Below are 57671 nucleotides of genomic sequence, written 5' to 3' on the forward strand. Positions count from 1 at the left end.
GAACCGGCATCTCCCACCCGGCAAAATCAACCATCTTGCCGCCCAACTCAACGTGAAGCCCAAAAAGCGGCGTGCGTCTAATCTCGGTCATTGATCCAACCTTTCACTCAACGGGACTGGTCGCGAACAACCATGACGGTGCAATGCGCGTTGCGCACGACACGGGCCAGGTTCGGACCGATTTCATAATTCGGAAAATCACCCTTGGTCGAGGCCATGACGATCAGGTCAAAGCCGTCCTTGTAGGCGCGCTTGAGGATTTCACGGTAAACGCTGCCTTCTTCAACATGGATAGGCACGTCCGATGCGTTGCCATGATCCAGAATGGCCTGAACCGCATTTCGCACGTGGTCTTTGGCACCGGCACCATAGTTTGCGGGAAGGTTCGGCAGCTGGATGATCTCGGGGATAACGGCAACCGCATGCAGCTCAGCCCCGTAGAACCTGGCCTGTTCCAATGCGACTGGCAGGGCATTTTTCCACGAACGGTCGTCGGTGTGATCAATCGGCAGCAGGATTTTCGTGGCCATCACGTCTCTCCTCGAGATATGGAATTCTGTTTTTAAAGGCGGGGGGCCGGAATGGCCCCCCGGTTTCAAGTCAGACCAAGCTTATTCGGCAGGCGCGCCGCCCGGCTCTTCGGACTTGCCGCCCGAGGCGAAGAACTCTTTCGTCAGCTTGAAGACGATCGGGCTCAGCAGGGCCAGGGCGATCAGGTTCGGAATGGCCATCATGGCGTTCAGCGTGTCGGCCAGCAGCCAGACAAAGCCCAGATCCGCGGTTGCACCGAAGTAGATCGCGATGATCCACAGGATGCGGTAGGGAAGCAGGGATTTCACGCCCAGCAGGAACTCGACGCATTTCTCGCCATAGAAGGACCAGCCGAGGATGGTGGTAAAGGCAAAGATCGACAGAGCGATGGCGATGATCGACCCGCCGATACCCGGCAGAGTGGTCTCGAACGCCAGCGAGGTCAGCGCCGCACCGGATTCCCCCGATGTCCACGCACCTGACGAGATGATCGCCAAACCGGTGATCGAACAGACGATAATAGTGTCGATGAACGTTCCCAGCATCGCGATCAGGCCCTGATTGACCGGGCCTTTGGTCTCGGCTGCAGCGTGCGCGATCGGAGCGGAACCCAGACCCGCTTCGTTCGAGAAAACACCGCGCGCCACACCAAAGCGGATGGCGGCCCAGACGGCTGCACCTGCGAAACCACCTTCGGCGGCTGATGGGGTGAAGGCGTAGGTGAAGACCAGCGACAGCGCATGACCGATGTTGCCGATGTTGATGATCAGGACCAGCAGTCCGGCAACGATATAGGCAATCGCCATGAACGGAACCAGTTTACCGGCGACCGCACCGATACGGGTGATACCACCCAGAATAACAGCGGCGGTCAGAACCATCAGAGCGACACCGGTGACCGAGGTGTTTACTCCGAAATTCGATTCCAGAACCTGTGCAACACCATTGGCCTGCACGCCGTTACCAATGCCAAAGGCCGCAACTGCGCCAAACAGGGCAAAGGCAACACCCAGCCACGCCCATTTCGCGCCCAGACCGTTCTTGATGTAGTACATCGGGCCGCCGACGAAGTTGCCCAGCTCGTCCTTTTCGCGGTATTTCACCGCGCAGACAGCCTCGGCATATTTGGTGGCCATGCCCACCAGGGCGGTCATCCACATCCAGAACAATGCGCCCGGACCGCCCAGGAAGACAGCAGTGGCAACACCGGCGATGTTCCCCGTACCGATGGTGGCCGACAGCGAAGTCATCAACGCGTTGAACGGGCTGATCTGCCCTTCGCCCTGACCTTCACGGCCTTTGAACAGCAGGCTGAAGCCCGTGCCAATGCGCAGGATCGGCATGAACTTCAGTCCGACCTGCAGGAAGAAGCCGACGCCAAGGATGAGAACCAGCATCAGCGGCCCCCACACGACGCCATTGATGGCCCCTACGATTGAATTTAACGCTTCCATGGATTCCCTCCCATTTGCGTTTGGTTTATGCCCCTTTGGCGATAGCCCGCTGGCGAGCCTGCCTGAGAGCAGCGAAATCTTCGTCCGCATGGAACGACGACCGGGTCAGCGGAGTTGCTGACACGTGCAAAAAGCCCTTGGACCGGGCAATCTGTTCCAGCTGGGCGAACTCTTCCGGTGTCCAGAACCGGTCGATTGGATGGTGTTTCGGGGTTGGTTGCAGATATTGGCCAACGGTCAGGAAATCGACCTGCGCTGCACGCAGGTCATCCATGACCTGACGCACATCCGCGAGTGTTTCTCCCAGGCCCACCATCAGGCCGGATTTGGTGAATAGTTCCGGATTGGCGCGCTTGGCATCATCCAGCAGCCGCAGCGACGTGTAATACCGCGCGCCAGGACGGACGGTCGGATATAGGTGCGGCACGGTTTCCAGATTGTGGTTGAACACGTCCGGTGCGGCGTCAAAGACTGCCTTGGCGGCGTCGCCCTTGCCCAGAAAATCGGGGGTCAGAACTTCGACCGTGGTGCCGGGGTTTTGGTGGCGTACCGCCCGGATGGTCTGGGCAATATGCTCGGCCCCGCCATCGGCCAGATCGTCGCGATCGACCGAGGTGATGACGACATGGCGCAGGCCCAGCTTCCTGACCGCCGCTGCAACGCGACCGGGTTCGAAAGCGTCCAGCGCGTCGGGGCGGCCAGTCGATACGTTGCAGAACGAACATCCGCGTGTGCAGACCTCGCCCATAATCATCATGGTTGCGTGGCGCTTGGACCAACACTCGCCGATATTGGGGCAGGCCGCCTCTTCGCAGACCGTCGCCAGATTGTGATCCCGCATCAGGCGCCGGGTTTCGTAATAGGCGGAGCTGTCGCCTTTTTTCTTGCGTATCCACTTGGGTTTGCGCGGAATGACGCTGTCGGCCTTTTTGGCTTTTTCCGGGTGACGTGGTCTTAGCTGGATGGTCATCTGGCTGTTCCCCGCTACGCGTGAATTGCCCGGCCCAGGGCGTCAAGGCAGGCTTCTTTCACAGCCTCGCCCATCGCCGGGTGGGCATGGCAGGTGGCTGCGACCTCGGCGACGGTGATGCCCTGGGCCATGGCCAGAACCAGCTCGGCAATCAGATCTCCCCCATGCGCACCGCAAATATGCGCGCCCAGGATCTTGCCTTCGGAACTGGCCAGCACCTTGACGGCCCCGTCGGTCTCGCCGGTCGAGCGCGCCCGCGAATTGGCCATGAAGGCAAACTTCCCGACCACGTATTCAATGCCCGATTCTTGCAAGGCTTCTTCGGTCAGCCCGACCGAGGCGACCTCGGGGTCGGTGTAAACCACGCCGGGCACGGTATTGTAGTCAACATGTCCCACTTCGCCTGCCAGCATCTCGACACAGGCAACGCCATCCTCTTCGGCCTTGTGTGCCAGCATCGGCCCTGGAACGCAGTCGCCAATGGCATAGATGCCGGGAACAGAGGTACAGAATGTGTCATCCACCTGAATAAAGCCGCGCGGGTCGCAGGCTATCCCCAGTTCTTCCAGCCCCAACCCGCGCGTTACCGGTCGGCGTCCGACGGCGATCAGAACCTTGTCGGCCTCGATCACCTCTTCCTTGTCTTTGCCAACCCGATCCAGAGCAAGCGTCAGTCCGGCCGCGGTCTTGTTGACGGATTTCAATGCCAGACCAAGCTGGAACTTCAGGCCGCGCTTGGCCAGCGCCCGCTGCGCCAGTTTTGCAATCTCGCCATCTATGCCGGGCAGCACACGGTCCAGATATTCGACGACGGTGACTTTCGCGCCCAGACGCGCCCAGACCTGACCAAGTTCCAGACCGATCACACCTGCGCCGACCACCACCAGATGATCCGGCACGCTTTCCATCGCAATCGCGCCGGTCGAACTCAGGACGTCCTGCTCATCAATCTCGATCCCCGGTAGCGTGGTAGGTTCCGACCCGGTCGCGATCAGAATGTTCTTTGCCTCATAGATGTCAGCGCCAACCTTGATCTGCCCGACTGAAGGGATGCTGGCCCAACCTTCGATCAGGTCAACGCCGTTCTTCTTGAACAGGAATGCGATGCCTTTGGTCAGGTCGCCCACGATCTTGTCCTTGCGCTCCATCATCGCGCCGACATTGATGCCGGCCCCCTCGACCGCAACACCGTGGGAGGAGAGATGTGCAAGCTCGGCATATTTGGCCGAGGAGGTCAGCAACGCTTTGGAGGGGATGCACCCCACGTTCAGACAGGTGCCGCCAAGAGCGCTGCGCCCTTCGACGCAGGCAACTTTCAGTCCCAGCTGAGCCGCGCGGATCGCGGCAACATAGCCGCCCGGTCCGCCTCCGATGACAATCAGATCGTAGGTGTTCATTTCGCGCACTTTCAGTAGATCGGGTGGCTTGCGCAAAGCGCGCGAACCTTTTCGCGGGTTTCTTTTTCGATGGCCGCGTCGCCTTCGGGCGACTGCGCCAACGCGTCCAGAACATCGCCGATCAGATGGCCGATCTGTTTGAACTCTTCAGGGCCAAAACCCCGGCTGCACCCGGCGGCAGTGCCCAGACGGATACCGCTGGTGATGGTGGGTTTCTGGGGATCGCCCGGAACGCTGTTCTTGTTACAGGTGAACCCGGCACGTTCCAGCGCGGCCTCGGCATCCTTGCCGGTCACACCGATCGGGCGCAGATCGACCAGCATCAGGTGGTTTTCGGTGCCACCCGAAACGATGTCACATCCGCGCGCCATCATGACATTGGCCAAAGCCGATGCACTGTCGACAACGCGCTGCATGTATTCTTTGAACTCCGGCTTCAGCGCCTCTCCGAATGCAACCGCCTTGCCGGCGATCACATGCATCAGCGGTCCACCTTGCAAGCCCGGGAATACGGCAGAGTTGATCTTTTTCGCCAGCGCTTCGTCATTGGTCAGAATGATCCCGCCCCGCGGGCCGCGCAGTGTCTTGTGGGTGGTTGAGGTGACGATATGCGCGTGCCCAATGGGCGAAGGGTGCAGGCCAGTTGCGACCAGACCCGCGATATGCGCCATGTCCGCCAGCAACCACGCGCCAACTTCATCTGCGATCTCGCGGAAACGGACAAAGTCGATCTTCTGGGAATAGGCCGATGCGCCTGCGATGATCATCTTGGGCTTTTCCACCCGGGCCAGCTCGGCCACCTGGTCGTAATCGATCAGGCCGGCTTGGGTCAGACCGTATTGTACCGGCCGGAACCACTTGCCGGATTGGGCAGGTTTTGCACCGTGTGTCAGGTGCCCGCCCGCATCCAGCGACATGCCCAGGATGGTGTCACCGGGGCTCAGCAACGCCAGTTTGACCGCCCCATTCGCCTGAGCGCCGGAATGGGGTTGAACGTTGGCGTATTCACAACCGAACAGCTGTTTCAGCCTTTCGATGGCCTCGACTTCGACCTCGTCGACATATTCGCACCCGCCATAATAGCGGCGCGCAGGATAACCTTCGGCGTATTTATTGGTCAGGACCGAGCCCTGAGCCTCGATCACAGCTTTCGAGACGATGTTCTCGGACGCGATCAATTCAATCTGTTCCGCCTGACGTATTCCTTCGCGCGCGATCGACGCGGCGATTACCGGGTCAGCCTCATTCAGCGACGTTTTGAACATTATCCCCTCCTTCGGTTCCGAATCCTCAGTACGAAACTTTGTTTCCAATAGTGGAAAATGATCCAATAGGGCAACATAAATCTCTTATTCAAGAAGTTGCGTATGTATGGGAAAACCTGTAGCCTTTGAAAAACAGGGGGAAATCCATGGTCGATGAAAGCCAAAACGATGTTTCCGGGCTGGAAGAACCGGACGAAGGCGAGGCTTTGGGCCGCTCCATTCGCGATGCGCGGCGATCAAAAGGCTGGACTTTGGAAGAGGCTGGCCGTGCTGCGGGTATTGGTCGGTCCACTCTGTCCAAGATCGAAAACAACCAGACACGGCCTAGTTTTGAAATCGTGCGGCGCCTGACACAGGCGCTCGACATGAGCACGCCACAGCTGTTCCTGCAATCGGGTCAGTCGGGCATCTCGGGTCGCCGCGATTTCACCCCAAAAGGCGAGGGGGAATTCAAGACCACGCCCACCTATCATCACGAACTGCTGTGTTCCGAACTGACCAGCAAACGGATGCTACCCTATATCGCAACGATCAAGGCGCGGGATGTATCCGAGTTCGACACTTGGATTCGGCACTCTGGCGAAGAATTCATGTATGTACTCAGCGGCGAGCTGATTTTCCTTTCCGAACATTACCGACCCTTGCCCATGAAGGCGGGGGATTCACTGTATTACGACAGTGGAATGGGCCATGGCTGTATCTCGACCAGCGACGAAGACGCCAGGATTCTGTGGGTTTCGCTGGAGTGACATCAGAAAACCGCATGCTTTATTGCAGGTTGTGAAAAGCAACAAACGGCTTCCCGCCAGTCCGGGCTCATCGCCCCGACAGGTTTCCATTCCGAAATGCGGTCGGCGTTTGACCGAATTCGGCCTTGAACGCGCGGGTCATGGCGCTGGCGTTTTCATATCCACAGCGCCCCGCGATCTCGGCGATGGATTGTTCCGTATCCTCGGCCAGATTGCGCGCGCGGTTCAGGCGCAGACGCCGGTACAGCGCTTGCGGAGTTGTTTTCAGTTCCGCCTGAACACGCGTTTCAAGCCGTTTTTGCGAACACCCGATTTTCCGGGCCACACTCCGGACTGACAGCGGTGCTTCAAGATGCGCCTGCATGACGGTCAGCGCACGATTGACCAGCGTGTCCTCGGATTTCAGAGGCAGGTCATAATGACCACGCCCGTTCCGGCTCATGAACAGGTGCTCGACCTCCATCGCCAGCAGCGGGCCGTGATCCCGGCGGATAAGGGTCAGGGCCAGATCGAAGGCTGCCATGGCCCCGGAACAGGTCAGACGGTTGCCATCGATGACGAACCGTTCCTGCACGGCCTCTACCGCCGGAAACCTTTCTTCGAACCGCGAAAATTCGTCCCAATGAATGGTTGCCCTGTGGTCATCCAGCAATCCCGCGCTGGCAAGCAGCCAGCTTCCCGTATCCAGCCCGGCCAGGTGCTTGTGTTTCTTGGCCGCAGCCAGCACGGCACGTATGGTCGGCCGCATATCCAGCTTCAGGTATCCATATGACGGCATGACAACAAGAAAATCCCCCTGTTGATCGCCGATGGCCCCGTTCGGGGTGACGACAAGGCCGCTGGAGCTTTGAACAGGGTTGCCGTCAAGCGAACAGAAGCGCCATGCATATAATGCCTGCCGTGACAGGGTGTTCGCCGCCCGCAACGGTTCGACCATGTTCGCAAGGCAATGGTTCGAGAACCCGTCGAACAGAAGGACATTGTATTGCTGCGATAATATTTTCGAACTCGGCATGAAAATGATCTATCTCTGCATGCCGCGACCATGAGCGATGGCGTTTGGTTGGTCAACCACCGATCCAGGGAACACGCGCCATGCAGTTTGGTCTGACAGAAGAACAGGACATGATCGTCTCGACGGTCCGCAGCTTTGTAGAAAAAGAAATCTACCCGCATGAAGACGCGGTCGAACGCAGCGGAACGGTCCCGCCGGAGCTTGGCAACGAGATCAAGCAGAAATGTATCGATCTGGGGTTCTATGCCTGCAACTTCCCCGAAGAAGTGGGCGGCGCGGGCCTGTCGCATCTGGATTTTACACTGGTCGAGCGTGAACTGGGCCGTGGGTCGATGGCGCTGACGCATTTCTTTGGCCGCCCGCAAAACATCCTCATGGCCTGCAACGACGAACAGCGCGAACGCTATCTGCTGCCCGCAGTGCGCGGGGAAAAGATGGACGCGCTGGCGATGACCGAACCGGATGCCGGATCGGACGTGCGCGGCATGAAATGTCAGGCGGTGCGCGACGGTGGCGACTGGGTCGTCAACGGATCAAAACACTTCATCTCGGGCGCGGAACACGCGGATTTCTTCATTGTCTTCGTTGCCACCGGCGTGGATGAGACCCCTAAAGGCCCCAAAAAACGCATCACCACCTTCCTGGTGGATCGCGGCACACCGGGCTTTGAAGTGCGCGACGGCTACAGATCCGTCAGCCACAGGGGCTATAAAAACTGTATCCTGTATTTCGACAATTGCCGCCTGTCCGATGCGCAGGTTCTGGGCGAGGTCGATGGCGGTTTTGCGGTGATGAACGAATGGCTTTACGCGACCCGTCTGACGGTTGCGGCCTTCTCGGTCGGGCGCGCGCGGCGCTGCTTTGACTATGCGCTGAATTACGCCGCCGAGCGCAAGCAATTCGGCCAGCCCATCGGCAAGTTTCAGGGCGTTGGCTTCCAGATTGCCGACATGATCACCGAGATTGACGCCGCCGATTGGCTGACCCTTGCCGCCGCTTGGCGTCTGGATCAGAACCTGCCCGCAAACCGCGAGATCGCCTCGGCCAAGCTCTATGCCTCCGAGGCATTGGCGCGGGTCACCGACACGACGCTGCAAATCTTCGGCGGCATGGGCCTGATGGATGATTTCCCGATCGAACGGTTTTGGCGCGACGCCCGGGTCGAACGGATCTGGGACGGCACCAGCGAGATTCAGCGCCACATCATCAGCCGCGATCTTCTGCGTCCGCTGGGCGCCTGACCATGACCAAAGACCTGACCCGGCTGCTGCGCCCGAAATCCATCGCAGTCATTGGCGGCGGTGCATGGTGCCAACAGGTTATTCTGCAATCCGAACGCATGGGATATGCTGGTCAGATCTGGCCGGTCCATCCCAAGGCTTCGGACACTGCGGGCCACAAGGTTTATGGGCATATCGAAGACCTGCCCAACGCACCTGACGCGGTTTTTATCGGTATCAACCGCCACGCCACGATTGAAGCGGTTCAAGTCCTGTCCAGCATGGGTGCGGGTGGCGCTGTCTGCTTCGCCTCGGGCTTTTCCGAGGCCGTGGCCGAGGACGACACCGGCGGGGATTTGCAGGATCAACTGATCGCAGCGGCCGGTGACATGCCCATTCTGGGCCCGAATTGCTATGGCTTCATCAACGCGCTGGACGGGGCACTGCTGTGGCCGGATCAGCACGGGGTTGTGCCCGTCGACAAGGGCGTGGCGATCCTGACGCAAAGCTCGAACATCTCGATCAACCTGACCATGCAGAAACGCGGGTTGCCGATTGCCTATATGGTCACTTGCGGGAACATGGCTCAGACCAGTCAGGCGCAGATCGCCTCGGCCCTGATCGATGACCCGCGCGTGACTGCCGTGGGCCTGCATATCGAAGGCTTCAAGAACATCCGCGAGTGGGAGGCTCTGGCCGCCAAAGCCCATGCAAAAGGCGTCCCGCTGGTTGCCCTCAAGGTCGGCGCATCGGAACAGGCGCAGGCGGCAACCGTTTCCCATACCGCGTCACTGGCGGGCAGCGATGCCGGGGCGCAGGCGCTGCTTGACCGGCTTGGCATTCCACGCCTTTCGGCGCTGCCTGACTTCCTTGAAACGCTTAAACTGTTGCACTGCTACGGGCCGCTGCCGGGGGGCAACATTTCCTCGATCAGCTGTTCGGGGGGCGAGGCGAGCCTGATTGCCGATATGGCTGTCGGCACGGGGTTACATTTTCCACGGCTGAGCGGTGAAAAGCTGACACGCCTGCGCGGCGCGCTCGGGCCCATGGTCGCGCTGAACAACCCGCTGGATTATCACACCTATATCTGGCGTGACGAGCTGGCGATGACGCGGGCCTGGTCGGGCATGACGGGTGACGATATCGACATGACATTCTCGATCGTCGACTACCCGACCACCGACTCCACCGATTGGGCCTGCGCAACGCAGGCAGCGCTGAACGTACGGGCAGAAACCGGCGCCCGGTTTGCGATTGTCGCCACCTTGCCGGAACTTTTGCCGGAAGACATCGCACAACAGCTGATGGCCGGGGGTGTTGTCCCCTTCATGGGCCTGCGCGAGGCGCTATCTGCGACCCGCGCCGCAGGGCAGGTCAAGGCCCCATCCGCTGCGCTCGTTTTGCAACCGGGCATGATGGAACCAACCCAAACCCTGACCGAAGGCGCCTCGAAGGCGGCGCTGGCGGAATGCGGCCTGCGTATCCCGCAGAACCGGACGGTGCGGGGCGCGGAAGCTGCCCGTGCCGCAGCGGACCAGATGGAAGGCCCCTTTGCCGTCAAAGGTGTCGGGCTTGCGCATAAATCCGAACACAGCGCCGTTCGGCTGGGCATCCGGGCCCAGGACGTCGCGGCTGTCGCGGCAGATATCGGCACCGAAGACATCCTGATCGAGGAGATGGTCACCGGACCCGTTGCCGAGCTTCTGATTGGCGTGGTGCGTGACCCTGCGCATGGGTTTGTTCTGACCCTTGGGGCAGGGGGCGTGCTGACCGAACTGCTGCGCGACACGGTATCCTTGCTGGTGCCCAGCTCGCCCGAAGACATCCGCTCCGCCCTCGGTCAATTGAAGATAGCCCCTCTGCTGGCGGGCTATCGCGGCCAACCGGCGGCTGATATGGATGCGATTGTTGCCGCGGTCGAGGCCGTTCAGACCTATGTCATGCAAAATGCCGACACGCTTGGCGAGGTCGAGATTAACCCGCTCCTGTGCACGCCGGACAAGGCCGTTGCCGTGGACGCCCTGATAAGAAAGGCCTGAGACATGGACCCGATCAAAACCCGCCGCGATGGCTCGATCCTCGAGGTCACGCTGGACCGCCCCAAGGCAAACGCGATTGATCTGATCACCAGCCGCAGAATGGGCGAGGTCTTTGCCGACTTCCGCGACGACCCGGACCTGCGCGTGGCCATCCTGACCGGTGCGGGCGAAAAGTTCTTTTGCCCTGGCTGGGATCTGAAAGCCGCCGCCGACGGCGACGCGGTGGACGGAGATTACGGCGTCGGCGGGTTCGGAGGCCTGCAAGAGCTGCGCGATCTGAACAAGCCCGTGATTGCCGCCGTCAACGGTATCGCCTGCGGCGGCGGGCTAGAGCTGGCCTTGTCAGCAGACATGATCCTTGCAGCTGACCACGCCACGTTTGCCTTGCCGGAAATCCGCTCGGGCACCGTTGCGGATGCCGCCAGCGTCAAACTGCCCAAGCGCATCCCCTATCACATCGCGATGGAGCTGCTTCTGACAGGCCGCTGGTTTGATGCCGAAGAAGCCAACCGCTGGGGTCTGGTGAACGAGATCGTCGCCGCTGATCAGCTGATGGACCGCGCGTGGGACCTCGCCCGACTGCTGGCGTCAGGGCCGCCTCTGGTCTATGCGGCCATCAAGGAAATCGTGCGCGATGCCGAAGACGCCAAGTTTCAGGACGCCATGAACCGCATCACCAAACGGCAACTGCGCAGCGTGGATGTCCTATATTCCAGCGAGGACCAGCTTGAAGGCGCGCGTGCATTTGCCGAAAAACGTGATCCGGTCTGGAAAGGCAAATAATAACGCGGTGTGTTTGTCGCGCGGATCCGGTAAATTTCCCATTTACTGATCCGCGCCACAGGTGCACAGTTGGGCATGCCTTATTTCGAACGAAAACCATACGTTAGCACGCCACTTCCGGTCAGCCCGATCGCGCCGCAGCCGGATGCGCAACCGATCTCGGACATTGCCCGCCGCGTGCTTGGGGCTGAACGGGGCGCGCAACAGCCGCTTGAAGGGCCATTTGCGTGCCGCAAAACCTGCCACCCCGGCGGTACCGCAACCATATTGCTGTCCTTTGACGCACCAAACGGTGGCGGGCCTGTCGCATTACAATTCGAACCGGGCGACCTGATTAACCGGAACGGCGACACTCTTCCGGCAAACCGGGTCAACGTTGTCCCCCCGCAAATCCAGCTAAACCCCGGCGAGTCAACAGATGTTGCCGTCATTGTAACCGTGCCGGATCTTGCCGATCCCGGCGAATATCACGGCCGGATCGCCTGCACAGGCACAGTGCAAACGTCGATCGTCGTGATGTATGAGGTGGCGGGCGCTCAAACCTGACGGGTTACGAGATAGTCCATGAAATGGCCCAGAAACGCGCGCGGCACCTCTTCAGTGGCTGCAAAAACCTGCGCAAACTCCTGACGGGCCGAGGCCAGCAAGTCATTGGCCGCGTCCTGTGCATATCTGATGCAGCCATAGTGATCCATGCGATCCAGAACCCAGCTGACATCCTGCGTCGAGCGGCTGTCGCGCGGGTTTGACAACATCTCCGACAGGCGCGCTTTTTCGGGCTCGTCCGCCTGCAAGCTAAGCCGCCCCAGCATCAGCGTGCGTTTGCCTTCGTAAATGTCCCCGCCGATCTCTTTGCCATATTTGTCCTGCGAGCCAACGAGGTTCAGAACATCATCCTGTATCTGAAACGCGGCCCCCAGAAAAAACCCAAACGCGTTGAAATCGTCCAGGTTCAACGCGCCAGACGCCACATCATGTGGCCGGGCTATCAGCGCCCCGATGCGCATGGGGTGAATGAAGCTGTACCAGCAGGTCTTTTTCAGACACATCGTCAGATAATCCGATGCATCCACGTTTAGCCGGTTGTCCCGTATCCAGCCAAGCTCCAGCGCCTGACCTTCAATGGACTGCTGCAACAGATGATCGAACTCGTCCAACACGCGCATGCCGGTTTCAGGGCCCAGCGGCCCAAGGTTCTGGCGCAACAGGCGCAGGGCCAGCGATTGCATCCCGTCACCGGTATTGATCGCCAAAGGGACCCCAAGACGCTTATGCATACATTCGCGCCCGCGCCTGAAATCGCTTTGATCCTCGATATCGTCATGGATCAGAAACGCGTTATGCAGCAGTTCAAGAACGGCGGCTGACACTCGCGCGGTCTCGCTGTCACCACCGAAAGCCTCGCAGGTGGCCAGCAACAGCGCGGGCCGCAACCCCTTGCCCGAGGTTTCGATGTAATCCCGCATCGGCCCGTACAGATAGGCCTGCGGCTCGCCCGTCGGCAGCAGTTGCAAAAGCGTCTCACGGGCCCGATCCCCGTATGAGGTCAGCGTTTTCAGAAAATCCTGCTGTACCGCAGGATCCAGATGTGCTGTGCCAGTGGCCACAGGGTCATCCCTTCTGGGTGATGATCACACGGGTTTTGGTCTCGTTCCTGCCCGTCTCGGCAAGGTTTGGTCCGGTTGCGGAAAAAGGTGAATCCGTCAGCGGCAAGGCTTTGGACAACACCCCCGTCTGGCCGCTGTCCCGGCCCAGATCAAAGGCAACATCCTCTGCAATCTCCTCTCCGGGGATCGGAAGATCAGCGGTCGGCTCGTAGGCCACCATCAGGTCAAACAGCTCTTTCGGAGGGCAGATCATGCGCAACGCGTCCGCAATCGCAGGGTCTTCGGTAATCCCGCCGGGTTTTGAATACTCAGCCGCCGGTTCCCCGATGACGGCCAGCGGCCCTTCGCCGCCACGCTCAACACCAACGGAATCCTGTCCCATCCTCAGCGCGGCTTCGACCGCAACCGCAAACCGGTTGTCCCAGGGCAGACCGGCCTGATAGCGGGCAAAATCATAGGCGCGCAGCGGTTTCAGGATATCCGGCTCGTGCAGGTCCCAGATCTGGCAGGGCTCAGCTTTTGATCCGCCGCGTTGCAGGATGGCATTGACCGCCCGGCGCGCCGCTTCGTTCGCCCCTTCCATGGTGGCAAGATCGGTGTAGGTGCGCACATAATCCGATGCCAGCATGAAGTTCGGGATTAATGTGGCCGCCTCAGGGCGCAACCGCCAGCTGTTGATGCGGTTGACCAAAAGCGGCTCCACATTGGTTTGGCGCTTGGGGTCGTTGGGATCCTGCACAATATCCGGATCAAGGAACCAGTAATGCATATCCTCGTCGCGCAGGACGGTCTGGCCATCCACGTTGACGCTCCGCTTGAGTTGTTCCCAAACCTCTTGCGCAATCTCCTCACGGCTGCAATCACGCGCGGTTTTTCCATTCAGGCCCGGCTTGTCCCATTCCGAGATATCTATTGAAAGCAAACCCTTGGTCTTGCCTTCTGCCCAGTTTTCAAAGTTGATGGCCGACCAGAACTGTTTTTGTGAAACCGCGGTCAGGGCCCAGGGGCTGTCAATGAAAATGACATGGCCGTGCGTCAGTTCAACATCCTTTGTCAGATAGAACTGAATTCCGTTCATCCATTGCACGTCTTCGGCCAGCAGCGGCAGCTTGGCCAGAGACGGGTCAAGTGCCGTCATCGCAGGGGTGATCAGCGGCGCGATCCGTTCGATCGGCATCGCACTGATGAACCAATCCCCGGTGACCTGCTTTTCTTCGCCATCCTGTTCAATCGTCGCGCTGACGATGCGGCCATCCTGGCAGTCGATGCCCGTGACCTTTGAGTTGAAGTTGTACACGACCCCCTTGCTTTTGAGGTAATCCAGCCATGGCTGTATCCAGACAAGGTTGGTGGGGCCGTTCAACAGCCGGTTGCCATGCGGCTCGGGCGTCGCGATACCCAGCTGAAGCTGAACCGCAATGTCGCCCACGGTCTTTGTACTGGCAGTTGTCGCCTTCGCGGCCACCAGCGAACGGGTCAGGCCAATGGCCAGAAACTTCTGATACGCTTCCGAGCGTTGTTCGGCACCGATGAAATCCCACCACCCGATGCGCTCATATTCATCGAACCGGCGCTCCTTGCAGGATGTCGCGATGCGCCACATGCAGGCGATGAAATGTTCGACATCCTCATAGGCGATCTGGTCCCGGGGCGAGAGCGTGAATGCAACCGTCTTGAGCGCGTCGGCCACGTCTTTCAGCGTGCGGGGAAACCGTTCGGGAACGATGATTCCTGGGTCGTCGAACTGGCTGACCAGAACCTGAGTGGTGGATACCAGATTATCGTAACAGGTGCCTTTGCCGTAATAGGGCGTGCGCGCCATCGTATCGGTGATATGGCGGTAGAAATTCGGAAAGAACCGGAACCCATGCTCGCCGGGCAGCCAGGGGCGTTTCACGCCTGGGGGATAACTGGCGCCGTCCATCTCGGCCCATTGTTCAAGCGCCTTGATGTGTTTCGCCTTAGACCCGTGATCGCCTTCGCCCTTCATCACGGGGATGCTGCGTGCCTTACCGCCGGGGATCAGCTGGCGCTCGTGAATCTCGACCTCGTACCCGCGCTCGATCAGCTCATGCGCGGCGCTCATTCCGGCCACGCCACCGCCCAGTATGACAACCTTTTCAGCCATCGGATGTTCCTTTCGCGGAATAGACGTCAAAGCGCAGGGTGATATCGGACAGGCTGGCTTCGCCGATGCCGAACCCCTGCAACCTGTTCATCCAGGCATAATTCGGGTTTGACGTCAGGTATCGCGGTGCCAGCCGGACCGGGGCCGAGGCGGGCAGAGTGCCCTTCGCCAGCCCGGCATACCCATCCGGGCCAAAGTCACACACGCCGGTATCTTCAAACAGGATCGGCGCACCCCCTTCAACGGGTTGGATAAGCGCTCGGGCGTGCAAAAGCCCAACTCCGTCGGATCGCACGCGCATCCAGTCGCCCCCCAGCGGATCGATCGTCCCCTTCAGATGAGGCCCTTCAACCGTTCCGCCCTCTTTGATCCCGAAATGCAGCCAGATGCCGTCCGGTGTTTCACCTGACGGATAGAACTCGTCGGTGAACGGCACCACAAACCTGCCAACGTGTTCAAGCGCGGGCATTTGCGTGACAGGCTTTGCCGGGCTTGGCGGCGCAGGCTCGGGGGCCTTTCCGGGGCCGGGATCATATTCGCGACCACCGGTCGTCAGCACCGGTCGCCAGGTCAATGTCTTTTCCTGGGTCACAGATGGCAGCATGGCTGCAAACTGCTGAAACCCCGTCATCGGGTTGCATTGCAAGGGCCAGCCGCGAATGGCGCGTTCGGGGCCGCCTTCTTCGGAACAGATCACACGCACCACGTCATGCGAAGACACGGCGGGTCCGGCTTCGATCAACACCCGATTAAGCCCATTTTCGTTGATCAGCTCGGACCAACGCAATGTCACGCCCCGGTCTGTAAACTCCCCCATGACCAGATCTCCGGTCAGCACGTAATGGTGCAGATCGCCTGTGCTTCCTTGATCCTCAGGTGGAACTTCTGCTGCACGCGGAAGATGTGCTCACCGTCAGACGAGGTTTGCAGATACTTCACCGCGATATCCGAAGGCACGACAATCTCGACCGGCGCGCCTTGCAGCGATACAAGTGCTGCCTTGTTTGCGGGAAGGGTGCCCGATCGCAGCAGCGGACCATCAAGGAACGGAAGAATACTGTCACGCGGCAGCACCATCGAGTTCTCGATCGGCGTGGTCACGGCCTGAAACAGTCCGTTACCCATCACGCAGGCAAAAGGCCCAAGGTATCCATGCGCTTCCAGCTTGTTGATGCCCGCAACCACGGCCTCGAAAACCTCGGGGCCGGAACAGGGCTTTTTCTTCCCGTTGATCGAAATGGACTGACCTTCGCCAGCCTCCAGCAGCCCCGGATATTTGCCGCCACCGCTGACGGTATAGATCGGCGGCAGATCGGCAGGTGCGCCACCGGCATGTTTGGGGGCTTCGCTGCTGCCTGGCTGGCCGTTGAAAACGATGTCATCCTCGACCTTGGCCACGACGGCGGCGGCCCGGCGGAACATGATCATGGCCGCAGCCAGTTCCGGATCAGCCACCTGCGCGCCTTTCAGGTAGACGTTGACGGAAACCGTCGTCAGCCGCAGGGTGTCATAATCATTCACTTCCAGACGCTTGGCCGCGCCTGATGCGTTGTCGACCAGACCCAGCTTGTTCAGGGGAACAGATTGCGTGTCCGCCGGCAGCGGCCCATAAAGCGGCAGAAAACTCGCAGCCACCCGCGCACGCAGCGCTTCATCATGGACGGCCTTGTTAACGGCATTCCACTGTTCGGTGTTCCAATCCAATGCGTCGGTCATTGTAAATCCCTCTTGGTGATGCTGCCCTGTTTGGCCGGGCAGTCCGTCTCGTTCATTCGGCTTTCGTCAAACTGTCCAGAAGTGCCTCGGCGCGTTGTTCCTGAACAACGGCTCCACATTCGCGGGCAAGCGCCAATGCCAGTTCACCCTCGGCAATCGCGCTATCCCGATCACCCTTGGCAGCAAAGGCTTTGGCCCGCACGCGGTGATATTCCGGTTTGTTCAGCGTTTCTCCTCGTTCCCAACCGGGGGTACACACGGTTTCAAGCCGGTCCAGGGCCTGATCAATATCCCCGTGATCGATCATCAACTCAGACAGAACAATCTGATTCTGCGGAAAAGTAAAGTTTCCACCAGACTTTGAGATCAGGTTCATGCAGGCCTCGATATGGGCCGGGACGCCCTCGATGTCACCTTTTCCCGCCTGCGCAAGACCCATGTAGATATCCTGCATGGCGTGAAGATACAGGAACCCTTCCTCATCGGCGATCTTGCGCGCTTCTTTCATAGTGACGTCCAGCCGGTCCCATTCGCCCGCGTAGGGCAGGAACATGCTGCACGCGCCCATGACATAGACAAGATTGGGTGCGTGGTTCAGTGCCCGGCTGACGTCGATGGCTTTCAGACGTGCGGCCTCCGCCTCATCAAACTTGCCCTGCTGCCACAGAAGGCACCCCTGAATGGCCAGCAACGACGCCGTGGTCGAGGACTGGGTCATCGGCATCATGGCCATGTCCAGCTCGGGCGTGATCAGCGCAAAGGCACGGTCAAGCTGCTGCTCGCAATCCGCGAATTCCCCGCGGAAGTAATGCGTGAAACTCAGCGCGCGGGCTGCCAGCACGTTGGCGACAGGATCGCCACTCATACCGGCCATCGCGTCCAGAGCCTGCCCCATCTCCATTGCCCGGTTCATCTGGCCCGCCACAAAGAAATTGGTCCAGCGGCAGAAGGTGGCCGCGAAAAGGGTTTCGCCATCGCCCAAGGCATGGGCAAGCTCCATCGCGCGGGCGGCTGTCTCTCCGACCTGATCGGAGGACCATCCATAGATCGCCATGTAAGCCGGAAGGATATTCATCTGCACCCGAAGCTCGAACCCGTCACGCTCGGCATTGGCGGGCATCGTTCCGATATTGCGCAGTGCCGCGCGAAATGCCGAGATTGCAGGCAGGTTCGCCAATCGCGTCAGGGCTTGTTCGCCTGCCGTAAACCAGTTGGACACCGCCTCATCCTTCAACCCGCCGTGGTCGCAGTGATGCGCCACGGTATCGGGGGCGGGGTTCCCGAATGCGTTATGTCCGGCCAGCAAGGCCCGTGCGATTTTAAGATGAACCTTTTGCCGGTCTTCGCGCAGCAGCGAGTTATAGGCCGTATCCTGAACCAGCGCGTGGTTGAACGTGTAGGTGGCCGTTCCGGCTTCGCCCGTGATCAGCACAACGCCAGCCGCCATCAGCTGCATCAGCGCGCTTTCCACATCCATGTCTTCCTGCGCCACCGCCTGGACCATCGCCGAGGTGAAACTGCGCCCGATAACAGACCCAAGCTGCGCGATAGGCTTGGCGTTTTCCATCCGGTCAAGACGCGACATCAACGAATCCTGAAGGGTCGCGGGGATACTCAGGGCATCCAGAACCTCGGCGTTGATCGGCGCATCTTGCGGCAGCTGGTCCAGAACCGCCTTGGTCATCTCTTCGATGTAAAGCGGCACGCCATCGGCTTTCTCGACAATCTGCCTGATCAGGATGACCGGCAAACTGTATGGCTCGGCCACGCGCCGGACCAGTTCCGAGGCTTCACTGCTGGCCAGAGGTGTCAGATCGATGCGCGCCGCGCGGCCCTCGTAATGCTCAGGCGGCTCGTATTCAGGGCGATGCGACAGGACCACCAGTATCGGGAACCCGTCCAGACCTGATGCCAGCGCCTCCAGCACGTCCAGCGTGGTTGCGTCAGCCCAGTGCACGTCTTCCACCACCAGCAGCAAGGTGCCCCGCCTGTCACACAGGCTGCCAAGGCTGCGCAACAACACGTCCAGCGACTTGCGGGCCTTCTTCAGGGGATCTGGATCCGGCTCTGCGCCCGTTTCGACCCCGGCCATATCCAGAAGAATAGGCAAATCCGCGTCGCTCAGACGAGAGGCGGCCTGAACAAAATCGGAAATCGCGGCCCTGATGCTGTCATCGGATTTGTCGCCTGAAACCCGCCTCAACTCACCCACGATCGGGTGAAGCGGAAGGCTGGCCAGATGCGGAATGCACTGCAAGGTAAAGGGTTTGACGCCAATTGTTTCAGACAGGGACTTGATCAGCCGCGATTTGCCAATGCCTGCGGCGCCACCGACAAACGCAAACCTGCCGGAGCCCGCCTGTGCGTCTTTCCAAAGCTGGGTCAGGACCGAAAGATCGTCGCCCCGGGCGACAAGATCAACGGCTGACTGTCCGACACGCGCATCGAACCGGCTGGTCGCGACGCTTTCGGAAATGGCGCGATAGACGGTGCGCTGATTGTCAAACCCTTTCAGGTTCTGGCTGCCACGGGGCTCGAATTCGAATGCGCCTTGTGTCAATCGCCACGTCTCTGCGGAAACGACCACCTCGCCCGGCTCGGCCAGACCCTGCAGGCGGGATGCAAGGTTCGCGGTTTCACCGACCAGAAAGTCCTGCGAACCAAGACTTGTTGACGAGACCACTCCCACAACAACCATACCGGTGGCAATTCCCGCGCGCAGATCCAGTTTTTCGCCAAACCTGTTTTCAAGGTTTTGTACGGCTTCGATGGTTTCCAGCACAGCGCGAACGGCGCGTTCGGCATCGTCCTCCATGGCTTTGGGATATCCGAAATAGACCATGATCCCGTCGCCCTGCCTGTAGGCCAGGTGACAGCCATGCTGTTTCAGGGTGCCGATCGCCGTATCCAGATACAGGTTCATGATCTGCATCAGGTCTTCCGGGTCATACCGCTGGGCCAGCTGCGTCGACCCTACGAGATCGCAGAAAACCAGCGTAAGCTGCCGCCGTTCGGCTTCGGACCTAAGCTCCTGCCGGGTCGATGCTTCCTCAGATTTCAGACGCGCCTGCGCCTTGCGAAACCGCTTTCTTTCACCAACCGTCAGCCCCAGATCGCGCAGTTCGGGATCTGTCAGCTCGTCCAGAATTTCATCATCCACACCTTCCTGCCGAAACAGGGTGGCATGGTTTTCCAGATCAGCCAGTTCAAGAACTTTTGAGATACGCGGCGATGCCTCAAGGACCCCCGTCATCGTTCTGCGCCCCCGCCCATTTTCCTTCCCCCCTTACTCCCCTCAAAACATATTGTATTTGTATAAGCAAAAATAGAGAGGAATTTACGTTCTATCCACATGACGCAGGGACACCATTATTAACTTGTTATCTGCTGTGACAGATGTCGTTTCGAATTTCCACTCCACTTTGAATTTTTCTTGTCAAATCATTGGCTTTCGGTTTCATATTGATTTTTCACGCGCCAGTTGCGGCCCGGCCTGCTGTTTTGCCGAGCGTATTGGGAAAGGGTGTTTTCCCCTTGGCACTAGGGCCTCGTGCGCTTTTGTCGAAGTTGTGGAAATGCGAAAATCAGACCCTGCCGATTTTCGTTGCTGCCGCGCCCCTTAAACGCTTCCCTAACGTCAATAGACGTGTCGCGCGCGGTACAAACACCCGCTTTGGCGCTGGAAACGTGACCCGGCAGAATACCGGTTCCACCAATGGGCAGAACCGGTGTTTTCTTCAGACGGTTGCGCCTTTCAGGCGGATGGCAGTGCCAAGGCTGCCCGCGCAAAGCCCGACCAGAACCGAGATACCAAGTTCCAGCGCTTCCACATGGGCAAACTGAAAGCCCGCAAAAACCAGCGTTTCCAGAATGCCGACAACGGCCCCCAGTGCCGCGCCCAACCACAGCTTGCGGGTCATCATTCCAAGCGCCAGTCCCAGTATGCCGGGCAGGCCCAGGACATTGGCACCGATTGTTCCAAGTAAGTCTAACATGTCTGCCCCCACCCTAATTCGAGCTGTTGTTCAGAAACGCGCGGATGTCGCTGCCCGAGGCGGATGCATGTTCCTGAAGAACCACGCCCTCCACGGCCTCGCTTATCTTCTGGTATTGTTCCAGATAGTTCGCGGGCAGATTATGCGCGATGCCCTGATGGCAGTCGATGCATGTCATGCCGGTGTCGATGGCGCGCTGGTGTTCCGACGCGGCGCGGGTTTCCTGAATGGTAAAGTCCATGTAGTCAAAGTTGTGACAGTTGCGGCATTCACGGCTGTCAGATTCCTTCATCTTCTTCCAAACGGCCGAAGCCATGCTCAGGCGATGTGCCTCGTACTGCTCGGGTGTGCTGATGGTTCCAGCCAACTCATGATAGACGTCTTTGACGGCCATGATCTTGGCTTTGATCTTGTGGCTCCATTCATCCGGCACGTGGCAGTCGGAACAGATCGCGCGAACGCCGGAATGGTTGTTGTAATGGACCGTTTCGCGATACTCGCCCAGGTTGGTTTCCATTGTGTGGCACGAGGTACAGAATTCTTCGGTATTCGTCAGCTCAAGGGTCCAGTGAAATCCACCCCAGAACAGGATACCGGCCAGAAATCCGGCCAGGACAAGAAAGCCTGAACTGAACAGCACCGTCGGCGTCCAGATCGCGTTCCAGAGGCGACCAAGCAAGCCGCGGTTTTCAGGGGAGTCGGCCATGTCGGTGCTCCTTTCAGTCTTGCGTTGGATCAATTGCCGGCGGAGGGCTGGAACACGTTGTCGACCAGCGGCGGGGCGTCGGCCTGCGGTACGTGGCACTGGTTGCAGAAATACCGGGTTCCGGCGATCCGATCCAGTTCGCGGCCTTCGCGGTCCAGATAATGGGTCATCGACAGCGTCGGCGCGTTACGGTCACCAGCTTTGGTCCAGTCATGGCAGGACAGGCACTGGTTGGTACGGATGTCGATCTGGTACTGTTCGACCGAATGCGGGATCACCGGCGGCTGCTGCCGGTAATTGCGCTGCTGGCGCCCTTCGACATTGCGGTGGATCTGGTCCAGCGGCACCGGCTCATCCACATCCGCACCGCGCAGGGATTCAACCTGAGCAGATTGCGCGAGGGCCCATCCGCTCAGCAATAATACGGGTAGAAGGGCAATTCCGCCTGTAACGATAGATTTTTTCATCTTGGCACTCCCCTAGATAGGTCTGGCGGCGCGCGGCTCGGGCGCGGCAACTGGATCGGAAGGTTGGACGACGTGGTCGTCGAACCGGTGAGTAAAGGTAAAAACGTCGACCGCGCAGACATCGATGCAGCGGCCACAATTCGTGCAGTCGGGTGACAGGATCAGCGGGGTACTTCCCGGTTTGCCCTTCAGCGCGGGCGAGATCACCTGATTTTCCGGGCAGACCGCGTAACAATCCATGCAGTCATCGCAGGCGGCGCGGTTTGTGGCGCTGATCCGCAGCAGGCTTTTTGCTCCGATCAGGCCATAGAACGCACCCACCGGGCACAGGTGTCCGCACCATCCGTGGCGCGAGACGAAGACGTCAAAGACAAAGATGGCGGCGATCAGGGCCCAGACAAAGCCCATTCCAAAGACCAGCCCGCGATGCAGCATGGTGATCGGGTTGATCAACTCCCACGCGATCATGCCGCTCAGACCCGAAACAAGCAGGACGGTTGCCAGAATCCACAGGCGTGTGCCGCGCTTGGGTTGCCAGCCTTTCGGCAGCTCCAGCTTGCGGTGCAACCAGTTGGCCGCATCCGTCACCGGATTGATCGGGCAGACCCAGGAACAATAGACACGGCCACCAATCAGGGCATAGACCACCAGAACGATCAGCCCACCGATCAGCGCGGTCATTTCGGGCCAGTGGCCTGCAACCATGCTCTGCAACAGGATGAACGGATCGGTCAAAGGCAGCACGCCCAGCGTCAGCGACCCAGCCAGCGTTCCCTGAACAATCCAGATACCGAACCATGGGCCCAGCAGAAACAGAACCAGAAAGAACAGCTGGCTTGCCCGGCGCAGCAGCAGATAGCGATGCGCGCCGATCCAGCCCTTGCTGGCGATGGCCTCTTGACCTGTGGGCATATCTGTGCGGGCGCTCATTGTCCCACCCCCGGCAGATCATATCCCGGCGCAAAGCCGCCGGGCGTGGCCAGATTGTCCGTGCCCGGTCCGGGCAAACGGTCCGGCAGGTCGATGATCCCCTCGACCACCGGCGCGCCTTTCGCGGCCTTTTCTTCCCAACCCTTGCGGTAATGCTCTGCCGAACTGCCCCGCGCCAGCCGGGCAGGCAGCACCTTGATGGCGGCCTCGGGCAGAACACAGCTTTTCTCGCACATGCCGCAGCCGGTGCAGCGGTCGGCGTGGACGGTCGGGATGAACATCGCGTGATGACCCGACCGCGTGTTGTGCGTGGTGTCCAGCGTGATCGCCTCGTCGATGACGGGGCAGACGCGGTAACAGACATCGCAGCGCAACCCGAGGAAGTTCAGGCAGTTCTCCTGATCGACCAGAACCGCGACCCCCATCTTCGCGTCGTCGATATTGTCCAACGCGGGATCCAGTGCCCCGGTCGGACATGCGGCGACACATGGAATGTCGTCGCACATCTCACAGGGAATATCCCGCGCGGTGAAAAAGGGTGTTCCCGTCGCCACCGCGTCCGAGCCCAACTCGGCCAGTTTCAAAGTATCATATGGGCAATCCCGCACGCATAATCCGCAGCGGATACAGGCTGACAGAAACTCCTTTTCCGGCAGCGCGCCGGGCGGGCGCAAAGCCTCGGCCGGCAGGGCGCGGGCGTCGCGGGCCAGATAGGCCAGCACCGTCCCGGCGACCACGCAGCCGCCCGCCGCCCGCGCCGAATCCTGCAGGAACCGGCGCCGCTGCGGCGAAAGGGGTTTGTCGGCAAAAGACATGAGGATTTACCCGTACGATCCTTGTTGCCTATGCGCGCTCGACCTTGCAGGCGCATTTCTTGAAGTCGGTCTCTTTCGACAGCGGGCAGGTCGCGTCCAGCGTCAGCTTGTTGGTCAACTGGCCTTCGTCGAACCACGGCATGAACACCAGACCGCGCGGCACCTTGTTGCGCCCACGGGTCTCGACCCGGCTGGTGACCTCGCCCCGACGGGTAGACAGAACAATCTCCTGACCCCGGCGCAGGTCCCGATCCTTGGCGTCCTGCGGATGCATGTAAACCACAGCCGCCGGGTAGGCGCGATGCAGCTCTGGGACACGGCGCGTCATCGACCCCGAATGCCAGTGTTCCAGCACACGACCGGTGCACAGCCACAGATCATATTCCGCATCCGGTTCCTCGGCCGCAGGCTCGTAAGGCGCAAAGATGATGCTCGCCTTGCCATCCTTCTTGCCATAGAACTTCACGCCCGCGCCTTCGGGCACATAAGGGTCATAGCCTTCGCGGAAACGATACAGCGTTTCCTTGCCATCCACGACCGGCCAGCGCAGGCCACGGGCTTGGTGATAGGTTTCAAACGGTGCCAGATCGTGCGCGTGGCCGCGTCCGAAATTGGCATATTCCTCGAACAGACCCTTCTGAACGTAGAACCCGAAATGCTCGGATTCGTCGTTGTCAAAGCCCTCGGCGGTTTCCGACAGCGGGAACTTGTCGACGCTGCCATTGGCAAACAGAACCTCGTACATGGTCTTGCCGCGATGTTCCGGCATGGTGGCCAGCAACTCTTCGCCCCAGACCTCCTCAACGGTGAAGCGTTTCGAGAATTCCATCACCTGCCACACGTCCGACTTGGCCTCGCCCGGAGCCTTGACCTGCTGCCGCCAGAACTGGGTGCGGCGCTCGGCGTTGCCATAGGCGCCTTCCTTCTCGACCCACATGGCGGTGGGCAGGATCAGGTCGGCGGATACGGCCGTGACGGTCGGGTAGGGGTCTGATACGGTGATGAAGTTCTCGGGGTTGCGATACCCGGGATAGCCTTCTTCGTTGATATTCGGTGCGGCCTGCATGTTGTTGTTGCACTGCACCCAATAGGCGTTCAGATCACCATCCTTCAGCTTGCGGTGTTGCAGCACGGCGTGAAAGCCGGGCTTGGCCGGAATGGTACCCGCAGGCACATTCCAGGCGGTTTCGCAAATCTTGCGGTGCTCGTCATTCATGACAACCATGTCGGCAGGCAGACGGTGGGCAAAAGTGCCGACCTCACGCGCGGTTCCGCAGGCCGACGGCTGACCGGTTAGCGAGAAGGGCGAGTTTCCGGGCTCGGAAATCTTGCCCACCAGCAAGTGCACGTTATACATCAGCGAATTCACCCACGACCCGCGGGTATGCTGGTTGAACCCCATGGTCCACAGGCTCATGACCTTGCGGTTCGGGTCGGCATATTGCTGGGCCAGACGCTCCAGCTTGTCCGCCGGAACGCCGGACAGCTCCGAGGTGTATTCCAGCGTGTATGCCGATACCGCCTCGGCATATTCCTCAAAGCTGATCGGCTCCATCTTGCCGACATTGGGGTTCGCGGCCTCTTGTTGCAGCGGATGATTGTCGCGCAGGCCATAACCGATATCGGTGGCGGTCTTGGTGATGTTGACGTGGTTCTTGACGAACTCTTCGTTCACCGCGCCATTCTGGATGATGTAATTGGCAATGTAGTTCAGGATCGCCAGATCGGTCTGCGGGTTGAACACCATGCCATTGTCGGCCAGCTCGAACGAACGGTGCTCGAAGGTCGACAGAACATGCACTTCGCATCCCGGCTTGGTCAGGCGCGTATCGGTCAGACGCGACCACAGGATCGGGTGCATCTCGGCCATGTTCGACCCCCACAGAACAAACGTATCTGCGTGCTCAAGGTCGTCATAGCAGCCCATCGGCTCGTCGATGCCGAAGGTACGGATAAAGCCGACCACGGCCGACGCCATGCAGTGACGCGCGTTGGGGTCGATGTTGTTCGACCGGAACCCGGCCTTCATCATCTTGGCCGCCGCATAACCTTCCCAGACGGTCCACTGACCGGAACCGAACATACCCACGCTGGTCGGGCCTTTCTTGGCCAGCGCCTCTTTCCACTTGGCAGCCATGACGTCAAAGGCTTCGTCCCAGCTGACCGGCTCAAACTCGCCATTCTTGTCATATTCGCCGTTGGTTTTGCGCAAAAGCGGCGTGGTCAGGCGGTCCTTGCCATACATGATCTTGGACAGGAAATAGCCCTTGATACAGTTCAGACCCCGGTTGACCGGCGCATCCGGGTCGCCCTGCGTGGCGACTACGCGGCCATCCTTGGTGCCCACCAGAACCGAACAGCCCGTGCCGCAGAACCGGCAGGCGGCCTTGTCCCAGCGGATATCGGGCGCGGCGGCCTGGGCGCTGGCCGAACCAGCGGCCATTGGAATGCCGGCAGCCGAGGCCGTGGCAGCCGCTGCGGACGCTTTCAGAAATGTACGACGGGATTCAGAGATGGTCATTGCATGGGCCTCCTGCTGGACGGTTGGCTTGGAGCATCAGGACGCGGAGCAGCCTCCGCGGGATCTTCGAAATGGTGATAGGTCAGCGATAGCGAGATCACGCCGGGGATCTGGTGCAGATCCATGATGGTTTCCGAGGCCAGCCGGTCGGCTGTATCCTCGACAACCACGACGAACCGGCCATCCTCGGCCTCGGCATGAAGCTCGACGCCATCGGTGCCGGTCATCGCCGCGCGTGCGGCGTCGGTGTGATCGGGGGCGATGTGGACAAGACAGCCACAGATATTCATTGGGTCACCTCCGGGTGCAAAGGGGCGGGGCGGTGCATCGTGATGGCCCCGGCGGGGCAGGCGGCAGAACATGTGCCGCATCCGATGCAGGTTTCGGTTTCAAGCGCTGGTTCAGCCCGCCCGCCCAGTTGCAGGCGAAAGCGGATGGCTTCCTGTTCGCAAGTGTCCTGACACAGGCGGCAGCTTACCCCGTTCATCGACAGGCAGCTTGCAGCCTCGATCCGTGCGCGCCACGGCCACTCGGTCACACGCTCGGGCAACAACGCCGGGGTCGGGCAAACCTCGGCACATGCACCGCATAAGGTGCAGCCGCCTGCGGAAAGATCCAGAACCGGAAAGCCGCTGTTGTCGAATGTGATGATCTCTTCCGGGCAGGCCCCGGCGCAGTCTTCGCAGCCTGTGCACAGATCGGCAAAGCCTGTCACGCCCGCACCCGGCGGTCGGATCGCATCAGGATCCTCCCGTAGGATACGTGCGCTCAGAAAAGCGCGTCTGCTGGTCAACTGGCTCATGGCTGGCGACTCGAGTGTGGATAGATTGGTTCGCGTCCTTACTTCCTAACTGCGCGAAGCAGCGCACGAATTGACCTATATCATGTTTTTCGCGAATATCATGTTCTTGGTGAATTTTCCTGACCCACCTGAGATTTGCGACCATGCGTCATACATTCAGCTCGACACGGGCTCCGATAAAATATCTCAAGATTTCAGCTACTTGGCTTTCGGGCGCCGCGCATATCGCAGTAGACAGCCCATCTGCGATCACCGCGTCAGGGGCAGAAACCGAAACCGTTCTGTCCCGGTTTGCAGGCCCGTCCGGGGTGATGATGTGGCCCAAACCCTGTCCCAGCTGCGTCCCCAGCGACGATGATGTCGCGACCGCGCGGTCACGCAGCGCGACCCGTTTCAAAACCCGCTGGTCCGGCGCGACCAACCCGACTTTCCAGGGGGCGCCGTCGCCTCGCGCACCCAAGGCGGCAACCTCTCCCATATCGACCAGAACATCACGCAAACCAAAGCCACGCAGCAGCGCGGCGATCCGATCCGTGATCGCGCCTTGGGCGATACCGTTCAGCGTCAGGGCCGACTGGCCCGGCACCGGCAGCCGCACCGACGCAGCATCGAAAGACACCCGTTCCCAACCCACAGCAGCGCGGGCGGCAGCCAGATCTCCGGGGCCTGCGCCTGTTGCCAAAGCATCCCACAGGGGCTGAATGCTGGGATCGAAAGCGCCGCCGGATGCCTGATGCAGGGCGCTGCTCAGGCTCAATACCTCCAACAGCTCAGGCGCGGGTGCGGTCAAAACACCGTCGCGGTTCAGGCGGCTCAGCTGTGACTGCGGACGGTACAGGCTGAAGATATCCTCCAGCCGGGTCACCTCACCCTCAACGGCGGCAATGATCGGTGCGGCCTCGGCATCCGTCAGCCCGACCAGCCGCAGGCTGGCCGCAGCCCCAAGGGCGGTTCCGCGCCAGTACGCGTCCGAAGCCATGGCCGGGGTGGCCGCACAGGCGGCGGAAATGATCAGAAAACGGCGACGGGACAGGGCGGTCATACGGGGGTCTCCAATGTCAGATCAAGATCGACAGGGCCAAGCACTTCGGCATCGGGAATGTCGGGCAGGCGCATCGCGGTCCCGCCATAGGTCTCCGCGAAAATCTGGGCATCCGCTGGATCAGCAAAGGGCACCACTTCGCGCGCACCCATGCCGCCAGCCACATCGGCACCAACCACAAAAGTCGCATCATCCGCAGCGATCCAGTTCGAAATCCCCGGCTGCCGCCAGCTTGGCGCGACGCCCATATCGCTGACATAGATGGCAGTGATATCCGCATCGCGCTCGGGGCTTTTCAGATAGGCCACCATGTCCCGCACCTGTGCAAAGAACAGCGGGGCCGGATAGCCTTTCAGATGAATCTGCCCCTTGGGCCCGCCATGCTCGGCGACATTCATCTGACAGAAATAGCTCAGCGCATCCGGTGTCAGATCGACCGGATCGGGGGCCTCGGCCAGCTCTTCCTTGCAGGCCACCAGTGCAAGCAATGCGATCAGGGCAAGACGTCTCATGGCTCGACCCTCCGAAAAGCCAGCCGGGCAAGGGCAAAGCCCAGCACCGGCCAGATCAGCAGCGACGCGGGCGCGGCCCAGACCGGCAGGGCCTGTGCGGCCCCGGTCATGCCCGAGGCCATGGCCACGCCTTCCGTCGCGGCGATGTTCCACAAACGGAACGCGTCGGCCGGGTTGGCTACCATCACCCATGGAAAGACGGATTGGGTGAATGCGCCGCCCTTGTCCATGACGACGGCCCCCAACAGGCCCAGATCATAAAGGACGACAAAAACCAGCCAAAGCCCGGCCGACAGACCCGCTGCCGCGGTGGCGCCCCTCGCCAAAGCGGACAGCAGGTATCCAAGCGCCAGAAACACGGCGCCCAGCAGGATCGACGTCAGGATAAGTCGCACCAGCGCCATCAGGCTTTCCGGCCCCGCACCACCAAAGAACGCGGCTACCGCACCTGCGGTGCCAAAACCCACGGTCATGGCAAAGGCCAGCGCGGCCAGATGGGCGCAGAACTTGCCCAACAGGATTTCCCCGCGTCCAGCCGGATAGGACAGCAGCAGCGACAGGCTGCCCCGGTCCACATCGCCCGCGATGGCGTCAAAGGAAATCATCAGCGCCAGCAAAGGCGCAAGGTAAACCGACAATGTGGTCATCGACGCGACCGAGACGGTCAGCATATCAACACCCAAAGTGCCGGTGGGCGCACTGCCCGCAAAGGTCAGCGCCAAAGCAAACAGCACCATGATCAGCGTGGCAACCAACAGCCAGCGGTTGCGGCGCAGGATCAGCATTTCAGTTCGGGTGATGGCAAGGAAGCGGGTCATGTCCTCTCCTCCTGTGCGTAGTGGCGATAAAGGTCCTCCAGCTTGGGTGGTGTCATTTCCACATCCGCCACCGCATCGCCCAATCCGGCGATCCGGCGCAGGGCCTCCATCTTGTCTTCGGGTGTGCACAGCAGCTCGACCGATGCGCCGTTGATCCGGTTGCCGCCCAGTTCAGCGGCCAGGGCATCCGCATTGGCGCTGGCGCGCACCTTCAGGCGGATCGGCAGACCGGCCAGCGCCGACAGGTTGTTCAGCGTGTCATCGGCCACCATCCGACCCTTGCGCATGATGGCGATCCGGTCGGTGCGCGCCTCAACCTCGGTCAAGGCATGGCTGGCAATCAGCACGGCGGTACCCTGCGCGGCCAATTCGTCAATAATGGCATAGAGGTCCTGCCGCGAGATCGGGTCCAGGCCGGATGTCGGCTCATCCAGCAGCGCCACTTTCGGCTGTCCCAGCAGCACCTGCGCCAGCCCCAGTCGTTGCCGCATCCCCTTGGAATAGGCACCGATCCGTCGGTCCAATGCGTCGCTCAGGCCAACGCGCTCCAGCAGGCCGGGAACATCGGCTTTTGACCCGGACAGTTTTGCAAACAGTGTCAGCTGCTCGCGCCCGGTCAACGCCGGGTGAAACGAGACCGCCTCGGGCAGATACGCCGTATCCCGTCGCGCCTGCGCGCTGCCGGGGGTGGCACCCCCGATCCGAATGGCTCCGTCCCGAATGGGCGTCAGGCCAAGGATGGATTTGATCAGGGTCGACTTTCCCGCGCCGTTATGGCCCAGCAGCGCCACGCGCTGACCGGGGGCAAGGGACAGGGTGATATCGTCAAGAACGCGGGTTTTCCCCCGGTTCTTGCTGACATGGTCAATTGACAGGGCCTTATCCGTCATGAGGCACCTTTTTCATAGCTGGGGGTTCAGGGGCTTGCATCAATGGGTTGCTGTCCATCACACCCCCCGGCAACAGTGCCGGGAAGGCCGATTGCGACCAGCGCACCAGCTGCACGGCAGGCGAGCCGAGCAGCAATTTGGCTGCGGGTTGGGTCCACAGCACATGGTCCATACTGTCATTGGGTCGATAGGGGACATCGGCGATACCGTTGCCATCCACATCATAGGCGGCAAAATCGGACCAGTAATTGCCGCGCCCGTCTTCGGACCACTCGACCCACTTGGTCGAGACGTATTTCACCTGCGTCCGGTTTCCGATGAATGAATTGCCAACAATGCGGTTGCGTTCGCTGCCAGCGGTAAAGTGGATACCGATGCCACATCCCTCGAACCAGTTGTCGGTGAATTCGTTCTTGTTCGAGTTATACAGGAAGGTGCACTTTTCCTTGGCACCTTTCACGACATTGCCGGTGATGACGCTCTTGTTGGCATAGTTCAGCATCACGCCATGTTCGCGGTCCCCGATCGAGACATTGTTGGCGACCCGCACATTGGTCGTGAACATCACCGCATAGCCCAGATCGTTGCCGATCGAGACATTGTCGCTGACGACCGAGTCGTCGGCATACATGTAGTGAACGGCAAACCGCAGATCGCGGAACAGGTTGCCGGTAAAGGTGTTCTTCTTGGACGAATTCACAAAGATCCCGTCGCGGCCATAGCGGATGTCATTGCCTTCAACCACCGCACCCGGCGCGTTCCAGACATAGACACCATTGCCGCGCGCGTTCATGTGGCGATCCTGCCGCCCTTCAATCCGGTTGCCGCGCACGATGCTGTCCTTCGCACCGTGGATGTCGATGCCGTAAAGATTGCCCAGCAGCACGTTATCCTCGACCACCGGCGCGCGCGCCGTCTTGGTCAGCTGGATGCCGCTGTCGATCCCGTCATGGTCCGATCCCGATCCGATCACCGTCAGCCCGCGCAGGGTCACGCCCGGCCCGGTCACTGTGATCACGCTGCCTTGGCCTTGGCCGTCGATGGTGGCCTGTCCCAGCCCGTCGAGGGTCACGGGCCGGTCCAGAACCAACTGCTCGACGTAAACGCCGGGGCTCAGGCGAAGGGTGTCCCCATCCGCCGCCTGCGCCAGTATCTCGTTGATGGCCCCCGCCCGGTTGGGCACATCCCAGTCCGCCGCCCAAAGGGGCGAGCCGAGCAGGAGCGGTATGAGCAGGGGCCAACGCATGTTTATGCGCTCCGCGGCTCAACAAACATCCGGCCGCGCATCTCCATGTGCAGCGCGTGACAGAACCACTGGCAATAGAACCAGTGCACGCCCGGACGGTCTGCAATGAACGTGACCGAGGCGGTGGCCTGCGGTGCAACTTCCATCGCGATACCGAAGTTCGACAGGCAGAAGCCGTGGGTCACATCATCCACGTCGTCCAGGTTGGTGACATAAACGGTCACCTCGTCACCCTGGTTGACGGTGAACTTCTCCATGCTGAACACGGGCGCGGTCGAGGTCATGTAGACCCGCACCTTGTTGCCATCCCGGATCGGTTCCTCGGCACCTTCGTCCAGATCGACACCGTCAGCGGCAGCCTGCGCACGCGCCTCTTCCCACATCGGGTCGTTGCGGTCCCAGACATTGACCGGGTTCACCTTGGACCGGTGAACAATGATCGAGTCATGCGGCTCGGCAAAGGTCGGGCCGTCATGGACCACCTTCATCTTGTCGCCGGAAATATCGATCAGCTGCTCATTCTCGGGCTTCAGAGGACCCACGTTCAGGAAGCGGTCTTTCGAGAACTTGTTCATCGAAATCAGCCACTTGCCATCGGCTTCGGCAGTTTCACCCATCGAGGTCGAGTTGTGGCCCGGCTGGTAATGCACGTCGACCTTGTCGACGATCGGGTCAACATCGGCACCCGCATAGGCCTCGATCGCCTTGGCGATGTCCCACTTCACCACCTGGCTGTCCAGGAACAGGGTGGTATAGGCGTTGCCCTTGCCGTCGAATGCCGTGTGAAGCGGGCCAAGACCCAGCTGCGGCTCGGCGACAACAGCGGAACGCGGATCGGCGTTTTCGCTGAACAGCGCATCGACCTTTTCCACATCGATCACGGACACGGTCGGCGACAGCTTGCCGTTGATCATGATGTGTTTCTTGTCGGGTGCCGCGTTCACACCGTGCGGCGAGTTCGGGATCGGGATGTACCGGGTCAGGTTTCCACCCGCCTCTTTACGCCCGTCCACGACCTTGACGCCGTTCAGTTCCTGATAGTTACCCGCGGCAATCGCATCCTCGATGCCCTTGAGGTTGAACACGACCACGTGGTCCAGCTCGTTCTCGGTCATCTCGGCCAGGTTCATACCCATTTCCGAGTTATACGAGGTCGAGAAGGCGTATTTACCCTGATAGTCGCAGTCGGTGTTGTCGAGGTTGCCCGACACCATCACCTGCCACGCAATTTCCATGCTGTCGCCGTCGATGGCAGTAAAGATGTTCACATATTGCGACGGGTCATCAAGGATCTGGCCGTCATTGACCAGCGGGGCCTCGTGCTCACCATTGGCAAAGACATAGCCGGTGCGCGGGAATTTCTGCGGACGCAGGCCGTGGATGTCATGCGCGTTCGGGATTTCGATGATCTTGTCGCATTTCATCACGTCACAACGCACACGGGCCACGCGGGTGTTGGCCTTGTCGTTCATGAACAGATAACGGCCATCATAGGTGCCATCGGTGAAAGACATATGCGGGTGGTGCAGGTCGCCGTTGTCATAGGTGACCTTGCCGTTTGCAGCCAGGAATTCCTTGGTTTCAGGCAGCAGGCCTTCGGTCAGAACCTTCAGCGACTCGTTGGTCTGGCCCCAGCCCGTGGCCGAACAGCGGTTGAACACCGGCACCCGCATCAGCTCGCGCATGGACGGCACGCCCAGAATGCGCAGCTCGCCGGTCTGGCCCGACGACCAGAAGCCGTAATATTCGTCCAGCTCGCCCGGCTCCAGATGCTGCTTGGCGGCAGCGCTGGCCTCTTTCGCGGTCATCAGGGTCGATCCCAGACCGGTCCCGGCGATGACGGCACCGGTGGCAGTGGCCCCCAGCATACCGCGGCGCGTGATGTTCAGTTTGTTTTCTTGGTCCGACATGGTCGTTCCTCCTTTTAGGAAACGGTTTTCGGTTTGGCGTTCGGATGGTTCGCCGGTGGTTGCCCGAGGGGGGTCTTAGGTGTGACCGACCCGGTCTTGGCCCGCCGTTTCAGTTGGCGGATAACGACGGGACATTTGTCCTCGGACTGATAGAGCACCTGACAATGCAGGCAGGTGACGCACTCGTTCGGATTGATCTCACCGGTGGGGTGGATCGCCTGAACGGGGCATTCATTGGCGCAGGTCTGACAGGGCGTGCCACAATCGTTGTAGCGGCGCAGCCAGTCGAACATGCGGATACGGGCAGGGATCGCCAGCGCTCCGCCCAGCGGGCAAAGATAGCGGCAATAGAACCGCTCAACGAACAGCCCGATCCCCAGCAGGACCAGCGCAAAGACCACAAACGGCCAGTCGCGCATGAATTTCAGAATGATCGCGGTCTTGAACGGTTCGATCTCGGCATATTGCTCGGCCAGCGGGATCGACACGAAACTCAGGCCAAAAAGACCCAGAAAGATCATGTATTTCGCAGGCCACAGCCGCTCGTTCAGACCCCATGGCAAAGTCCATTGCGGCACTTTCAGCGCCCGTGCGATCTTGTTGGTCAGCTCCTGAAGTGCGCCAAACGGGCACAGCCAGCCGCAATAGGCCCCACGACCCCAGAACAACAGCGCGGCGGCAACGGCAAACCACTGGATAAAGACCAGCGGATCCAGCAGGAACGCATCCCACGAGAACCCGGTGCGTAAACTGCCCGCCAGTGCCATCAGGTTCACCACGCTCAGCTGTGCATTGGCATACCAGCCGATGAAGAACAGGGTTATCGTCAGGTACCCGATGCGGAACCAGTAGAAGACGCGCGCATTCATCGTGGCGTGGAACTGGAAGAAGAACGTGGCCGTCAGCACCAGCAGCATGACACCAAGCCCGGCGATCTCGACAGTGCGATCCTTCCAGATGCGCTGCCACAGGGCGGCCTTGGCGGCCGCTTCGCCGGTTGCATCATCCACAACCGATGGGGTGGTGACTGGCAACAGGTACTGTTCCGGCAGTTTGTATCCCAGATCGAAGGTCAGAAAGGTCTTTTCAACCGCCCCGACGGCACGCTGCGCCAGCAATTGCAGGCGGAACGGCTCGGCCGGGTCAAACTCGGCATCAGCGGGGATCTTGAAGATATCCAGTTCGGTAAAGCTGGGGGCATCTGGCGCGGCAACCTCACCCAGACGGCGCTGCTGCTTGTCAAAGAACCGCACTGAGCTGTCGCCCTGGATCAGCTGAATCCGGTCAAAGATCCCACCCCGGACATAGCCCGATCCCTTGAAACTATAGGCCCCGCGCCCCAGTACCAGAATGGCCTGTTCGCCCTCGTCCAGCCAGTTGGTCAGGTTCTGGTATTCAGCCTCACCCAGCAGCGACTTGCCGATCGATGGCACCGAAACAAGCGCCATGTGCATGTCGATGAAGGTGTCATCCGGCGCGCCCGGTTCGGGTCGCTTGATCGCGCGCTGATCCCCGGTGGCTTCAAAGGCGGCATTGACCTGCCCGACATCCAGCGTCATCCGCCGGACCGAGCCGTCTCCAGACAATGTGGTCCAGTCGTAAATGGCATCCTGCGCCATATCGACTTCGCGCTTCGGCCCGCCAGCCTGTACCGGAGACAATCCGCCCAGCCCCAGCGCGCGGGCCACTTTGATCCCTCCGCGCACAAGGCTGTCATCGATCACCATGATCGTCACGGTCGCACCCGAGATAATGTCTAGGTCATGCCCCTCACCCCCGGTCTCGGCCTCTCGTTTCAGGTCAAGGCCCGCATAGCCTTCGGTCAGTTCCACCATCCGGGAATTGGGAATACCGATCAGCACGATGGGTTCGGAATGCTTGACCAGCTGAACACCGGTCAGAACAGCATCCGCGTCGATGGCGGCAACCACGTGAATGGGTTTGCCGGAATAGCCGGTCGTTCCGACAAAGTCCGAAGTCAGAAAAGCCCACGCGATGGTCTCGGCACCCCGAAGGACCGGGGCAACCTTCACGTCGCTGCGTACCGGGCCAAACGCGTCGGCACCCGGGGCCAGGTCAGCCGGATCAATGTCAGGAAGAAAGCTGGCAAGACTGTCGGCGCGTGCACTGATTGCAACACCGCAGGACAGAACGAGGGCCAGAAGGAAATGGATTGCGCGACTTATAACCACGGCGCACCTCCGATCAATTGGGTAGACGCCATGGACGCGCGCGGGGCGCGTTCAGATTCTTCTTGGGTCGTGAACGGGGGCCCCCGGGTTTCGGGCCACAGGTGTTTGGGGCTGTACAAAATGCACTGCCCCCCATGTTCAAAGCGTACATTTTGAACATTTACGACGCTTGCGGGCTGCAAAGCGCCCGGCATCGGTGCTGACACCGTCACCGCACAAAGCGCACAGTCCGCGCATTTCGGGCAGGGCGCGGTTGGATCGTTGTCGCCTTCTTCTTCAAGGTCAACTTGAACCCAGACCGCGCCCGCCTCCGAGCAGATCTCCACCCACATGCTCTCACCGGGACTCGCCAGAACCGGGCCAAGCATTTGCAACAACAGAAGGAAAATACCTGCCAGTCCACACGCCGCGCGTAATGCGCGAACAGGGAGGGTGTGGAAGGAGTTAAAGGCAGGCATGGAGAATCCAACTCGGTATTCTTTCCCGAGTCGTAGGCGGTTTTCCCTGTCCGATACTTGACTTTCGTCAGGCCTTTGGAAATTCCCTTCAGCCGTCCGCTTCGTCCATCAACCCACGCACCCATCGCCCCGCCAACCAAGACGCGGGTATGCCCAAAGGTATTGACCAAAGGATCGCTGGAACCGGTCCAATCACCCCGAAACCGGCGCTGTGCAGGATCAGCCCGGCCAGAAACAGGTTGATGGCCACGGTCAACATGGTGGCTGGATAAAGCAGAATGGCCAGTTTCCAGACCGGCCATTTGCCCTCAGTGGCTGGTGCCTTCCGAGAAGGTGATTTTGTTCCAGACATTGTACTTCCCAGACGGTTTACGCATCGGCAAGCGGCGCACTTCTTCCAGCGTCTGCGCATCATAAACGATCACCGCGCCGTCATCTTCCCAGATTGATACAAGCGCGTGGCGGCCATCCTTTGTGAACTCGACATGTGCCACGGTCTTGCTCGGGGCAGGGCGCAAAGTTCTTACGATTTCAAGGCTTTGCTTGTCTATCACATGCATGGCGTCCTTGTTGGGACCAAAGAAGACATCGGCCCAGACGTAAGGCGAATTCTCGTGGCTCCGCATGAAGAAGCCCGGCCCTTCGGTCTTTATCCGCTTGATAGTTTCCCAAGTCCCCATGTCGATCACCGACACCGTGCCGTCGGTCAGATGCGGTGTGGCCATGACGGTCGTATCGCCATGCTTCCACGTAATCCCCGAGCCCAGATGCGGCATCCCCGGCAAGTCCAGATCGGCCACCTTGTGCCCAATAACAAGGTCGATCACCTGTCCGCCCTTGCCATCGCGCGCGGCACCCATCACGTATTCATAGCTTTGATCGAAAAAGAAATCGTCCAGATAGTCGGGCGTGGTGATCTTGCGCACCGGGAAGGGGTCGGGGTTCTTGAACTGCCCTTCGATGCGGAAGTCGTGACCCAACCCGGATTGCGGCGGGTTGGCTCCGTAAAAGACCTCCCAGATCTCGGGAACATCCTTGAGCGCCAGAACAAAGCTCTCACGCGGGGGGGCCTGATACACCGCGGATACACGACTTGATTTTCCCGCTTTTCCTTTGATCGCAATGACTTTTTCCACCGACAGGTCTTCGGTCGACAGCAGGGTCAGACTGTTTGGCAGATAATTCGCAACGGCCAGCCACTTGCCGTCACCGGACATTGCGATGTTTCGGCTGTTAAGCCCCGCCCGTACGCGTCCCACCTGTTGCAGGGCCCAGATGTCGTATTTCTGAACCCAGCCATCCCGGGACATGATGAAAACGTAACGCCCATCCGGGCTGAACTTCGGCCCGCCGTGAACCGCGAAGGGTGTCTCGAACCGGTCCAAAACCTCAAACGTGTCACCATCCAGCACGCTGACATGATGATCCCCGGTTTCGACCACCAGGGTGATGTTCATCGGGTCACTTGACCACACTGGCGCATCAACCGGGAAATAACCGTCATCCAGCGTGCGGCTGTCCATGATATGGGCCTCGCCCCATTCGGGGTCGGTTTCCAACGGTGATTTCAACCAGCCGGCCAGCTCCTCAATCTGCAAAGCATCGAGTTCGTGCGAGAAAGCAGGCATTTGCGTCGCCGCGCGCCCTTCCGCAATCACCGCCGCGATACGCGGCCCACGCATGCGCTGCAGCGTCTCTGGGATCAGTGCCGGGCCCACACCGCCCAGGCGGTTTTCACCGTGGCAGGACGCACAATGCTCGGCATAATCCGTTGGTGCATCCGCCCAGGCACCACCGGCGCCCAGTACAGAACACATCAACACGACCTTCATCTTTTCAAAAATACTCCCGCCGGAGGCTCCGTTACGTGTCTCTGGCGCCCATGTCGAAGGCTCAAAGCAGACAGGATCAAAAGAACTGATGCGCCGGATCATGGCTTTTCCCCCGGAACGGCGTGACCCGCAGGCGCTCACCTGCGTCGTCAACACCGATTTCTTCGTTTGTCAGGTAACAGGCCGGATCTTCGGCCCAGGGATCACCGGTCAGTTGCAGGGCCCGGATGCGGGTGTTGCCACCGCAGACATCCTTTAGCTCACAGGCCCCACAGCGCCCCTTGAGGGGGCGCGGACGCGTGCGCAGCATGGCCAGCATCGGATCGTCGCTGGTCCAAAGTTCGGAAAACGATGTCGTCTTAACGTTGCCGACTGTGTAATCAGACCAGTAGGTGTCAGGATGAACCCGGCCCAGATTATCGATATTGGCCACACCTAAACCGCTGGAATTTCCTCCCCAAGCGGCCAGGTGCTCGCGGACATGCGCAGCCTTCTCGGTGTCGAAATGCGTGCGAATCCAGTTCAGGAAATACCCCGCATCTGCGTCATTGTTGCCAGTCACGATATCCAGCGGGCGACCGCCCAAGGCAGCCTCCCACGCGCGCTCCAACAGCAGATCCATTCCCTTGCGGGTGCGCTGATGCTCAGCATCCTCGCCGCGGTTCTTGTCGCCGCGCCCGGCATAAACCAGGTGCGACAGGTAAAACTTGTCGACGCCCTCGTCATCGCATAGCTGAAGCAGGTCCGGCAGGTGATGCTGCGTGCCTTCGGTCAGGCAGAACCGCAAGCCAACCTTGATGCCGCGCCTCTTGCATTCGCGCACACCGCGCAGGGCGTCGGCAAAAGCCCCTTCAACACCGCGGAACCAGTCATTTGTGGCCCCGATCCCATCCAACGAGATGCCAACGTAGTTGAAACCAACGTCGGCAATCATGTCGGCTGTTTCATCATGAACTCGTGTTCCGTTGGTCGACAGCGCCAGCATCGGCACAAGCTCGCGGGCACGTTTGGCAATGTCGAAGAAATCGAACCTGTCCAGTGGTTCCCCACCCGAGAGGATCAGGGCCGGGACGCGAAACTGGCCCAGATCCTCAAGGGTTACCATGGCTTGCTCGTGGCTGAGCTCGCCCGGGAACGCAACATCCGCCGAGACGGTGTAGCAATGACGGCACTTCAGATTGCAGCGCCGCGTCAGGTTCCAGATCACCACCGGTTTCACAGGGCCGGGGCGGTGTTTACGCACCGGGGTCGGCTTGACCAGCTGGTGCATGTATTCTGTCAGGCGGAACATCGTCTCAGCCTTTCTTTTTCAGGCGCAGCCCGGTCTTTTTCAGGATGCGCGTGGAATAGAGGATATCCTTGGCCCGGCAGGCGTCACCCAGAATTGCGGCGATCTCGGCTCGCTTTTCTTCGACCTCATCCCGATCCGATCCGTGAACCATGGCAAACAGGTTATAGGGCCAGTCCGGCAACGCGCGGGGACGTTCATAGCAATGGGTGACAAAGGGTAGAGCACCGATCTGAGCGCCCAATTCGGCGATGCGGTCATCTTCGACATCCCAGACAGTCATGCCGTTCGAGGTCATGCCAAGCTTGTAGTGGTTGGGGGCGGCCGCGATGCGGCGGATTACGCCGCGCGCTTTGAGGGCTGACAGCCTCTCAAGCAGATCGGCTTCCTGCATCCCCAGATCATCAGCAACCTGAGCATATGGGGCAGAAACCAGAGGCAATCCGCTCTGTAGCGCTTGGATAATCTGTCTGTCTGTTGCGTCGATCATGCCGCCACCCGAAAGCCGATGTAGAATTCCTGAAGTTTGGGGAAACAAAGAACCTCGATCCCCGTTTCCCGTTCGATTGCATCGGCTGTGGCCTTGATTCCTTCGGGCGTTTCAGTGGCCAGTACGAACCACATGTTCAGCCGGTGCGTGCGTTCATAATTATGGGCAACCTCGGTGTGTGCATTGACTTTGGTCACGACGGCTTCAAATTCCCCGGCTGGAACGGCCATTGCGCAGAGGCAGAAGGCACCGCCCATTGCAGCGGCATCGAAGAACGGCCCAAAACGTGTGATGACACGGGACACTTTCATGCGCGTCAGGCGCGCCAGCAATTCGGTCTCGGACAGGTCAAGTTCTTTGGCGACTGTTGCGTAAGGATGTGAAACCAGTGGCAGATCGTCCTGCATACGGTTCAGGATCGCACGGTCAGTATGGTCCAGCGTCATGCGGCGACCTCTTTGGTTTGAATCAGGGCGCCGGTCTGCTTGAAACAGCGGGTAGAGAACAGAACCTTGTTCCGTGCACCTGTCAGTTCGGACAGGGTCGTCGCACGGGCCAGTACGTCCAAAGCTTCGCTGCGGGACCGTGCGTGGATCATGGAATACAGGCGATATGGCCACACATCGGGCACCGGGTTGCGCTCGTAACACAAGGTCACCCCTGGGAAAGCGGCCAAAGCGGGGCCAGCGATGTCGATCTGCTCTGCCGGCAGGTCCCAGACCACCATCGCATTGGCCGACCAGCCAAGCGCCCGGTGACGTACGATGACACCCAGCCGCGAAATGATACCGGCAGCGTGCAACGCGATGATCCGCGCCATCACCTCATCAACGTCCCGGTTCAGCGAATGTGCCAAAGCTGCATAAGGTTCGGCGACCAGAGACAGTCCCGAGCTGAGCGTTTGCAGTAGACATCGATCGCCGTCGCGCATGGCGGATGCATCCACCTGACGCGCTGTGGGCACATTTTTGATCCCTCCGATCATGCGGAACCCAAGATCAACGTTGAAAGGGCGCACCAGCCGCAAATCCAGTACCAGCAGCCCGGTGACCCGGCTGATCCGTGCGAGGGTAGCATCCACATGCGCCCGATCCGGGCCGGTAGCGACGAACCAGAGGTTCCAAGCGTCCTCGCGCTGATAATTGTGGTTTACACCCGGCTCGGCGTCGATCAGGGCGGCAACCTCTTCCAGCCGCTCCTCCGGGACGGACACTGCTGCCAGCGTACTGGCCGTCACCACGCCGGGTGTGATGGTTGCGCCAACCCGCGTGATGCGGCCTGTGGTGCGCATTCTGGTCAGGCGGTGGATGACTTCGCTTTCGTCCAGTTCAAGAGCGGTTCCAAGAACCTGAAACGGGCGTTCGGTCACCGGGAAATCACGCTGAAATTCATCCAGCAAGCGGCGGTCGATCGGGTCTGTAATGTGTTGCATAACTTACAGACCCGTTTTGTGCGCACGCGCAGTAAAGAAGATACCCGACGGGCTTTCGGCCTCGATCTCACGTAGTTTTTCGAAGCTACGCGTGTCATAAACCATGACCTTGTTCGCATCGCGCACACTGATCCAGACCTCGTGCCCGCGCGGTGTGAATTCCATGTGCAAAACGGCAGGGCCGGGCTTGAATTCGTGGATGATCTGTTTGCTGACGGTATCGATGACCTGAATGGTATCGTTCAGCGGGTGGGCAAAGTTAACCCAGACCTGCCGCCCGTCCGGGCGGGCCATGGCAAAGACCGGCTGTCCGTAGGTTTGCGTGCGTCCGGTCTCGGTCAGGGTGGTGGAGTCGATCCACAAAACCTCGTGGTGGCCAACGGCGGGCAAGGCAAATTCGGACCCTGTCAGCGCCCAACCTTCCAGATGGGGCATCTTGTAGACCGGCATTTCCTCCTGACCACGGCCATAGCCGGGTAGAACGCGGATCGGTTCCGGGTTGTCGGACCACAGATCAAGCGCGGTCAGACCATCCTCGCCAAACAGGCCGGTGATATAGGTGCGGCCATTGGCAGTGATCAGCGCGTCATAAGGGTTCTTGCCGATATCGGGGATCTTGGTGATCTCGGGCGCGCCTTGTGCGAAATCCGCGATCCATGTCTCACCCGTGTCCCACATTGTGAAAACGAAACGGCGACCCGGCGCGTCGACCAGACCAATCGTTTTGCTGCCGGTGGGAATGTCAGCCACCATCTCCAGCGTTTGCGCATCAAACACGCGCACACCGCCGGGTTCGTAATTCGATACCGCTACAAGGGCGCCATCGTCCGAGATTGCGCCGCCAATGGCGTTTCCGGACTGCACAACACGGTTCACGATCTGGCGGGTGACAATGTCAACCTTGGTCAGGCCTCCGTCGCGGCCAAAGACATAGGCAAAACGTTCATCCGGTGAATAGACCAACGAGGCGTGGGACAGATCGCCCAATCCTTCTATCCGGGCCAGAGCTGCACGGTCGGACTGGTCCACCAACAGGACCGATCCGCTGGCACGTTCGATCACCAGCCCAAGGTCTCCTGTTGCCATCGGCTCGGCCTGGGCCGTGGTCATCATCAATGTCGCCGCAAGGCTGAGGATAAGGTGTTTCATTGTGCCTCCTGTTCCAGCAGGTATCGGGCAATCCATTCGGCCTCTTCTTCGCTGATCAGGGGCCGCCACGGGGGCATCGCCGTATCGGGGATGCCGTCAAGGATGACGCCGGTCAAAACCTCGGCGTCATAATGCTCCAGTGTTTTCGAGCGCAGATCAGGCCCCAGGCCGCCTTTCAGTGATAACCCGTGGCACGAGCCGCAATCCTGATGCACAAGTCTTTTCAGTGCGTTGGGGTCAATGACATCGGCAGCAAAGGCGGACGTTGCGGCCAGAACCGCAGTTGTCAGAAAGGTTCGGGCAACCCACCCTTTGTGGCCGGGCACATTTCTGTTCGGCGCGGGACACGGCACACGATTTCTGCACCCTAGCTTAGCCATGAGCCCGTTCCAGAATGTTCGCCACGGGCTGTTCGGCGTAGAGTGAGACAACTTTGCCGATGATGAAAAGCGTTGGTGCCTTCAACCCGGAGGTGCGCACGTCGTTGGCCAATTGGTCCAGCCGTGACACCAGCCGGCGTTCATCGGGTGTCGTCGCATTTCCGATGGCCAGAACCGGTGTTGATCCCGGTAGGTTTTCGGTCATCAGCCCCATGGCGATCTGGCCGATATTGGCCACACCCATATAGACCACCAGTGTCGTGTCCGGGTCGGCCAGGCGTTTCCAGTCCAGATCCAGCACTTTGTCTGCCTGCCGGTGTCCGGTAACATATTGAACCGAGGTGGCCAGACCGCGATGGGTCAGTGGCACGCCGGTCGAGCAGGACGCGCCCTGCGCCGCCGTGATCCCCGGTGCGTATTCGACTGCCACGCCATGGGCCATCAGATAAGCGGCTTCTTCCGAGCCGCGGCCAAAGATCATCGGATCGCCACCTTTCAGACGGGCGACCGTGTGACCTGCGCTGGCCTCTTCCAGAAGGATTTCGTTGATCCGGTCCTGTGGGACGGTGTGGCATTTGGGCGCTTTCCCAACAGGGATCAGCCGCGCGCCTTCGGCGTGCAGATTCAGGATATCAGCAGACACCAGCCTGTCATAGACCACCACATCTGCTTCCTGCAGCATTCGCAGGGCACGCAGCGTCATCAGTTCGGGGTCGCCGGGGCCTGCACCAATCAGAAAAACCTTACCGCTCATGTTCAAACTCGCTGGGTCTGAATGTCTTCGAAACCCGGGGTTTCCTGCGCGAATCCAATGCTTTTGCGGGACGTTGCTGGGTAGGCCGGGCGTGTCATGAGGGCAGATTGGCGCAATCGAAAACCAACCTCCTTGACATAAGTTAAGGAGCGCGGGATTTGCGCCCGCGCCCCTCTGTTCAGCCTATGAAAACACCCGGGATCAGGGCTCGACAGTGATCATCCCGATCATGTTCTGTGTCTCCCAATGGGGCCCGCAGAGATAATCCTGAGGGCCGGGTGTCAGGAAGGTCATTTCGACCGTTTCTTCCGGGAACAACCGGTCGCTTTCGGGTTTGCTGCCATCTTTCAGCAACACACTGTGGCTGGTGCGCTTGTCGACATTCACCCATCGGACAGTTGTACCTGCCTTTACGGTCAGTTCGAACGGGCAGAAATTGTAGTTGTACATCAAAACCACTTTGGCGTCCTCGACCGAGGCCGAGGGGTGGCCGAACAGCTCGACATAACGTTCTTCGGCTTCGGCGCAGATCTCGGCGGTTTCATCAGACCAGGCTGGCGCGGCAAGAAGCAGCAGCGCGGGAAGAAGGCGGTGGGGTTTCATGGTCCATGTCTCCTTTCCAAAGTAATTGGGGCCGGGAGAACCGGCCCCAAACTGTTATTGCTTGACCACGTTGATAAACGCGCTGTCATCGTCCAGCGCTAGGCTGGTATCCAGCGTTACGTGGTGGAACCGTGCGGCGGCAAAATCATCATGGATTGCAAAACCGACCGTATAGGTTTGACCGGCCTCCAGCGGAACATCGCCGGGTGCGCCTGAGTTCAGCGGACGTGTGAAAACAACCGTCCACATGCCACCAGACAGGTTTGCCGAGGCTGCAATCTCACCATCATTGACCACCCGCTGTTCCAGCAGATAACCATTTGTGGCACTGCCGTCCGCGTAGACACGCATCAGGTCAAGATAGGTACCGTCAGCCAGATACTGCTCGATTTGTTCGGCGGCCTGCAACTTGTCCCAACCGCCCAAAGCCTTGCCGCCTCGACCTTTGATCTCGATCTCGGTGCGGCTTTCGCTGAGGTACTTGGTCACGGTGTCCTGAGCGGTCAGGCGACCGGAAACATCCCCGTTTGCGGCAATTGCATCGGCCTCAGGCGCAAAGGGCATATAGGTGTTGTCGGCGTGGCACGACGCCCAGCACCCGACCTGATCGCCCAGCTCGATACCGGTTCCGGTGATCATCATAGCGACCTTGATCTGGTTTTCAGGATCCATTTTGCCGCCATCGACAAACGGAGCAGGGTTGTGCCCCGCATCCGGCCATTGCAGACGGATGTACAGGTTTTCGTCATCATGTGCCGCCTGAACGGTTGCGTCGATCACACCGCGTTTGCCGGGGATCGGAGTGGGTTCCAACTCGCCACCGGCAACGATCTTGTTACCAATCGCATCCAGTTCCTTGGCATGACAGGTCGAACATTGATCGCCACCTTTGGTCAGCGGACGGGCCCCGCCATGGGTTTTTCCGTTCTGCACCCATTCAAACGACGCCTGGCCTGGATAGAACAGTTTCAGGTCCGCACTGGCCACCGCATTCCAGTCGATGTTGGCACCGACATCGCCGCTTTCACTGCTGGCAGGTGTTGCCGAACCATCGGTTGCAGCCGTTGCCCGCTCTTCCGCGACAGCGGCGTCAACTGCTGCCGCAATCTGGGCCTGAACGACCTCCTGCTGGGCTTTCTTTGCAGCTTTCTCGGCCTCGGCCTCGGCAGCTTCCTTGGCTTCGATCCGCTCAAGGCTGGCAAGGTATTCTGGCGGAATTGGTCGAATGAAGGCCGGATTTGGCGCTTCAAGCTCTTCCAGATATTCGTCGGATGCGCGGTCTCGGATGTTCGAGTGTGCAATACCCTTGTGGCAGTCGATACAGGTCTGACCGGTTTCCATTGCGTTCAGGTGCTGCTGACGTGCACGCGGACGCTGGAATTCAGGCATCATCGATTCAAAGTCATGGCAGTTTCGACATTCACGCGAGTCCGTCGATTTCATCCTCTCCCACTCATTCATGGCAAGATGAATGCGCTTGGCTTCGAATTTCTCTCGGGTGTTGATGGTGCCGACCATCTTTCCATAAAGCTCTTTTGAGGCTTTTATTTTTCGAATGATCTTATGGGTCCAGTCCTTGGGCACGTGACAGTCCGAGCAGACCGCACCGACACCCGACCGGTTCACGTCGTGGATCGTGCCCTGGTATTCCGCATAAACAAAATCCCGCATCTCGTGGCACGAGACACAGAATTCCTTGGTATTCGTGGCTTCCATGGCGGTGTTGAACCCACCCCAGAAGATGATGCCGGCGGCGAAAGCCGCAGCAATACCGGCCACGGGCATTCCCCACAGGAAATACCGGCGCCAGATCGGTTTTTTCTTATCCGGTTCGGAAGTCATATCCGGGCTCCGTTTTGGCTGTCTTGTCTGGCCTTAGGTGGCAGGCCGGTGAGTTTGGCGGATCTGTCAAACGAGGAAAGGGCGGGCGAGGGGCCCGCCCTTTCCGGTTTAGGTTGCGAACCCGTCAGGTGACGTGGTTCGACCGGTTGTAGACATTGAATTTGCCGGTCGGGGCGTAAAGTCCGTCAATCCGACCGATCTCTTCCAATGTCTTGGCGTCGAAGATCACAATCTGACCGTTGGGTTCCTTCGAGTCCGACAGGTTCCACTTGGAAACCCAGACCTCGGTACCATCGGCGTTGAATTCGAAGTGAACAGCGGCACTGCCTTCGTCTTCGGTGATCTGGATGGTTTTCACGATCTCGCCGGTCTCTTTCGAGATGACCTGAACCGATTGCTGAATTTCCGGCTCGGGGTGTTTGGTCTGATCAGCCCAGATGTAATCCGAGTTCGGGTGGGTGCGGACAAACAGGCCGGGGCCGTCGGTTTCCACCTCGTAACAGGTTTTCCAGGCCTGATCCGGATGACCTTCTGGGTCGTTGCCCCAGACTGTCACGGTACCGACACCCAGGTGGGTTGTGCCCGCCACAGGTCCGCAGTTCGGGTCAATCCAGTTCGCGCCCGGGCCGGGGTGCGGCAGGGCAGCGGTGTCGATCATCGCCTCAAGCTTGTGCGTTTCAGTATCGACAACGACCATCTTGTTCGATGCGTTAGCCGCGATTTGGAAGTACCGGCCTGTCGGGTCGAAGAACCCGTCATGCAGGAATTTGGCCGAGTTGATCTTGTCGATCCGCAAGTTGTCGAGGTCGGTGTAGTCAACCTGCCAGAGCTGCCCCAGCTCTTTCACGGCAACGATCCAGGTGGGTTCGTTCGGCGTGGTGTAGATAGCGGCCACACGGGCTTCTTCCACATACTCGCCATCTACGTTGGTGCCACGGGTCGATACGACTTTGACCGGCTCCATGGTCTGCGCGTCAACGATTGCAAAGTGAGGCGGCCAGTACCCACCGCCGATGACGTATTTGCCGTCACCGGACACGGCGACATCGCGCGCGTCATAGGCGATCTTGACTTCCGAAACCAGCATCTTGTCCGGCGTCTGCCAGAGGTCGATCTTGGTCATCTTGCCGTCACGGCCCATTGTATACCAGAAACGGCCCGGCGTTTCGGGTTCGGTGATGTTGTGATGCTCGGAAGCCTTCAGGACGTGCACGGCATAGCCGGTCGGAATATGCGTCAGCACTTCTTTCGTGTCGCCGTCAATGACTGCAACCTTGCCGACGTCACGTTCGATGACGACAAAGAAGTTTTCCCAGTTGCGGCCGTGCAGCGGTTCGGTCGGATAGTCCGCTTCTTCGACGTAGACCTTGCGGGTTGCCTTCATCTGTTCCAGCGACATTTCAGGCGGCTTTGGGGCCTCCATCATGATGTATGTCGCCATATCCTTGATTTCCTGCTCAGACATGATGTCCGAGAAGTTGTTCATCCCGCCTTCAGTTCCCCAGGCGATGATTTTCTCAAGGCGTTCCTGACCCAGTTTCAGGGTGCCGCCTTCGGTTACGGTGCCGTCGGCTGCGGTCTTCTTCCAATGCGGTTCCAGGTTTTTACCGGTAGCGCCTTTGCGCAAAACCCCGTGGCAGCCTGCACATTGTTCAAAGTACAGTTGTTTCGAAGCTTCAAAGGCTTCGTCGCTAAGTGTTGGCTCGTCGGCAAAAGCTGGAGCAGCGACGCTGCCCAACAACATTGCCAATCCGACCCCAAAAGCGCGGCCGGTCTTGTTGTAGCTGATTCCAAGTGACATGATCACTCTCCATTTGCGTGGTGAGGCAATGCGGAGACTGATCCATCACGGGATTGTCATCCTTGACCAAAGTCAACGGGCGCGGCGCTAACTTCGTTCTTTGGGCAAAAACCAGACGCAGATTTCAGCAATAAAACCTGTTTTTTTCGCACATGTTTTTGTCGTCTTGATTTCGGTTAAGTGCCCGAATCCCGTCGGACAGTACTGCTTGTTGAAGGACGAGATGGGCCATGGAGAGCAGGCATGTCATCTGCAGTATCGCGCATTTTCAGCGAAGGCTTTCGGGTATTTTTCCTTTCTGCCGGTCTTTATGGTGTGTTTGCTGGTGTCGCCTGGGGTGTTTGGCTGGCCTCACTGGATGGGCTCTTACCCTATGCCGAGCAAAGTTATGGAATGCCCCCGGTCATGTGGCATGCCCATGAGATGATTTTTGGCTATGCGACGGCAGCACTGGGTGGGTTTTTTCTGACCGCAGTTCCAAACTGGACCGGTACGCCGGAAGTGCGGGCGCGCTTTGTCACGATCGTAGCGCTGATCTGGATGGCGGGGCGGCTGGCTGTGTGGTTATCAGGGTCGCTCTCTCCGACTACCGTCGCAATTATCGATCTGAGCTTTGTTCCAATTCTTGTCCTGAAAATTGCCAGCCAGCTGGTACGCAGGCCCAAGCCACAGAACATGATATTTCTGTATCTTCTGAGTTTGGTATGGTTGGCCAACCTGATGGTTCATCTGGAATGGATTGGACTCACCACAGACACGCTGAATACCGGAGTTCGTGCAGGGCTACTGACCTTGTGTTCAATGATAGCGATACTGGGGGGGCGTATCACACCGGCCTTTACGCGCAATGCAATGAAACGCGACGGTGTGCCCGAAGCCTTGTGGCCGGTTTCAAACGCGGTGCTGGAAAAGGCCGTGATGGCGCTTGCCCTTATGCTGCCGTTGTTGGTGCTGACCTTGGGCAGTGTTTCCTTGGCGGGTATCTGCGCGTTGCTGCTGGGCGGCGCCCAACTGATGCGCATGGCACGGTGGAGAGCGGGTTGGGCGCTGCGGCAGCCGATCCTGATTGCTTTGCACCTGGGCCTGATGATGCTGGCCCTTGGGTTGTTGCTGTGGGGGTCTGCCGTCATCGGATATGGTAATGAGATCGGCGCGCTTCACATTTTGGGGATCGGGTGCGTTGGTGGCATGACCCTTGCCGTCATGAGCCGCGCCGCCCTTGGCCACAGCGGCCGGCCCCTTGTTGCACCGTCGCCAATGGCGGTCGGATACGGGCTGATGGCGGCGGCGGCTTTGGTCCGCTGGTTGGGGTCCGGGCTGGCAGGTGGATATATGACGGCCATGCTGACGGCTGACGGGTTATGGATTGCCGCAATCGGGTTGTACCTGTTTGCCATGTGGCCCGCGCTGACAGGCCCGCGCGCAGCGAAGCACGGCTGACACGGAACCTTAACCGCGTATTACTATTCAGAATATCAAGGGGCGTTCGTTCTTTACATGGCGGGACACGAGCGCACGAGCGCGTCTTCCGTTTTCAGGTATGTGCCGCACAGCTTGAGGAACGTACATTGGGGTCTCTAGTTCCGGAAACAGGTCGAAGATTTCCGCCCTTGCTTCTGGGGGAACGCTGGACAGAGCCTGTGCGCCGACAAAAAGGCTTTCTGACGGGGCACCTTCTGCGTAGATGATTTCATGGCGGTCGAACAAAAGATGGAGATATGTGACTGACACGGTGTCATCTGCAACGCTGATACCAGGGCTGGCGACAAGAATACGAGCGGGGACCAGGATTTCCTCTGCGTCGAACATTCTGACGGCGATTCGGGATCGAACCAGTATGCGGTGCTGTGGCGAAACAAGCAGGTCGCGTTTTGGCAAGTCACACCCCAAGGCCCCGGCCTTGATGAGGATTGGTAGCAGCTTGGGTTTTTTCACCAGCTCTTCATGCGATAGGTTTCGCGTCCCGATCCAACGTATGTGTTGCGGTCCATTGTCGGCAGTGACGACCATGTCACCCACCTTCAGATCCTCGATGGGTATCGGACCTTCTGGCGTCATGATAAGTGTTCCGGCAGCAAAGCACGGCACGTCAATAATGGCAGCAGGGTCAGTTGTGTCGGGCGCATTGGTCGGCGTGACATTCACGATGTTCATCGAGTAGGTCGTACCGGGCACAAGAGGTTCAGAGGTAATATAGCCGCCCAATACGCCGTCAACTTCGACGCGATATACAGTGATTGTGCCTCCGCCTGGTTTGGACAGAATGTAGGATTCTTCCAGGTATATTGAGCCACTCAAATAGGTGGTCGAACCATCGAGGGTGGTGATAGTACCGGTCTGCGTCAGGTCATCGCCGTCTTCGTCGTCAAAGCGGTCACCGTTGAAAACATCCCCTGTATCGACAACAGGTGCTCCGCCTCCGTTTTGAATAAAACCACCAGCTGCGTCAGTCACACTAAACAAACGTCGATCCGTGTCGGGATCAAAATTGACATCCAACGTAACCGTGTCCGGCCCAATCGTATTCACCGTGATTACACCAGGGGTATAACCGATATAGGAATAGTTCGCCATTTTCACCCATCAATCATTGAAACGGAATTTTTCACCTTTTTCTCAGGTGGTTGAATAGGTCCTTCATGTCAAAAAGTCGACGCGAAAGTGTTCACAATTGCCTCAGATTTAAAGGCAATCCCAAGGTCATTTCGTTATTTTCGCTGTTTGCGGATGTCTGATCTCGTTCCTGAGGATACTTTAGAAGTCTTGACTTTCGTTAAGGCAGCCCTGTGACCCGCACGTCATGTTGCCTGCACTAGCTAATCTGCGCAAAGGAGAGCGCGATGCGAGAAGTCATGACAAAGAGCATGGCTCGCAATATTTTCTATGGCGGGTCACTGTTCTTCATCCTCATCTTTCTGGCTCTATCAGCCCATTCACATCTGTATATCGTCAATTCCGAAAATGCCGCGAAGCTCGACGAAAGTGTGGTTCGGGGCAAACATGTTTGGGAAAAACACGCCTGTATCAACTGTCACACAATCCTTGGCGAAGGGGCGTACTTTGCCCCTGAGGTCGGCAATGTGATGACACGTTGGGGCGTGTTGGACGACCCGGAATCGGCCTTTGAATCCCTCAAGGGCTGGATGGAGGCACAACCCACCGGCATTCCCGGTCGTCGGCAGATGCCGCAATTCAACCTCAGCGACGAAGAGATCCGGGATCTGACCAACTTCCTGATCTGGACGGACAATATCGATGCTCAGGACTGGCCGCCCAACGAGGCTGGCTGAGAAGGGGAATGGAGCAATGAAATACGAATCTCAAAAAATCGCCTATGCCTACTTTGCGGTAGCCATGGCGCTGTTCGCGATACAGGTGATCGGCGGCCTGCTGGCCGGCTTCATCTATGTATTCCCTAACTTCCTGAGCGAGCTTTTGCCGTTCAACATCGTGCGGATGCTGCACACCAACGCGCTGATCGTCTGGCTGATACTGGGCTTTTTCGGTGCGGCCTATTTCCTGATCCCGGAAGAGGCCGAGCGCGAAATCCACTCGCCCAAGCTGGCCTATTTGCAGCTGATCATTCTTGTGGTCGGTACGTTGGGCGTGGTTTTGACTTATGTCTTCAACCTGTTCGAAGGCAACTGGTTGCTGGGCAAAGAGGGGCGCGAGTTCCTTGAGCAACCCAAATGGGTCAAGGCCGGTATCGTCGTCGCCGCGCTGATGTTCCTTTACAACGTGTCGATGACCGTTCTGAAGGGCAAGAAGACCGCAATCACCAATATCCTGTTGTTGGGCCTGTGGGGTCTGGCGCTGCTGTTCCTGTTTGCCTTCTACAACCCAGGCAACCTGTCCCTGGACAAGCAATACTGGTGGTATGTTGTCCACCTGTGGGTCGAAGGTGTGTGGGAACTGATCATGGCGTCGATCCTGGCCTACCTGATGCTGAAGCTGACCGGTGTGGACCGAGAGATCGTCGAGAAATGGCTTTATGTCATCGTGGCCGCTGCGCTATTCTCGGGAATTCTTGGAACAGGTCACCACTACTATTGGATCGGCACCCCCGGTTACTGGCAGTGGATTGGGTCGATCTTCTCAAGCCTCGAGGTGATCCCGTTCTTCGCGATGATGGCCTTTGCCTTCGTCATGGTCTGGAAAGGCCGTCGTGACCATCCCAACAAGGCCGCTCTGCTGTGGTCTCTGGGTTGTGCAACGCTTGCCTTCTTTGGTGCCGGCGTCTGGGGTTTCTTGCATACGCTGCACGGGGTAAACTACTATACCCACGGCACACAGATCACTGCGGCCCACGGTCACCTGGCCTTCTACGGTGCCTATGTCTGCCTCAACCTGGCGATCTTCAGCTATGCGATGCCGATCCTCAAAAACCGTGATCCTTACAATCAGGTGCTGAACATGGGATCGTTCTGGCTGATGACCAGCGGTATGGTCTTTATGACCTTCGTGCTGACCTTCGGCGGAACCGTGCAGACGCACATGCAGCGTGTGGTCGGAGATTACTTCATGGACGTACAAGACCAGATCGCAATCTTCTACTGGATGCGTCTGGGTTCCGGTATCGTCGTGGTCCTTGGTGCGCTGCTGTTCATCTATTCGATCTGGGTTCCCCGGAAAGAAGTTATTGAACCCGGCGCCGCCGAAACCCCTGCGGAGTAATGGATATGGATGGCTCCATAAAACTGAAAGAGGGGGCGGCAAACGCCCCCTTCTACCTGCCCCAAGGCGATGAATGCGATGTGTTCACCGCGGCTTATAACAACGACTTGCCAGTTCTGCTGAAAGGTCCGACGGGTTGCGGAAAGACCCGCTTTGTGGCCCACATGGCCGCAAAACTTGGCCGCCCGCTTTATACCGTCGCCTGCCATGATGATCTGGCGGCTGCCGACCTGATTGGCCGTTATCTGCTGAAAGGCGGGGAAACCGTCTGGGTCGATGGCCCCCTCACCCGCGCAGTGCGCGAAGGCGCGATCTGCTACCTCGACGAGGTGGTCGAGGCCCGTAAAGACGTCACTGTCGTTTTGCACCCGCTGACCGATGACCGGCGCATCCTGCCAATCGACCGCACCGGCGAAGAGCTTGAGGCCGCACCTGGCTTCATGCTGGTGGCGTCGTACAACCCCGGTTACCAGAATATCCTGAAAACCCTGAAACCTTCGACTCGGCAACGCTTCATCTCTTTGGAGTTCGATTTCCCGTCCGCGCAGATGGAAGCCGAAGTGGTTGCACAGGAAAGCGGTCTGCCGCTGGAACGTTGCAAGCCGCTGGTGCGGCTGGCGGGTAAGCTGCGCGGGCTCAAGGGTCAGGATCTTGAGGAAGGCGTTTCCACCCGACTGGTTGTTTATGCCGCGACACTGATCGCACAAGGAATGTCCACCGACCGCGCCATCCTTGCCGCCATGATCGAACCTCTGACAGATGACGAGGATATCAAACGCGGGCTCCTCGATCTTGTTACGGCTGTCTTTGGGTGAGGCCGGCCGATGGTCAAGATCGATTTTGAGCCATGGGAACCCGAAGAAACGATCGGGAAACTGTGGCACACCCTTGCCAGCCGCCTCGATGCACCCCTGGTGCACGATGGAGCCGCGGTCGACCTCTCAGAGGTCGCGGGGCGGCTGGCCGTCCTCTTTCGAGGGCTGGGCGGTGGTCCGGGCGTAGAATTGCGCCCGGTCTCGCCCGAGGTTTCACATCACCGCCTAAGTTGGCGTCGGCGTCTGGCGACCGAAGTGGAGCTGATGCCGCGCGCTTCGTTTGATGGCGAAGTCTTGCGCTTGCCGGACCGGTTGGCGGTTTTTCCTGCGCGCGAAGCCAATGGCGCGCTGTATGTCTGGCTGGCCGCTGCGGCTGCCCATGCCGGAACGCGAATTGATGAAGACGATCCGCTGCGCGCCGACCTGCGCGCGTTGATCGCTGCGCAGAGAATGGTTGATACGACGCTGGACGACGCCCCCGGCCTGCGCCCGCTTTACACCGAACTTTGCAAGGGCGTGCTGCATCAGCGCGATATCCCCAACCTGCCACCGATTGAAGACGCAGTTGAAGAGCTGATCCGCCATAAGTTGGGTGACCCTCAACCGCTGTCGGCGAAAGCCGAGCAGCTTCTGACACTGGACGAGGACCTGATCGCCCCTCGCGGCTATCAGCCTATGCGCCCGGTTCCCCTGTGGCCCGAACTGCGCGCAGTTGGCTTTTCCGAACATAACGAGGTGGAAAACCCCGAAACTGAAGGTCCACCCGAGGAATCCGGTGAGAAAACCCACCGCGCCCGTCGTCGCAAATCGGATCAGGCCGAGCGCAGCGACAGTTTCATCCTGCACAAGTTCGAAGCCATCCTCAGCTGGGCCGAGTTCCTGAACATCAACCGCCGCATCGACGATGACGATCCCGACAACGCCAAGAAAGCGGCCGATGATCAGGAAGAGATTGGCCTGGGTCAGATATCAAAAGCCCCCCCAACGCGGCTGAAGCTGCACCTTGATCTGGCACCCGAGGATGTGAACCGCGAGCGTCTGTCCGGCCGCATCCTCTATCCCGAATGGGACGTGCGCTCGGGCCGGTATCTGCCAGATCACGTCAACGTCCTGCTGTCGGATGCGGATATCCGCGACGACGCTGCCGCCTTCGGCAAGGACCCTGCCACCGCCCGCCGCATCCGCGCGGTCAAACGCCAGTTCGAGGCGCTGCGCCCCGGTCGTGTGATGACACGCGGCCATCTGGACGGTGACCAGCTGGATATCGAAGCCGCCGTGCGTGCCGAAACTGACCGCATGGCCAGTGGCGAAAGCAACGACCGCATTTGGCAACAATCCCGCCCCGAGGCGCGCGACCTGGCAGTCTCGATCCTGCTGGATGTCAGCCGTTCCACTGAAAGTGCCGTAACCGGTCGCGCCGTGATCGACATTGAACGTGAAGCCCTGGCTGCTTTGGCCTGGGGCCTGAACGCCTGCGGTGACGATTTCGCCATTCATGCCTTCAGTTCGCTGAAACGTCAGCGCGTCTATATCCAGCGATGCAAACGGTTTGATGAGCCGATGGGCGCCAAAGTTGAACAACGTATCGCGTCACTGCGACCCGGTCACTACACGCGGCTTGGGGCCGCGATCCGCCACTGTTCAAAGGATCTGGCAAGTCAGACCCGCAAACGCCGCCTGTTGCTGGTGATCACCGATGGCAAACCCAATGACCTTGACCATTACGAAGGGCGTCACGGTATTGAAGACACGTGCATGGCCGTGCGTGAGGCACGCCGCGCCGGGCAATCGGTTTTTGGTGTCACCATCGACATAACCGGCAAAAGCTGGTTCCCCCGCATGTTCGGACAGGGCGGTTTCGCTGTTATCCCAGACCCGCACCGCCTGACCATGGCGTTGCCGCAAATATATCGCCAATTGGTCGGTGCATGAGCGAAACCTCCTTCATCGACGAGCTTCCGGGCGAATTGCTGATGTGGGTTCTGATTATCAGTGAGCTGCTGGTTTTTGGTGCCGGGCTGATCGCGTTCATGGGCGTTCGCCTGACCGACCCTGCAGGCTTTGCCGAGGCGCAATCGCATCTTTATCGAACAGGTGCAGCCTTTAACACTGCAATACTGGTCACATCTGGCTACCTGGCCGCGCAGGCCCTGAACTGGCGCCGCGCAGCATTCCGGTTCAAGGCCAGGCTTGCCCTGACAGGCGCGGCCGTACTTGGGATCGCATTCCTGGTTATCAAAAGCGTGGAATATGCTGGAAAGGCGGGGCAGGGCATTACCTATGAAACCCACCCGTTCTTCATGTTCTACTACCTGCTGACAGGATTTCACGCGGCGCATGTTCTGGCCGGGGTAGGTATTCTGTTGCTGGTCGCGTGGCGCGATGATCCTCGTAACATCGAGGCGGGCGCACAGTTCTGGCACATGGTCGATCTGGTCTGGATCCTGCTGTTTCCCGTGATTTATCTTCTGGGATAAACAATATGCCGGCAACTTCATCTTTTGCTAAATACTCCCGCCGGAGGCGTCCGAACTCACTCACCGGCGCGTGGCTGGCGCTTTTGGCGCTCAGTCTGGCTTCAACGCTTTTGACCCTGATGAAAACGCCTGACGCACTCATTGCAGGCGGTATCCTGCTCCTTGCCCTGATCAAAACCCGTGTGATTCTGGCCCGATATCTGGACCTGGCTGAAAGCCCGGGCTGGCTGCGAGGCTTCACCTTGGTTCTGACGGGGTTCTCTGCTGTGATCTTCGCACTTTACCTGATCTGAAAAAAGCCGCCCCTAAAAGGGACGGCAGGTTACCAAGCAAAGGGACGCTTAGGTTATTGTGCGGCCATTGGCATCCGCGCGATCTGACAGCGCTGCCACAGCGCCGACAAGGCGCCCACCAGATGATCGATATCCTCATCCGTATGAACGGGTGACGGCGTGATCCGCAGGCGCTCGGTTCCTTTGGGAACTGTAGGATAGTTGATCGGCTGAATGTAGATGCCAAACTCCTCAAGCAGGGTGTCCGAAATGAATTTACACTTCACAGGGTCGCCAACCATCACCGGGATGATATGGCTGGGGTTGGGCAAATGCGGAATGCCCTCGGCATCCAATCGGGCGCGTACCTGCGCCACGCGGGTCTTTTGCAAGTCACGCTCTGCACTTGAATGCTTCAAATGCCGGATCGATGCGGCAGCGCCGGCTGCAATCGATGGGGGTAGGGCAGTGGTGAAGATGAAGCCACTGGCAAAGCTGCGGACAAAATCACACAGCGCGGCTGAGGCCGCGATATACCCACCAACCACGCCGAACGCTTTGCCCAATGTACCTTCGATGACAGTCAGGCGATCCATCAATCCATCGCGTTCAGCAATCCCGCCACCGCGCGGGCCGTAAAGGCCGACGGCATGAACCTCGTCCAGATAGGTCATCGCGCCGTATTTGTCAGCCAGATCGCAGATTTCCTTGATGGGAGCGATATCGCCATCCATGGAGTAAACCGATTCAAATGCGATCATCTTGGGTGCGTCGGGATCCGCTGCGGCCAATTTGGCGTCCAAATCCGCCAAGTCGTTATGTTTCCAAATCACCTTCTGGGCACGCGAATGCCGGATACCTTCGATCATCGAGGCGTGGTTGAGCGCGTCAGAAAACACGATCAGCCCGGGAATTCGCGCGGCCAATGTCCCCAAAGCAGCCCAGTTCGACACATATCCCGAGGTGAACAGCAACGCGGCTTCTTTCCCATGCAGATCAGCCAGCTCAGCCTCAAGCAGAACGTGATCATGCGTGGTGCCCGAGATATTGCGCGTACCGCCAGCGCCTGCTCCGCAGCGATCCAGTGCGTCGTGCATGGCAGAGATCACCGAAGGGTGCTGCCCCATGCCCAGATAGTCATTTGAGCACCAGATCCGCACATCCCGCTGAACCGGCCCGTCGGTTTGACGCGCGTTCGGAAACGCGCCACGACGGCGTTGCAGGTCGATGAAAATCCGGTAGTTGCCTTCGTCTTTCAAAGTGTCGAGGCTCTGGCTGAAAAATTGCTCGAAGTCCATCTGGCGTGCTCCCCGGATAACTGAAATTTCGTTGAACCTATGCCAGAGGCGCCCGCCCTTACATGACAATAGTCAAGTTGGAGACTGAGAAAAGGGTGGCACCCCCGCGCTGGCTTTGGCATAGCATATCTCGGGGTTGATCATCCGGGGGTGTTCCCGGAGCGGACGAATAAGGGGCTGCCTTCTTGTCACACGAGGCACAAAAGATAATTGCGCGGCAGTCACTGCTCTTGCGAAGCCTGCCAGAGCAACATGTCGATACTCTGCTGCGTCAGGCCGTCTGGCGGCAATACGACCGGGGCGAGACGATCTTTCTGCAAGAGGAAGAGGCCAAGGCCGTACATGTTGTACTGGCTGGTTGGGTCAAGCTGTTTCGCATTTCCCCG

General features: G+C 59.4%; 53 protein-coding genes (1 of these 53 running past the window's edge). 13 read left to right on the forward strand and 40 right to left on the reverse strand.

The genetic code is table 11. The annotated features are described in order from the left end of the window. Positions 1-107 precede the first annotated feature (107 nt). From ACR0CE_RS15475 to glyA, 5 genes are all read right to left on the reverse strand, one after another. Positions 108-530, reverse strand: coding sequence for a universal stress protein (locus ACR0CE_RS15475; RefSeq protein ID WP_480559942.1), 423 nt, complete (start codon positions 528-530; stop codon positions 108-110). Between the two features lie 81 nt (positions 531-611). Then, the gene (locus ACR0CE_RS15480) at positions 612-1985 is read right to left on the reverse strand and encodes an alanine/glycine:cation symporter family protein (RefSeq protein WP_480488771.1); all 1374 of its coding nucleotides are present in this window, start codon (positions 1983-1985) and stop codon (positions 612-614) included. 25 nt (positions 1986-2010) lie between these two features. Further along, complete coding sequence (gene lipA, locus ACR0CE_RS15485) at positions 2011-2955, reverse strand: lipoyl synthase (RefSeq protein WP_480488769.1); 945 nt, start codon at positions 2953-2955, stop codon at positions 2011-2013. Positions 2956-2969: 14 nt separating this feature from the next. Then, the gene (gene lpdA / locus ACR0CE_RS15490; protein WP_480833120.1) at positions 2970-4352 is read right to left on the reverse strand and encodes a dihydrolipoyl dehydrogenase; all 1383 of its coding nucleotides are present in this window, start codon (positions 4350-4352) and stop codon (positions 2970-2972) included. A gap of 11 nt (positions 4353-4363) precedes the next feature. Next, positions 4364-5617 (reverse strand): serine hydroxymethyltransferase, encoded by a 1254-nt coding sequence (gene glyA, locus ACR0CE_RS15495; RefSeq protein WP_480559936.1) that lies wholly within the window; start codon positions 5615-5617, stop codon positions 4364-4366. Positions 5618-5763: 146 nt separating this feature from the next. On the opposite strand from glyA, the gene ACR0CE_RS15500 reads away from it, so the two are divergent. Continuing rightward, the gene (locus tag ACR0CE_RS15500; RefSeq protein ID WP_480484283.1) at positions 5764-6366 is read left to right on the forward strand and encodes a helix-turn-helix domain-containing protein; all 603 of its coding nucleotides are present in this window, start codon (positions 5764-5766) and stop codon (positions 6364-6366) included. Between the two features lie 67 nt (positions 6367-6433). On the opposite strand, the gene ACR0CE_RS15505 is transcribed toward ACR0CE_RS15500, so the two are convergent. Beyond that, positions 6434-7381, reverse strand: a complete 948-nt coding sequence (locus tag ACR0CE_RS15505) for a GlxA family transcriptional regulator (protein WP_480833121.1) — start codon at positions 7379-7381, stop codon at positions 6434-6436. An 80-nt stretch (positions 7382-7461) separates the two neighbouring features. Between ACR0CE_RS15505 and ACR0CE_RS15510 the strand changes: the two genes are divergently transcribed. From ACR0CE_RS15510 to ACR0CE_RS15525, 4 genes are all read left to right on the forward strand, one after another. Then, positions 7462-8622 (forward strand): acyl-CoA dehydrogenase family protein, encoded by a 1161-nt coding sequence (locus ACR0CE_RS15510; RefSeq protein WP_209507018.1) that lies wholly within the window; start codon positions 7462-7464, stop codon positions 8620-8622. A gap of 2 nt (positions 8623-8624) precedes the next feature. Then, positions 8625-10640: an acetate--CoA ligase family protein gene (locus ACR0CE_RS15515; RefSeq protein WP_480833122.1), complete on the forward strand. Its 2016-nt coding sequence runs from the start codon at positions 8625-8627 to the stop codon at positions 10638-10640. 3 nt (positions 10641-10643) lie between these two features. Then, positions 10644-11423, forward strand: a complete 780-nt coding sequence (locus ACR0CE_RS15520; RefSeq protein WP_480833123.1) for a carnitinyl-CoA dehydratase — start codon at positions 10644-10646, stop codon at positions 11421-11423. 75 nt (positions 11424-11498) lie between these two features. Continuing rightward, entirely contained in the window at positions 11499-11969 is a 471-nt protein-coding gene (locus tag ACR0CE_RS15525; RefSeq protein ID WP_480833124.1) for a hypothetical protein, read from the forward strand. Here ACR0CE_RS15525 and ACR0CE_RS15530 read toward each other — a convergent pair. From ACR0CE_RS15530 to ACR0CE_RS15685, 32 genes are all read right to left on the reverse strand, one after another. Next, entirely contained in the window at positions 11960-13030 is a 1071-nt protein-coding gene (locus tag ACR0CE_RS15530) for a polyprenyl synthetase family protein (protein WP_480774205.1), read from the reverse strand. The genes ACR0CE_RS15525 and ACR0CE_RS15530 overlap by 10 nt on opposite strands. A 4-nt stretch (positions 13031-13034) precedes the next feature. After that, a complete protein-coding gene (locus tag ACR0CE_RS15535) occupies positions 13035-15158 on the reverse strand; it encodes a hydroxysqualene dehydroxylase (RefSeq protein WP_480833125.1) in 2124 nt (707 codons plus the stop codon). Further along, positions 15151-15975: a DUF3237 domain-containing protein gene (locus ACR0CE_RS15540; RefSeq protein WP_480833126.1), complete on the reverse strand. Its 825-nt coding sequence runs from the start codon at positions 15973-15975 to the stop codon at positions 15151-15153. Before ACR0CE_RS15540 ends, ACR0CE_RS15535 begins: the two co-directional genes overlap by 8 nt. Positions 15976-15989: 14 nt before the next feature. Next, complete coding sequence (locus ACR0CE_RS15545) at positions 15990-16874, reverse strand: encapsulin (protein ID WP_209507025.1); 885 nt, start codon at positions 16872-16874, stop codon at positions 15990-15992. A gap of 52 nt (positions 16875-16926) precedes the next feature. Further along, positions 16927-20127, reverse strand: a complete 3201-nt coding sequence (locus tag ACR0CE_RS15550) for an adenylate/guanylate cyclase domain-containing protein (protein WP_480833127.1) — start codon at positions 20125-20127, stop codon at positions 16927-16929. A 484-nt stretch (positions 20128-20611) separates the two neighbouring features. Beyond that, positions 20612-20869 carry a hypothetical protein gene (locus ACR0CE_RS15555; protein WP_480507876.1) on the reverse strand — a complete coding sequence of 86 codons (258 nt, stop codon included), beginning with the start codon at positions 20867-20869 and terminating at the stop codon, positions 20612-20614. 13 nt (positions 20870-20882) lie between these two features. Continuing rightward, entirely contained in the window at positions 20883-21575 is a 693-nt protein-coding gene (locus ACR0CE_RS15560) for a NapC/NirT family cytochrome c (RefSeq protein WP_267363548.1), read from the reverse strand. A 29-nt stretch (positions 21576-21604) separates the two neighbouring features. Continuing rightward, the gene (locus ACR0CE_RS15565) at positions 21605-22042 is read right to left on the reverse strand and encodes a nitrate reductase cytochrome c-type subunit (RefSeq protein ID WP_209507029.1); all 438 of its coding nucleotides are present in this window, start codon (positions 22040-22042) and stop codon (positions 21605-21607) included. A gap of 12 nt (positions 22043-22054) precedes the next feature. After that, a complete protein-coding gene (gene napH, locus ACR0CE_RS15570) occupies positions 22055-22972 on the reverse strand; it encodes a quinol dehydrogenase ferredoxin subunit NapH (protein ID WP_480833128.1) in 918 nt (305 codons plus the stop codon). Continuing rightward, positions 22969-23787 carry a ferredoxin-type protein NapG gene (gene napG / locus ACR0CE_RS15575; protein WP_267363552.1) on the reverse strand — a complete coding sequence of 273 codons (819 nt, stop codon included), beginning with the start codon at positions 23785-23787 and terminating at the stop codon, positions 22969-22971. Before napG ends, napH begins: the two co-directional genes overlap by 4 nt. A 28-nt stretch (positions 23788-23815) precedes the next feature. Beyond that, positions 23816-26308: a nitrate reductase catalytic subunit NapA gene (napA, locus tag ACR0CE_RS15580; protein ID WP_480484296.1), complete on the reverse strand. Its 2493-nt coding sequence runs from the start codon at positions 26306-26308 to the stop codon at positions 23816-23818. Continuing rightward, positions 26305-26598, reverse strand: coding sequence for a chaperone NapD (locus tag ACR0CE_RS15585; RefSeq protein WP_267363554.1), 294 nt, complete (start codon positions 26596-26598; stop codon positions 26305-26307). The genes napA and ACR0CE_RS15585 overlap by 4 nt, the downstream gene beginning before the upstream one ends. Next, entirely contained in the window at positions 26595-27110 is a 516-nt protein-coding gene (gene napF, locus ACR0CE_RS15590; protein ID WP_480484297.1) for a ferredoxin-type protein NapF, read from the reverse strand. The genes ACR0CE_RS15585 and napF overlap by 4 nt, the downstream gene beginning before the upstream one ends. A 148-nt stretch (positions 27111-27258) precedes the next feature. Continuing rightward, positions 27259-28152, reverse strand: a complete 894-nt coding sequence (locus tag ACR0CE_RS15595) for an FAD:protein FMN transferase (RefSeq protein WP_480774209.1) — start codon at positions 28150-28152, stop codon at positions 27259-27261. Then, the gene (locus tag ACR0CE_RS15600) at positions 28149-28664 is read right to left on the reverse strand and encodes a nitrous oxide reductase accessory protein NosL (protein WP_480774210.1); all 516 of its coding nucleotides are present in this window, start codon (positions 28662-28664) and stop codon (positions 28149-28151) included. The genes ACR0CE_RS15595 and ACR0CE_RS15600 overlap by 4 nt, the downstream gene beginning before the upstream one ends. After that, positions 28661-29482: an ABC transporter permease gene (locus ACR0CE_RS15605; protein WP_209507037.1), complete on the reverse strand. Its 822-nt coding sequence runs from the start codon at positions 29480-29482 to the stop codon at positions 28661-28663. Before ACR0CE_RS15605 ends, ACR0CE_RS15600 begins: the two co-directional genes overlap by 4 nt. Continuing rightward, positions 29479-30372: an ABC transporter ATP-binding protein gene (locus tag ACR0CE_RS15610; RefSeq protein WP_480539707.1), complete on the reverse strand. Its 894-nt coding sequence runs from the start codon at positions 30370-30372 to the stop codon at positions 29479-29481. The genes ACR0CE_RS15605 and ACR0CE_RS15610 overlap by 4 nt, the downstream gene beginning before the upstream one ends. After that, positions 30362-31618, reverse strand: coding sequence for a nitrous oxide reductase family maturation protein NosD (locus tag ACR0CE_RS15615; protein WP_480539705.1), 1257 nt, complete (start codon positions 31616-31618; stop codon positions 30362-30364). The genes ACR0CE_RS15610 and ACR0CE_RS15615 overlap by 11 nt, the downstream gene beginning before the upstream one ends. Positions 31619-31620: 2 nt before the next feature. Beyond that, positions 31621-33528 (reverse strand): TAT-dependent nitrous-oxide reductase, encoded by a 1908-nt coding sequence (nosZ, locus tag ACR0CE_RS15620; RefSeq protein ID WP_480833129.1) that lies wholly within the window; start codon positions 33526-33528, stop codon positions 31621-31623. Between the two features lie 14 nt (positions 33529-33542). Further along, the gene (locus ACR0CE_RS15625; RefSeq protein ID WP_480833130.1) at positions 33543-35720 is read right to left on the reverse strand and encodes a 4Fe-4S binding protein; all 2178 of its coding nucleotides are present in this window, start codon (positions 35718-35720) and stop codon (positions 33543-33545) included. Positions 35721-36266: 546 nt separating this feature from the next. Then, the gene (locus ACR0CE_RS15630) at positions 36267-36530 is read right to left on the reverse strand and encodes a hypothetical protein (protein ID WP_209507042.1); all 264 of its coding nucleotides are present in this window, start codon (positions 36528-36530) and stop codon (positions 36267-36269) included. Continuing rightward, positions 36487-38010: a cytochrome D1 domain-containing protein gene (locus ACR0CE_RS15635; RefSeq protein ID WP_480833131.1), complete on the reverse strand. Its 1524-nt coding sequence runs from the start codon at positions 38008-38010 to the stop codon at positions 36487-36489. The genes ACR0CE_RS15630 and ACR0CE_RS15635 overlap by 44 nt, the downstream gene beginning before the upstream one ends. Before the next feature lie 76 nt (positions 38011-38086). Further along, complete coding sequence (gene nirJ / locus ACR0CE_RS15640; protein WP_480833132.1) at positions 38087-39301, reverse strand: heme d1 biosynthesis radical SAM protein NirJ; 1215 nt, start codon at positions 39299-39301, stop codon at positions 38087-38089. Between the two features lie 4 nt (positions 39302-39305). Continuing rightward, a complete protein-coding gene (gene ahbB, locus ACR0CE_RS15645; RefSeq protein ID WP_480833133.1) occupies positions 39306-39788 on the reverse strand; it encodes a siroheme decarboxylase subunit beta in 483 nt (160 codons plus the stop codon). Beyond that, positions 39785-40234 (reverse strand): Lrp/AsnC family transcriptional regulator, encoded by a 450-nt coding sequence (locus tag ACR0CE_RS15650; protein ID WP_480833134.1) that lies wholly within the window; start codon positions 40232-40234, stop codon positions 39785-39787. The genes ahbB (ACR0CE_RS15645) and ACR0CE_RS15650 overlap by 4 nt, the downstream gene beginning before the upstream one ends. Continuing rightward, positions 40231-41220, reverse strand: coding sequence for a siroheme decarboxylase subunit beta (ahbB, locus tag ACR0CE_RS15655; RefSeq protein WP_480833135.1), 990 nt, complete (start codon positions 41218-41220; stop codon positions 40231-40233). The genes ACR0CE_RS15650 and ahbB (ACR0CE_RS15655) overlap by 4 nt, the downstream gene beginning before the upstream one ends. 3 nt (positions 41221-41223) lie before the next feature. Next, positions 41224-42369: a cytochrome D1 domain-containing protein gene (locus ACR0CE_RS15660; protein ID WP_480774216.1), complete on the reverse strand. Its 1146-nt coding sequence runs from the start codon at positions 42367-42369 to the stop codon at positions 41224-41226. Beyond that, entirely contained in the window at positions 42366-42695 is a 330-nt protein-coding gene (locus tag ACR0CE_RS15665) for a c-type cytochrome (protein ID WP_480488726.1), read from the reverse strand. Before ACR0CE_RS15665 ends, ACR0CE_RS15660 begins: the two co-directional genes overlap by 4 nt. 46 nt (positions 42696-42741) lie before the next feature. After that, positions 42742-43503, reverse strand: coding sequence for a uroporphyrinogen-III C-methyltransferase (gene cobA / locus ACR0CE_RS15670; RefSeq protein WP_480484311.1), 762 nt, complete (start codon positions 43501-43503; stop codon positions 42742-42744). A gap of 201 nt (positions 43504-43704) precedes the next feature. Next, positions 43705-44106, reverse strand: coding sequence for a cupredoxin domain-containing protein (locus ACR0CE_RS15675; RefSeq protein WP_480833136.1), 402 nt, complete (start codon positions 44104-44106; stop codon positions 43705-43707). Positions 44107-44160: 54 nt separating this feature from the next. Further along, complete coding sequence (locus ACR0CE_RS15680) at positions 44161-45948, reverse strand: NapC/NirT family cytochrome c (RefSeq protein WP_480833137.1); 1788 nt, start codon at positions 45946-45948, stop codon at positions 44161-44163. 124 nt (positions 45949-46072) lie between these two features. Then, the gene (locus tag ACR0CE_RS15685) at positions 46073-47749 is read right to left on the reverse strand and encodes a cytochrome D1 domain-containing protein (RefSeq protein ID WP_480477367.1); all 1677 of its coding nucleotides are present in this window, start codon (positions 47747-47749) and stop codon (positions 46073-46075) included. A 243-nt stretch (positions 47750-47992) separates the two neighbouring features. On the opposite strand from ACR0CE_RS15685, the gene ACR0CE_RS15690 reads away from it, so the two are divergent. After that, on the forward strand, positions 47993-49189 hold the full coding sequence (locus ACR0CE_RS15690; protein WP_480833138.1) for an NnrS family protein: 1197 nt from the start codon (positions 47993-47995) through the stop codon (positions 49187-49189). Positions 49190-49216: 27 nt separating this feature from the next. On the opposite strand, the gene ACR0CE_RS15695 is transcribed toward ACR0CE_RS15690, so the two are convergent. After that, the gene (locus ACR0CE_RS15695) at positions 49217-50323 is read right to left on the reverse strand and encodes a Hint domain-containing protein (protein ID WP_480559904.1); all 1107 of its coding nucleotides are present in this window, start codon (positions 50321-50323) and stop codon (positions 49217-49219) included. 266 nt (positions 50324-50589) lie between these two features. Here ACR0CE_RS15695 and ACR0CE_RS15700 point away from each other — a divergent pair, with 266 nt between their 5' ends. The 6 genes from ACR0CE_RS15700 to ACR0CE_RS15725 are packed head-to-tail and all read left to right on the forward strand — an operon-like array spanning position 50590 to position 56008. Continuing rightward, the gene (locus ACR0CE_RS15700) at positions 50590-51039 is read left to right on the forward strand and encodes a c-type cytochrome (protein WP_209597154.1); all 450 of its coding nucleotides are present in this window, start codon (positions 50590-50592) and stop codon (positions 51037-51039) included. A 16-nt stretch (positions 51040-51055) separates the two neighbouring features. Next, positions 51056-52423, forward strand: coding sequence for a cbb3-type cytochrome c oxidase subunit I (locus ACR0CE_RS15705; protein ID WP_267365161.1), 1368 nt, complete (start codon positions 51056-51058; stop codon positions 52421-52423). Between the two features lie 5 nt (positions 52424-52428). Then, on the forward strand, positions 52429-53238 hold the full coding sequence (locus ACR0CE_RS15710; protein ID WP_480477359.1) for an AAA family ATPase: 810 nt from the start codon (positions 52429-52431) through the stop codon (positions 53236-53238). Positions 53239-53247: 9 nt separating this feature from the next. Further along, the gene (locus ACR0CE_RS15715; protein ID WP_480833139.1) at positions 53248-55170 is read left to right on the forward strand and encodes a nitric oxide reductase activation protein NorD; all 1923 of its coding nucleotides are present in this window, start codon (positions 53248-53250) and stop codon (positions 55168-55170) included. After that, positions 55167-55715, forward strand: coding sequence for a cytochrome c oxidase subunit 3 (locus ACR0CE_RS15720; RefSeq protein WP_209597161.1), 549 nt, complete (start codon positions 55167-55169; stop codon positions 55713-55715). Before ACR0CE_RS15715 ends, ACR0CE_RS15720 begins: the two co-directional genes overlap by 4 nt. A 5-nt stretch (positions 55716-55720) precedes the next feature. Then, positions 55721-56008 (forward strand): cytochrome C oxidase subunit IV family protein, encoded by a 288-nt coding sequence (locus ACR0CE_RS15725; RefSeq protein WP_267365170.1) that lies wholly within the window; start codon positions 55721-55723, stop codon positions 56006-56008. 53 nt (positions 56009-56061) lie between these two features. On the opposite strand, the gene hemA is transcribed toward ACR0CE_RS15725, so the two are convergent. Further along, positions 56062-57285: a 5-aminolevulinate synthase gene (hemA, locus tag ACR0CE_RS15730; protein WP_480488712.1), complete on the reverse strand. Its 1224-nt coding sequence runs from the start codon at positions 57283-57285 to the stop codon at positions 56062-56064. 185 nt (positions 57286-57470) lie between these two features. Here hemA and ACR0CE_RS15735 point away from each other — a divergent pair, with 185 nt between their 5' ends. Next, positions 57471-57671 carry the 5' end (the start) of a Crp/Fnr family transcriptional regulator gene (locus tag ACR0CE_RS15735; protein ID WP_267365173.1) on the forward strand. It continues 492 nt past the right edge of the window, so the window shows 201 of its 693 coding nt (coding positions 1-201); the start codon lies at positions 57471-57473; its stop codon lies beyond the right edge, outside the window.

The organism is Ruegeria sp. L11 (genome assembly GCF_056531755.1).

What these genes read in the sequence shown, in the direction of transcription:
- nosZ (WP_480833129.1), bottom strand. Translation starts at nt 33,528, where the DNA reads ATGTCGGACCAAGAAAACAAACTGAACATCACGCGCCGCGGTATGCTG.
- cobA (WP_480484311.1), bottom strand. Translation starts at nt 43,503, where the DNA reads ATGAGCGGTAAGGTTTTTCTGATTGGTGCAGGCCCCGGCGACCCCGAA.
- hemA (WP_480488712.1), bottom strand. Translation starts at nt 57,285, where the DNA reads ATGGACTTCGAGCAATTTTTCAGCCAGAGCCTCGACACTTTGAAAGAC.
- ACR0CE_RS15635 (WP_480833131.1), bottom strand. Translation starts at nt 38,010, where the DNA reads ATGAAGGTCGTGTTGATGTGTTCTGTACTGGGCGCCGGTGGTGCCTGG.
- ACR0CE_RS15720 (WP_209597161.1), top strand. Translation starts at nt 55,167, where the DNA reads ATGAGCGAAACCTCCTTCATCGACGAGCTTCCGGGCGAATTGCTGATG.
- ACR0CE_RS15500 (WP_480484283.1), top strand. Translation starts at nt 5,764, where the DNA reads ATGGTCGATGAAAGCCAAAACGATGTTTCCGGGCTGGAAGAACCGGAC.
- ACR0CE_RS15585 (WP_267363554.1), bottom strand. Translation starts at nt 26,598, where the DNA reads ATGAATATCTGTGGCTGTCTTGTCCACATCGCCCCCGATCACACCGAC.
- ACR0CE_RS15480 (WP_480488771.1), bottom strand. Translation starts at nt 1,985, where the DNA reads ATGGAAGCGTTAAATTCAATCGTAGGGGCCATCAATGGCGTCGTGTGG.
- ACR0CE_RS15545 (WP_209507025.1), bottom strand. Translation starts at nt 16,874, where the DNA reads ATGACCGACGCATTGGATTGGAACACCGAACAGTGGAATGCCGTTAAC.
- ACR0CE_RS15705 (WP_267365161.1), top strand. Translation starts at nt 51,056, where the DNA reads ATGAAATACGAATCTCAAAAAATCGCCTATGCCTACTTTGCGGTAGCC.
- ACR0CE_RS15690 (WP_480833138.1), top strand. Translation starts at nt 47,993, where the DNA reads ATGTCATCTGCAGTATCGCGCATTTTCAGCGAAGGCTTTCGGGTATTT.
- ACR0CE_RS15715 (WP_480833139.1), top strand. Translation starts at nt 53,248, where the DNA reads ATGGTCAAGATCGATTTTGAGCCATGGGAACCCGAAGAAACGATCGGG.
- ACR0CE_RS15675 (WP_480833136.1), bottom strand. Translation starts at nt 44,106, where the DNA reads ATGAAACCCCACCGCCTTCTTCCCGCGCTGCTGCTTCTTGCCGCGCCA.
- ACR0CE_RS15610 (WP_480539707.1), bottom strand. Translation starts at nt 30,372, where the DNA reads ATGACGGATAAGGCCCTGTCAATTGACCATGTCAGCAAGAACCGGGGG.
- ACR0CE_RS15725 (WP_267365170.1), top strand. Translation starts at nt 55,721, where the DNA reads ATGCCGGCAACTTCATCTTTTGCTAAATACTCCCGCCGGAGGCGTCCG.
- ACR0CE_RS15505 (WP_480833121.1), bottom strand. Translation starts at nt 7,381, where the DNA reads ATGCCGAGTTCGAAAATATTATCGCAGCAATACAATGTCCTTCTGTTC.
- napH (WP_480833128.1), bottom strand. Translation starts at nt 22,972, where the DNA reads ATGAGCGCCCGCACAGATATGCCCACAGGTCAAGAGGCCATCGCCAGC.
- ahbB (WP_480833135.1), bottom strand. Translation starts at nt 41,220, where the DNA reads ATGCAACACATTACAGACCCGATCGACCGCCGCTTGCTGGATGAATTT.
- ahbB (WP_480833133.1), bottom strand. Translation starts at nt 39,788, where the DNA reads ATGATCGACGCAACAGACAGACAGATTATCCAAGCGCTACAGAGCGGA.
- ACR0CE_RS15515 (WP_480833122.1), top strand. Translation starts at nt 8,625, where the DNA reads ATGACCAAAGACCTGACCCGGCTGCTGCGCCCGAAATCCATCGCAGTC.
- lipA (WP_480488769.1), bottom strand. Translation starts at nt 2,955, where the DNA reads ATGACCATCCAGCTAAGACCACGTCACCCGGAAAAAGCCAAAAAGGCC.
- napG (WP_267363552.1), bottom strand. Translation starts at nt 23,787, where the DNA reads ATGTCTTTTGCCGACAAACCCCTTTCGCCGCAGCGGCGCCGGTTCCTG.
- ACR0CE_RS15680 (WP_480833137.1), bottom strand. Translation starts at nt 45,948, where the DNA reads ATGACTTCCGAACCGGATAAGAAAAAACCGATCTGGCGCCGGTATTTC.
- ACR0CE_RS15685 (WP_480477367.1), bottom strand. Translation starts at nt 47,749, where the DNA reads ATGTCACTTGGAATCAGCTACAACAAGACCGGCCGCGCTTTTGGGGTC.
- ACR0CE_RS15550 (WP_480833127.1), bottom strand. Translation starts at nt 20,127, where the DNA reads ATGACGGGGGTCCTTGAGGCATCGCCGCGTATCTCAAAAGTTCTTGAA.
- napA (WP_480484296.1), bottom strand. Translation starts at nt 26,308, where the DNA reads ATGACCATCTCTGAATCCCGTCGTACATTTCTGAAAGCGTCCGCAGCG.
- ACR0CE_RS15660 (WP_480774216.1), bottom strand. Translation starts at nt 42,369, where the DNA reads ATGAAACACCTTATCCTCAGCCTTGCGGCGACATTGATGATGACCACG.
- ACR0CE_RS15565 (WP_209507029.1), bottom strand. Translation starts at nt 22,042, where the DNA reads ATGAAAAAATCTATCGTTACAGGCGGAATTGCCCTTCTACCCGTATTA.
- ACR0CE_RS15595 (WP_480774209.1), bottom strand. Translation starts at nt 28,152, where the DNA reads ATGACCGCCCTGTCCCGTCGCCGTTTTCTGATCATTTCCGCCGCCTGT.
- napF (WP_480484297.1), bottom strand. Translation starts at nt 27,110, where the DNA reads ATGAGCCAGTTGACCAGCAGACGCGCTTTTCTGAGCGCACGTATCCTA.
- ACR0CE_RS15615 (WP_480539705.1), bottom strand. Translation starts at nt 31,618, where the DNA reads ATGCGTTGGCCCCTGCTCATACCGCTCCTGCTCGGCTCGCCCCTTTGG.
- ACR0CE_RS15540 (WP_480833126.1), bottom strand. Translation starts at nt 15,975, where the DNA reads ATGGGGGAGTTTACAGACCGGGGCGTGACATTGCGTTGGTCCGAGCTG.
- ACR0CE_RS15475 (WP_480559942.1), bottom strand. Translation starts at nt 530, where the DNA reads ATGGCCACGAAAATCCTGCTGCCGATTGATCACACCGACGACCGTTCG.
- ACR0CE_RS15555 (WP_480507876.1), bottom strand. Translation starts at nt 20,869, where the DNA reads ATGTTAGACTTACTTGGAACAATCGGTGCCAATGTCCTGGGCCTGCCC.
- ACR0CE_RS15520 (WP_480833123.1), top strand. Translation starts at nt 10,644, where the DNA reads ATGGACCCGATCAAAACCCGCCGCGATGGCTCGATCCTCGAGGTCACG.
- ACR0CE_RS15525 (WP_480833124.1), top strand. Translation starts at nt 11,499, where the DNA reads ATGCCTTATTTCGAACGAAAACCATACGTTAGCACGCCACTTCCGGTC.
- glyA (WP_480559936.1), bottom strand. Translation starts at nt 5,617, where the DNA reads ATGTTCAAAACGTCGCTGAATGAGGCTGACCCGGTAATCGCCGCGTCG.
- ACR0CE_RS15510 (WP_209507018.1), top strand. Translation starts at nt 7,462, where the DNA reads ATGCAGTTTGGTCTGACAGAAGAACAGGACATGATCGTCTCGACGGTC.
- ACR0CE_RS15650 (WP_480833134.1), bottom strand. Translation starts at nt 40,234, where the DNA reads ATGACGCTGGACCATACTGACCGTGCGATCCTGAACCGTATGCAGGAC.
- ACR0CE_RS15600 (WP_480774210.1), bottom strand. Translation starts at nt 28,664, where the DNA reads ATGAGACGTCTTGCCCTGATCGCATTGCTTGCACTGGTGGCCTGCAAG.
- ACR0CE_RS15710 (WP_480477359.1), top strand. Translation starts at nt 52,429, where the DNA reads ATGGATGGCTCCATAAAACTGAAAGAGGGGGCGGCAAACGCCCCCTTC.
- ACR0CE_RS15535 (WP_480833125.1), bottom strand. Translation starts at nt 15,158, where the DNA reads ATGGCTGAAAAGGTTGTCATACTGGGCGGTGGCGTGGCCGGAATGAGC.
- ACR0CE_RS15695 (WP_480559904.1), bottom strand. Translation starts at nt 50,323, where the DNA reads ATGGCGAACTATTCCTATATCGGTTATACCCCTGGTGTAATCACGGTG.
- ACR0CE_RS15630 (WP_209507042.1), bottom strand. Translation starts at nt 36,530, where the DNA reads ATGTCTGGAACAAAATCACCTTCTCGGAAGGCACCAGCCACTGAGGGC.
- nirJ (WP_480833132.1), bottom strand. Translation starts at nt 39,301, where the DNA reads ATGTTCCGCCTGACAGAATACATGCACCAGCTGGTCAAGCCGACCCCG.
- ACR0CE_RS15605 (WP_209507037.1), bottom strand. Translation starts at nt 29,482, where the DNA reads ATGACCCGCTTCCTTGCCATCACCCGAACTGAAATGCTGATCCTGCGC.
- lpdA (WP_480833120.1), bottom strand. Translation starts at nt 4,352, where the DNA reads ATGAACACCTACGATCTGATTGTCATCGGAGGCGGACCGGGCGGCTAT.
- ACR0CE_RS15560 (WP_267363548.1), bottom strand. Translation starts at nt 21,575, where the DNA reads ATGGCCGACTCCCCTGAAAACCGCGGCTTGCTTGGTCGCCTCTGGAAC.
- ACR0CE_RS15700 (WP_209597154.1), top strand. Translation starts at nt 50,590, where the DNA reads ATGCGAGAAGTCATGACAAAGAGCATGGCTCGCAATATTTTCTATGGC.